Annotated in this window: 44 protein-coding genes and 3 pseudogenes (1 of these 47 running past the window's edge); 36 read left to right on the top strand and 11 right to left on the bottom strand. The window is 36.6% G+C overall.

The window, feature by feature from the left end; genetic code table 11:
* The 4 genes and pseudogenes from A9G41_RS13670 to A9G41_RS11245 form a co-directional block, all read right to left on the bottom strand.
* Nucleotides 1–114: pseudogene (locus tag A9G41_RS13670) on the bottom strand (IS481 family transposase) (it extends 926 nt beyond the left edge of the window).
* A 234-nt stretch (nt 115–348) separates the two neighbouring features.
* The gene (locus A9G41_RS11255; RefSeq protein ID WP_218837703.1) at nt 349–1,506 is read right to left on the bottom strand and encodes an ABC transporter permease; all 1,158 of its coding nucleotides are present in this window, start codon (nt 1,504–1,506) and stop codon (nt 349–351) included.
* Nucleotides 1,503–2,642: an HlyD family secretion protein gene (locus tag A9G41_RS11250; RefSeq protein ID WP_065583292.1), complete on the bottom strand. Its 1,140-nt coding sequence runs from the start codon at nt 2,640–2,642 to the stop codon at nt 1,503–1,505. Before A9G41_RS11250 ends, A9G41_RS11255 begins: the two co-directional genes overlap by 4 nt.
* Before the next feature lie 58 nt (nt 2,643–2,700).
* Nucleotides 2,701–3,198 carry a MarR family winged helix-turn-helix transcriptional regulator gene (locus A9G41_RS11245; RefSeq protein ID WP_065568427.1) on the bottom strand — a complete coding sequence of 166 codons (498 nt, stop codon included), beginning with the start codon at nt 3,196–3,198 and terminating at the stop codon, nt 2,701–2,703.
* A gap of 283 nt (nt 3,199–3,481) precedes the next feature.
* Between A9G41_RS11245 and nirB the strand changes: the two genes are divergently transcribed.
* The 4 genes from nirB (at nt 3,482) to cysG (ending at nt 8,746) form a co-directional block, all read left to right on the top strand.
* The gene (gene nirB, locus A9G41_RS11240) at nt 3,482–6,004 is read left to right on the top strand and encodes a nitrite reductase large subunit NirB (protein ID WP_065583293.1); all 2,523 of its coding nucleotides are present in this window, start codon (nt 3,482–3,484) and stop codon (nt 6,002–6,004) included.
* A 1-nt stretch (nt 6,005) separates the two neighbouring features.
* On the top strand, nt 6,006–6,338 hold the full coding sequence (gene nirD / locus A9G41_RS11235; RefSeq protein ID WP_065568425.1) for a nitrite reductase small subunit NirD: 333 nt from the start codon (nt 6,006–6,008) through the stop codon (nt 6,336–6,338).
* A gap of 24 nt (nt 6,339–6,362) precedes the next feature.
* The gene (nirC, locus tag A9G41_RS11230; protein ID WP_065583294.1) at nt 6,363–7,130 is read left to right on the top strand and encodes a nitrite transporter NirC; all 768 of its coding nucleotides are present in this window, start codon (nt 6,363–6,365) and stop codon (nt 7,128–7,130) included.
* Nucleotides 7,131–7,360: 230 nt separating this feature from the next.
* Entirely contained in the window at nt 7,361–8,746 is a 1,386-nt protein-coding gene (gene cysG / locus A9G41_RS11225) for a siroheme synthase CysG (RefSeq protein WP_065568423.1), read from the top strand.
* Between the two features lie 185 nt (nt 8,747–8,931).
* On the opposite strand, the gene A9G41_RS11220 is transcribed toward cysG, so the two are convergent.
* The 3 genes from A9G41_RS11220 to narX all read right to left on the bottom strand — a co-directional run bounded on the left by A9G41_RS11220 (nt 8,932) and on the right by narX (nt 12,693).
* Nucleotides 8,932–9,954 carry a DUF4272 domain-containing protein gene (locus A9G41_RS11220; RefSeq protein WP_065587972.1) on the bottom strand — a complete coding sequence of 341 codons (1,023 nt, stop codon included), beginning with the start codon at nt 9,952–9,954 and terminating at the stop codon, nt 8,932–8,934.
* Between the two features lie 259 nt (nt 9,955–10,213).
* The gene (gene narL, locus A9G41_RS11215; RefSeq protein ID WP_065568421.1) at nt 10,214–10,867 is read right to left on the bottom strand and encodes a two-component system response regulator NarL; all 654 of its coding nucleotides are present in this window, start codon (nt 10,865–10,867) and stop codon (nt 10,214–10,216) included.
* An 11-nt stretch (nt 10,868–10,878) separates the two neighbouring features.
* Entirely contained in the window at nt 10,879–12,693 is a 1,815-nt protein-coding gene (gene narX / locus A9G41_RS11210; RefSeq protein ID WP_075539689.1) for a nitrate/nitrite two-component system sensor histidine kinase NarX, read from the bottom strand.
* Between the two features lie 216 nt (nt 12,694–12,909).
* Between narX and rplU the strand changes: the two genes are divergently transcribed.
* From rplU to cgtA, 4 genes are all read left to right on the top strand, one after another.
* Nucleotides 12,910–13,218 (top strand): 50S ribosomal protein L21, encoded by a 309-nt coding sequence (gene rplU / locus A9G41_RS11205; RefSeq protein ID WP_034948580.1) that lies wholly within the window; start codon nt 12,910–12,912, stop codon nt 13,216–13,218.
* Nucleotides 13,219–13,233: 15 nt separating this feature from the next.
* A complete protein-coding gene (gene rpmA, locus A9G41_RS11200) occupies nt 13,234–13,494 on the top strand; it encodes a 50S ribosomal protein L27 (protein ID WP_034915250.1) in 261 nt (86 codons plus the stop codon).
* An 88-nt stretch (nt 13,495–13,582) separates the two neighbouring features.
* Nucleotides 13,583–14,548 (top strand): DMT family transporter, encoded by a 966-nt coding sequence (locus tag A9G41_RS11195; protein ID WP_075539688.1) that lies wholly within the window; start codon nt 13,583–13,585, stop codon nt 14,546–14,548.
* The gene (gene cgtA / locus A9G41_RS11190) at nt 14,548–15,714 is read left to right on the top strand and encodes an Obg family GTPase CgtA (RefSeq protein ID WP_075539687.1); all 1,167 of its coding nucleotides are present in this window, start codon (nt 14,548–14,550) and stop codon (nt 15,712–15,714) included. Before A9G41_RS11195 ends, cgtA begins: the two co-directional genes overlap by 1 nt.
* Nucleotides 15,715–16,382: 668 nt before the next feature.
* On the opposite strand, the gene smrB is transcribed toward cgtA, so the two are convergent.
* Nucleotides 16,383–16,922: an endonuclease SmrB gene (smrB, locus tag A9G41_RS11185; RefSeq protein ID WP_075539686.1), complete on the bottom strand. Its 540-nt coding sequence runs from the start codon at nt 16,920–16,922 to the stop codon at nt 16,383–16,385.
* A 5-nt stretch (nt 16,923–16,927) separates the two neighbouring features.
* Nucleotides 16,928–17,566 (bottom strand): endonuclease III, encoded by a 639-nt coding sequence (gene nth / locus A9G41_RS11180; protein ID WP_065583300.1) that lies wholly within the window; start codon nt 17,564–17,566, stop codon nt 16,928–16,930.
* Nucleotides 17,567–17,847: 281 nt separating this feature from the next.
* On the opposite strand from nth, the gene putP reads away from it, so the two are divergent.
* The 11 genes from putP to adk all read left to right on the top strand — a co-directional run bounded on the left by putP (nt 17,848) and on the right by adk (nt 28,890).
* The gene (putP, locus tag A9G41_RS11175) at nt 17,848–19,335 is read left to right on the top strand and encodes a sodium/proline symporter PutP (RefSeq protein WP_082259654.1); all 1,488 of its coding nucleotides are present in this window, start codon (nt 17,848–17,850) and stop codon (nt 19,333–19,335) included.
* A gap of 52 nt (nt 19,336–19,387) precedes the next feature.
* A complete protein-coding gene (gene tyrS, locus A9G41_RS11170; protein WP_218058022.1) occupies nt 19,388–20,659 on the top strand; it encodes a tyrosine--tRNA ligase in 1,272 nt (423 codons plus the stop codon).
* 4 nt (nt 20,660–20,663) lie between these two features.
* Nucleotides 20,664–21,530 (top strand): pyridoxal kinase PdxY, encoded by an 867-nt coding sequence (gene pdxY / locus A9G41_RS11165; RefSeq protein WP_065583303.1) that lies wholly within the window; start codon nt 20,664–20,666, stop codon nt 21,528–21,530.
* 59 nt (nt 21,531–21,589) lie between these two features.
* On the top strand, nt 21,590–22,030 hold the full coding sequence (locus tag A9G41_RS11160; protein WP_065583304.1) for a helix-turn-helix domain-containing protein: 441 nt from the start codon (nt 21,590–21,592) through the stop codon (nt 22,028–22,030).
* An 85-nt stretch (nt 22,031–22,115) separates the two neighbouring features.
* Nucleotides 22,116–23,225, top strand: coding sequence for a flavodoxin-dependent (E)-4-hydroxy-3-methylbut-2-enyl-diphosphate synthase (ispG, locus tag A9G41_RS11155; protein ID WP_075539684.1), 1,110 nt, complete (start codon nt 22,116–22,118; stop codon nt 23,223–23,225).
* Nucleotides 23,226–23,249: 24 nt separating this feature from the next.
* Entirely contained in the window at nt 23,250–24,527 is a 1,278-nt protein-coding gene (gene hisS / locus A9G41_RS11150; RefSeq protein WP_075539683.1) for a histidine--tRNA ligase, read from the top strand.
* 16 nt (nt 24,528–24,543) lie between these two features.
* Nucleotides 24,544–25,269 (top strand): YfgM family protein, encoded by a 726-nt coding sequence (locus A9G41_RS11145; protein WP_065583307.1) that lies wholly within the window; start codon nt 24,544–24,546, stop codon nt 25,267–25,269.
* Nucleotides 25,270–25,294: 25 nt separating this feature from the next.
* Complete coding sequence (gene bamB, locus A9G41_RS11140) at nt 25,295–26,467, top strand: outer membrane protein assembly factor BamB (RefSeq protein WP_065583308.1); 1,173 nt, start codon at nt 25,295–25,297, stop codon at nt 26,465–26,467.
* A gap of 17 nt (nt 26,468–26,484) precedes the next feature.
* Nucleotides 26,485–27,951, top strand: a complete 1,467-nt coding sequence (gene der / locus A9G41_RS11135) for a ribosome biogenesis GTPase Der (RefSeq protein WP_065588877.1) — start codon at nt 26,485–26,487, stop codon at nt 27,949–27,951.
* 3 nt (nt 27,952–27,954) lie between these two features.
* A complete protein-coding gene (locus tag A9G41_RS11130) occupies nt 27,955–28,206 on the top strand; it encodes a YfgJ family double zinc ribbon protein (RefSeq protein ID WP_065568406.1) in 252 nt (83 codons plus the stop codon).
* 39 nt (nt 28,207–28,245) lie between these two features.
* On the top strand, nt 28,246–28,890 hold the full coding sequence (adk, locus tag A9G41_RS11125; RefSeq protein ID WP_075539682.1) for an adenylate kinase: 645 nt from the start codon (nt 28,246–28,248) through the stop codon (nt 28,888–28,890).
* A gap of 289 nt (nt 28,891–29,179) precedes the next feature.
* On the opposite strand, the gene ybeD is transcribed toward adk, so the two are convergent.
* A complete protein-coding gene (gene ybeD, locus A9G41_RS11120) occupies nt 29,180–29,446 on the bottom strand; it encodes a DUF493 family protein YbeD (protein WP_065568404.1) in 267 nt (88 codons plus the stop codon).
* 201 nt (nt 29,447–29,647) lie between these two features.
* Here ybeD and gss point away from each other — a divergent pair, with 201 nt between their 5' ends.
* The 15 genes from gss (at nt 29,648) to A9G41_RS11045 (ending at nt 53,343) form a co-directional block, all read left to right on the top strand.
* Entirely contained in the window at nt 29,648–31,522 is a 1,875-nt protein-coding gene (gss, locus tag A9G41_RS11115; RefSeq protein WP_075539681.1) for a bifunctional glutathionylspermidine amidase/synthase, read from the top strand.
* A 286-nt stretch (nt 31,523–31,808) separates the two neighbouring features.
* Nucleotides 31,809–33,374 (top strand): SrfA family protein, encoded by a 1,566-nt coding sequence (locus A9G41_RS11110; RefSeq protein ID WP_075539680.1) that lies wholly within the window; start codon nt 31,809–31,811, stop codon nt 33,372–33,374.
* A 9-nt stretch (nt 33,375–33,383) separates the two neighbouring features.
* On the top strand, nt 33,384–36,410 hold the full coding sequence (locus tag A9G41_RS11105) for a virulence factor SrfB (protein ID WP_075539679.1): 3,027 nt from the start codon (nt 33,384–33,386) through the stop codon (nt 36,408–36,410).
* Nucleotides 36,407–39,079 carry a putative virulence factor gene (locus A9G41_RS11100; RefSeq protein ID WP_075539678.1) on the top strand — a complete coding sequence of 891 codons (2,673 nt, stop codon included), beginning with the start codon at nt 36,407–36,409 and terminating at the stop codon, nt 39,077–39,079. Before A9G41_RS11105 ends, A9G41_RS11100 begins: the two co-directional genes overlap by 4 nt.
* Before the next feature lie 113 nt (nt 39,080–39,192).
* Nucleotides 39,193–40,206 (top strand): hypothetical protein, encoded by a 1,014-nt coding sequence (locus A9G41_RS11095; protein WP_065588241.1) that lies wholly within the window; start codon nt 39,193–39,195, stop codon nt 40,204–40,206.
* Nucleotides 40,207–40,218: 12 nt separating this feature from the next.
* Nucleotides 40,219–42,183: a vWA domain-containing protein gene (locus A9G41_RS11090; RefSeq protein ID WP_065588242.1), complete on the top strand. Its 1,965-nt coding sequence runs from the start codon at nt 40,219–40,221 to the stop codon at nt 42,181–42,183.
* Nucleotides 42,184–42,187: 4 nt separating this feature from the next.
* A complete protein-coding gene (locus A9G41_RS11085; RefSeq protein WP_075539677.1) occupies nt 42,188–42,904 on the top strand; it encodes an ABC transporter ATP-binding protein in 717 nt (238 codons plus the stop codon).
* A gap of 3 nt (nt 42,905–42,907) precedes the next feature.
* The gene (locus A9G41_RS11080; protein ID WP_065588244.1) at nt 42,908–44,131 is read left to right on the top strand and encodes an ABC transporter permease; all 1,224 of its coding nucleotides are present in this window, start codon (nt 42,908–42,910) and stop codon (nt 44,129–44,131) included.
* On the top strand, nt 44,088–45,713 hold the full coding sequence (locus A9G41_RS11075) for an SUMF1/EgtB/PvdO family nonheme iron enzyme (RefSeq protein ID WP_218057726.1): 1,626 nt from the start codon (nt 44,088–44,090) through the stop codon (nt 45,711–45,713). The genes A9G41_RS11080 and A9G41_RS11075 overlap by 44 nt, the downstream gene beginning before the upstream one ends.
* Nucleotides 45,713–46,402, top strand: coding sequence for a hypothetical protein (locus A9G41_RS11070; protein ID WP_065583318.1), 690 nt, complete (start codon nt 45,713–45,715; stop codon nt 46,400–46,402). The genes A9G41_RS11075 and A9G41_RS11070 overlap by 1 nt, the downstream gene beginning before the upstream one ends.
* A 2-nt stretch (nt 46,403–46,404) precedes the next feature.
* Complete coding sequence (locus A9G41_RS11065; RefSeq protein ID WP_065583319.1) at nt 46,405–46,887, top strand: hypothetical protein; 483 nt, start codon at nt 46,405–46,407, stop codon at nt 46,885–46,887.
* Nucleotides 46,888–46,966: 79 nt separating this feature from the next.
* Nucleotides 46,967–48,352: a VWA domain-containing protein gene (locus tag A9G41_RS11060; protein ID WP_176700848.1), complete on the top strand. Its 1,386-nt coding sequence runs from the start codon at nt 46,967–46,969 to the stop codon at nt 48,350–48,352.
* Between the two features lie 119 nt (nt 48,353–48,471).
* Nucleotides 48,472–49,857, top strand: coding sequence for a VWA domain-containing protein (locus A9G41_RS11055; protein WP_065583321.1), 1,386 nt, complete (start codon nt 48,472–48,474; stop codon nt 49,855–49,857).
* Between the two features lie 118 nt (nt 49,858–49,975).
* On the top strand, nt 49,976–51,427 hold the full coding sequence (locus tag A9G41_RS11050; protein ID WP_065583322.1) for a VWA domain-containing protein: 1,452 nt from the start codon (nt 49,976–49,978) through the stop codon (nt 51,425–51,427).
* A 428-nt stretch (nt 51,428–51,855) separates the two neighbouring features.
* On the top strand, nt 51,856–53,343 hold the full coding sequence (locus A9G41_RS11045) for a hypothetical protein (protein ID WP_065583323.1): 1,488 nt from the start codon (nt 51,856–51,858) through the stop codon (nt 53,341–53,343).
* Nucleotides 53,344–53,677: 334 nt separating this feature from the next.
* Here A9G41_RS11045 and A9G41_RS13665 read toward each other — a convergent pair.
* A pseudogene (locus tag A9G41_RS13665) lies at nt 53,678–53,974 on the bottom strand (DNA gyrase subunit B); the annotation flags it as partial.
* A gap of 734 nt (nt 53,975–54,708) precedes the next feature.
* Here A9G41_RS13665 and A9G41_RS11035 point away from each other — a divergent pair.
* Nucleotides 54,709–56,187 carry a hypothetical protein gene (locus tag A9G41_RS11035; protein WP_143425464.1) on the top strand — a complete coding sequence of 493 codons (1,479 nt, stop codon included), beginning with the start codon at nt 54,709–54,711 and terminating at the stop codon, nt 56,185–56,187.
* Nucleotides 56,188–56,601: 414 nt separating this feature from the next.
* A pseudogene (locus A9G41_RS14790) lies at nt 56,602–57,671 on the top strand (IS1182 family transposase); the annotation flags it as partial.

Genomic DNA, 57,671 nt, shown 5'->3' with positions numbered 1-57,671 from the left:
CGTATCCCTTGATACTCCCATCACTTTACAAGCTCTAGACACGTTTTGAAGTTCTTCAGCTAAATTTAATAAGCCTACTTTATGTTTTATGATTTGATTGTTAGTATGAAGCATGAACGTTACCTCTTGTTGTTTTGATTGTAGATTTGACACCTAATATCAAAACTGGTAACGCTCTCTTTTTCAAGCCCTTAGTCCGATTAAGTCGGAACTAATACATAGTAATATTTTTGAAAACCAGCATCCAATTTATTGATGATCAGCGGAATACCTAGTTTACAACAGCTGGTGTTAAAGATAAAAATAGCCATCAACTTTATGATAATAAGTTCTCGTTTTCACAAAAATTTACTCGCTAGCCACTTTTTTCACTCTCTCAACAAACATCATCACAACAAAAGCAATAACCGTTAAATAGATGATAAAGATCCCATAGGTTGAAAGCATATCAATAAACGAGCGCCCACGCATAGCGCAGTCACGGAAAAATCGGAATAACCAAACTAATGGAAAGGCATGGCTGGCATAATAGGCCCAAATTGGCATAATTCCGACCGCCATGGTTGAGCCGCCCATGATGAATCCCGGTGGCACTAAAAATATCATCCGGCTTGCCCCTTCGCCAGGATGGTTAGTGTTCCAAGAAAGTAAAAATCCTAGCCAACCAAATGCGAGCCCTGTCATAAATACGCTAGGTACGAATGCAAAATAGTTACCATCAAAACGCAGTTGTCCAAAAATGACCAATATTGCGGTAATTAACGTTAGCGCGGTGGTGTAAAATAGGGCATAAGGCACGGTTCGCGCCAATAGTGGCAAAAATCCACGCTCGATAACGGTATTCCACATTCCTGTGCTTTTTAAGCGGCCGATAATCATTAACGATGTTAGTCCATAAGTCAGCGACGAGAAGAAGTAGACAAAATAGATAATCGTCGATATTGTTGATGAGCTCGCCGGGTTAAACATGTAGCGTGTTTTTAATTGCATTGGTGATAAAGTAGCTTCGGTTGCTTCTCTTCCTTGCCCTAATGCAGCAACTTTACCAACGCTTAATTCTACCCCTAGCTCAGGAATGATTTCGTTAAGACTTTGCATGACTTTAGCGTTTTGTGCATCATTCGTATCATCAACAAAGTAACCTAATTTAACCGTTTGATCGCCTTTCTTTAATGACTTTTCCAGCCCTTTGGGGATATATAGCACCCCTAAATTACTATCGTGTGAAACTAAGGTAATTGGGTTTATTGGTGAGTGAATGACCTCAGATATTTCAATAAAAGGCGAGGTATTCACTTTGCTGATTAGTTCAGTCGAATAATTCGAACTATCTAAATCAATAACCGCAATTTTTCCTTCAAAAACAGAGCCATGGCTCAATACCATTGAAAAGATAAGCGACACGATAGCGGCTAAGCCCAAACACACTTTATAATAAGGGATGAAGTGGCCTGATAGCATCGCATCAAGCTCTTCAAGCATAGATTTAATGATGTTTTGCATCATTGATTAACCTCAAGTGTCATTCCAGTTAATAATTTAGGAATGGATTCTATATAAATTCTGACTTGGTAAGATGTTAAATCGGCTTGGCCACGTTCGCGAGTCATGCGTAAATCAGCAAATGAAGGCGCAGCGGTTGCAAAACGTACGGTGCCTTTTACTGTTTTGTCGAGTGCAATAACGTTCGCTTTTACCTGAGTACCTGGCTGATAATCATTAACCATTTTTTCGTTAACATAAATATCAATATATTTGCGATCAGTTTCTAACAATACCGCAGGCGCACCAGCCGGCACCATTTCACCATCTTCAAACATCAGCTTTAGTACTTTGCCATCCTCTGGTGCAACCAATGTAAGGCGGTTGTAATTGACTTTGAGCTGTTTTAAATCGGTTTCAGCTTGTGCTAATTGAGCTCGGATCTGAGCAAGTTGATTTTGACGATTTTGCAATTTTTGTTTAGCAATTGTGATTGATTGCAATGTCATACCGGTTGCATTTCGGGTTTGTTCAAATTGCGTCATTTGTTCAGGGGTTGCGCCAATCATTAATGTTGACAATTGGCTTTCAATCTGGACAACTTGCATTTTTGTGCTGATGTAGGCATTGCGCGCCGCGTCGAGCTGCGATTGTGAAGATCCACCTGTTTTTCTTAATTGAGTATGGCGTTGAAATTCAGTATTAGCCAAATCTCGAGCTGATTTTGCTGCCTCTAAGCCTGCTTTGACTTCTTCTATTTTGCGCCATGTTGATAGTTCATTAAGATTGATTTCGTTTTCAGTGATTTCGATTGCTGCTTGTTCTTGATTGACCGCAGCGGTTTGGCTATCGACTAATGCTTGTAAGCGATCAATAGATAGCTGGGTATCAATATCTTCAAGTTGCATTAAAGGATCGCCTTTTTTTACGAATTGTGATTCTTGGACAAATCGTTTTATGACCTTCCCACCAACATTTTGGAATGCAATATTGATTTCATCAGCAGTTAATACCCCTGATTTGATACTTTTTGCCACAGTGATGGCATCGTTTCTGGAACCAAGACAAATTAGTATTGAGCCAAAAAGAAGTAGCAATAAAAAGATAACAGGGATTTTAATGTTTTTAGGTAAATCATTGAAGTTTAATTTATTTTTCATTTATTTAGTCAGCTAAGTATATGGTTAAAATATTACGATTATTAATAAATACTAGCAATTATTTCCGCAATAATTTGCGCAACATTGCAATTAAAGATTCTTGCTCTTGTGGATTTAAGACTTGAGCAAAAGCGCGAATCGATTTTAAGTGATCAGGTAATGCTTTTTGAATAAGATTCACTCCCGTCGTAGTGAGCGTGATGAGTCGGGAGCGGCCGTCTTGTCCACTTTTCGTCATTGATATTAAAGGATCTTGCGTAGCTAACATTCGTTTTACCATTACCGAAACGGTTGCCGGTGTAACGCCGACTCTTAATGCGAGCTCGCTAGCGCAAGTTTCCCCTTCACTATACAAGGACATTAACAACGCAAATTTTCCTTCAGATACATCATAATCTTTTGCCAGTTGCGCATAAATATTTGAGCGAATTAAATCGGCGGTAGTGATTAAACTAAGGACAAGATCGACACCGGAAACCTCAATGGTTTCATCAGTAAATCTTTGCGCTTTTGCTAAAGTTTCGCGTGAAGGAAGTTTTCTTGAATTGTAATTCAATTATCATTACTCAATTTATTTAGTCGGCTAATTATATAAAGTTAATTATAATTGGCAACTTTTTTAACTATTTTTTATGAATTGGTTATGGGGTTAGAGTCGATATTTTTTTATAAGTAATTGTCATTATTGCTTATTTTTAAATAAACTTTTTTTAAAATAATCTTATCTTTACCACTAAAGTAGTAATCCTTGAGAGTAATTATATTCTGTACAAAGTTTCATACAATGTGAGCAAAATAAAAATTAAATGATTAAATTAAAATAAATTTGGAGTTGTTGTATGAGTAAAACCAACCTCGTTATCATTGGTAATGGAATGGTTGGGCATCGTTTTGTTGAAGAGTTAATTGATAAAATGTCGCCTAATCAATTTAATATTACTATTTTTTGTGAAGAGCCTCGCCTGGCTTATGATCGCGTTCATCTTTCCTCTTATTTTTCCGGTCATACTGCTGAAGCACTTTCTTTAGTGCGTGAAGGGCTATATGAAGAAAATGGTATTAACATATTACTTAATGAACGCGCTATTTTAATTAATCGTCAGCGTAAAGAAGTTCATTCACAGACGGGGCGAATTGTTAGCTATGATAAATTGATCATTGCAACAGGATCTTATGCATGGGTTCCACCGATTAAAGGCGCTAATGGTTTAAATTGTTTTGTTTACCGGACCATTGAAGACCTTGATGCTATTGCTGAATGTGCTAGCCACTGCAAAACGGGGGCTGTTGTTGGTGGTGGCTTGTTGGGGCTTGAAGCTGCCGGTGCATTAAAAAACTTGGGAATACAAACACATGTCGTTGAATTCGCACCAGTATTAATGGCAGAGCAACTTGATGTAATGGGAGGCGAGCAGTTACGCCGAAAAATTGAAAGTATGGGCGTTAGCGTTCACACTAGCAAAAATACCCAAGAAATTATTCACACACCATCGGGTAAAATTATGCAATTTGCTGATGGCACATCACTTGAAATTGATTTTATTGTTTTCTCAACAGGTATTCGTCCGAATGATCAGCTTGCCAAAGCATGTCAGCTTGAAATTGGCCAACGTGGTGGAATTGTGGTTAATGACTATTGCCAAACTTCTGATCCTGATATTTACGCTATTGGTGAATGTGCTTGTTGGCAAGGCAGAGTATTTGGTTTAGTTGCACCAGGATATAAAATGGCGCAGGTTGCCTTGGCGCATTTAATGGGTGAGCAAACCCCATTTGAAGGCGCAGATATGAGTGCTAAATTAAAATTAATGGGAGTAGATGTCGGCAGTATTGGTGATGCTAAAGCGAAAACAATCGGTAGCCGTAGCTATGTTTATTTAGATGAAACTGTTCCTGTTTATAAAAAATTAGTTGTCTCTCAAGATAATAACAAGTTATTGGGCGCAGTGCTTGTTGGTGATACTTCAGACTATAGTAATTTATTACAATTAATGCTTAATGATATGGATCTGCCCGAGCACCCCGATACTTTGATATTGCCTGCTCATGCAGGAGCAAAACCCACGATGGGCGTTGAAGCGCTTCCTGATTCGGCTCAAATTTGTTCTTGTTTTGATGTAACGAAAGAAAAAATTGTTAATGCAATTAATGCGGGTTGCCATACCGTTGCAGCAATAAAAGCCGAAACGAAAGCGGGCACTGGGTGTGGGGGGTGTATTCCCTTAGTGACCCAAATCCTTAATATGGAATTAGCTAAACAAGGGATCGAGGTTAGTCATGCATTATGTGAGCACTTTAAATATTCTCGTCAGGAGTTATACCATTTGATTCGTGTTGAGGGTTTAACGTCATTTGATCAAGTGATTAAAAAACATGGTCATGGCTATGGTTGTGAGGTTTGTAAACCCACCGTTGGATCGTTATTAGCATCAAGTTGGAATGATTATATTCTTAAAGATGATTTGATCCCTTTGCAAGATAGTAATGATATTTTCTTGGGAAATATTCAAAAAAATGGTACTTATTCGGTGATTCCGCGTAGCGCGGGTGGTGAAATTACGCCAGAAGGGTTAATTGCTGTTGGTCAAATAGCTAAAAAATATCACCTCTATTCTAAAATTACTGGTTCACAACGTATTGGCTTATTTGGTGCGCAAAAAGATGATCTTCCAGCTATTTGGAAGGAGCTTATTGATGCCGGTTTTGAAAGTGGTTATGCGTATGCTAAAGCATTAAGAATGGCAAAAACTTGTGTTGGTAGCACATGGTGCCGATATGGTGTGGGTGATAGTGTGGGTTTTGGCGTTGAGTTAGAACATCGCTATAAAGGTATTCGTGCACCGCATAAATTTAAGTTAGGTGTATCAGGTTGTACGCGTGAATGTGCTGAAGCCCAAGGTAAAGATATTGGTGTGATTGCTACAGAGAAAGGATGGAATCTTTACGTTTGTGGTAATGGTGGTATGAAGCCTCGCCATGCTGATTTACTTGCGGCTGATCTAGATAAAAATACGCTAATTCAATATATTGACCGTTTTCTTATGTTCTATATTCGTACCGCTGATAAGTTACAACGTACATCCGTCTGGCTTGAAAACCTAGACGGGGGTATTGATTATTTGCGTAGTGTTATTGTTGACGATAAGTTAGGGATTAATGCTGAACTAGAAAGCGAAATGGCGCGCTTACGTAAATTAATGGTGTGTGAGTGGAAAAAGACGGTTGAAAATCCTGAAAATCAAGTTCGATTTGCTCACTTTATTAATAGTAATCAGCGTGATGAAAATGTGCAAATTGTAGCGGAGCGCGATCAGCATCGACCTGCTACAGCAGAAGAACGTAAAATAATGTTAGGGGAATAGTATGAGTCAATGGATAACGGTTTGTAAGCTTGATGATATTTTGCCAGGCACCGGAGTTTGTGCGCTTGTTGGTCATGATCACGTTGCTATTTTTCGTCCATATAATAATGCTGATCTTTATGCGATTAGTAATATTGATCCTTTTGCTAAGGCAAGTGTGTTATCGCGAGGCATTATTGGACAGCATGAAAATGAGCTATATGTTGCCAGCCCACTAAAAAAACAGCGTTTTCGTTTAAAAGACGGTTATTGTTTGGATGATGAACAATATTCTATCGCCTATTATCAAGTGAATGTTAATGATGATGGTACTGTGCAGGTTAAATCAAATTAAATATCTTTTTAAGAGGGTAAAAATATGTATACAGAGACAATCAATAAATGTGCTGCTAATGCAGCGCGTATTGTTTGCTTGGCAAAAACCAATCCATTCGGTTTTTGGGTAAGTTCAGCCATGGCGGGTGCTTATGTAGGTTTTGGTATTATTTTAATTTTTACTTTGGGTAATTTGGTTGAACCTTCAATAAGACCTTTAGTTATGGGGGCGACATTTGGGATCGCATTAACGTTAGTGGTAATTGCTGGATCAGAATTATTTACTGGGCATACCATGTTTTTAACGCTTGGGGTGAAATGCAAAAAAATTACACACACTCAGATGTGGTTAGTATTGCCACAAACATGGCTGGGAAATTTAGTTGGTTCAATTTTTGTCGCGGCACTGTATTTTTATGCGGCAACGCCTTTATTATCTACCGATACTAGCCTTGTGCATACTGCGGCTTTAGCAAAAACATCGGCCGCGGCTTGCCCATTATTTTTTAGAGGTGTGTTATGTAACTGGCTAGTTTGTTTAGCAATTTGGATGGCTAATCGTGTTGAAGGGTCTGCAAAATTTATTGCAATTTGGTGGTGCTTGTTAGCATTTATCGCTTGTGGTTATGAGCACTCAATCGCCAATATGACGCTTTTTTCGCTTTCTTGGTTTGGTAACCATAGTGATGCTTACACGCTAACTGGAATTGGTCATAATCTATTATGGGTATCATTAGGAAATATTGTTTCTGGTGCGTTATTTATGGGGCTCGGATACTGGTATTCAACGCCTAGAGCTGAGCGACCTTAATTACTGCTGAATAAAAAGTTGGTTATTCAACTCATTAGCTTAAATCGGAGGGGCGATATAGCGAATTTCCCCTCTTTCAATAAAGAATGTTTAATGAGCATTGTGTTTGGCGTTGATTGTTACAAGTCATACAAAATAGCAAGGTAGTTAAACACAGAATAATGCATAGAGTGCTATTGTTAGATTGATTATCAGTAAATTGTTAAAAAGATGTTTTATTTTGAGGTGTTATGGATTATTTCCCCTTATTTTGTAAGTTAGAAAACCGTGATTGTTTGTTAGTCGGTGGTGGTGAAGTTGCTGAACGTAAAGCGCGGCTATTACTTGAAGCGGGCGCACGTCTTACGGTTAATTCTCAATCGTTTAATGAGCAATTTATGTGTTGGCATGAACAACAGCAACTTACCCTAGTTCAAGGGGAATTTAATGCACAATTACTTGATAATAAGTGGCTGGTTATTGCTGCCACAGATTGCCAAGATATTAACCAAAAAGTGAGCCTTGAGGCTGAAAAACGGTGTGTTTTTTGTAATGTGGTTGATTCTCCTAAGGAGGCTAGTTTTATTATGCCTTCAATTATCGATCGCTCGCCTATTATGGTAGCCGTGTCTTCAGAGGGGCATGCTCCTGTTTTGGCTAGATTATTGCGTGAGAAATTAGAATCTATTTTGCCCGAACATTTAGGAAAACTGGCTAAATATTCAGGTTATTTGCGCAATAAAGTTAAAAAAACCTATCAAACAATCACTGAGCGCCGTCGTTTTTGGGAGAGGTTGTTTTCTCATGACAGGTTGGCTCAAGCAATTGCAAATAATGATTCTGAGCGTGTTGAGAAGCTCACTAATGAGTTATTTGATGCCTCGCTTGATTCTCGAGGTGAGGTTGTGTTAGTCGGAGCGGGTCCTGGTGATGCTGGGTTATTGACTTTAAAAGGATTACAACAGATCCAGCAGGCAGATATTATTGTCTATGATAGATTAGTCTCAGATGAAATTATGAATCTTGCTCGCCGAGATGCTAAACGTATTTTTGTTGGTAAACGAGCCGGATTTCATTGTGTACCTCAAGAACAAATCAATCAAATTCTTTTACAGCAAGCTAAAAAAGGTAAGCGTGTTGTGCGTTTAAAAGGTGGCGATCCGTTTATTTTTGGTCGAGGTGGTGAAGAGTTAGAAACATTATTTAACGCTGATATTCCTTTTTCGGTCGTGCCAGGCATTACGGCAGCGTCGGGGTGTTCTGCTTATAGCGGCATTCCATTAACGCATCGAAGTTACGCGCATAGTGTACGGTTAATTACAGGGCATTTGAAAGATGGTAGCCACCTTGATTGGCAAAGTTTAGCAGCCGAAAAACAAACACTGGTTTTTTATATGGGTTTATCTCAAGCTGCAAACATCGAAAAACAGTTAATTAAGCATGGTATGGATGCAAATACGCCAGTTGCCATTGTAGAAGAAGGTACAACAACGAAGCAAAAAGTTATATCGGGTTTGTTATGTCATTTAACGCAACTATCATTACAAGCTTGTAGTCCGAGTTTAATTATTATTGGCCCGGTTGTGGCATTACGTGAAAAACTGAGTTGGTTTTCTGATAGTAATGGGAACAGCTAAATTAGTTTTAGTTGTGCGCAATGCTACGATTGTATTTTTTCGTTACTTATAAAAGGTTCAGTTATTCACTTTAAAAAATGGCTAATGAGATGAATCATTAGCCAATGAATAAAGTATCTACTAATTTAATACAGTATCTACTAATTTAATACGGCATGGTGCCTGCTAAATAATAAGACAAAATATTAGGTCGGTGTATCGACATCATCCCAATCCGCATTTTCAAAGCAAGTTAACCAATTTAATGCATAATGGCGCTCTTGAATAACGTCACTTATTATTGAAGCGGGTGGTTGCTTATCTTTCATTTGATAATCTGTGGTTATCCAATGTAAGCGGTAATGTAAATCTAAAGCATCTAACAATTCACTAACTGGTCTTAAGGTTACTGTAGAATTATCTTGCTCACAGTGTTGCATCCCTTCGTCAACTAACGATGAAACATTACAGATGGTATCAGCAAAAGGAAGCTCAGATTGCCACTTGATTGCCCATTGTAAAGGTAATAGTGCCTCATATTTCCAAGACATATCTATTACATCTTGCTCTGTTGGTTGCTCGCTATAAATAAAGTCACGTTCATTATTTGATAAAGCCGCAAACCCCGTTGGGCAACGTTCTTTAAATTCCATCGGATTAATCGGATCATTTTCTCGAAAACTTTCGGCTTGAATACCTGTTAACATTATCGCTAAAGCACGTGCAGCGACTTCTTCTGGTGTTCTAAGTATGACTTCGGATTCAGCAATAACCGGTGGTAAATGTGTCGGTGTATGCAATCCTAATTTAGCTAAATACTGCTCCGTTTTTGCTTTGCGCTTTAATGCTTCTGGTGGATAAGGCATAACTGCATCTAAATCAATATCCCCATCAGGATCTTGTAAGACATCTCCATCAGGATTTCGAATCGTGCCATCTGGCATAAATATAATGGCATTTACCTGCCACCCCCAAGTGGTAAATTCATTGAAATTATCTTCTTCAATCTCAAAGGTCCATTGGTGTTTAATTCGTTGGATATGGCGATACAAAGCATAACGACGTGAATTCATCTGCCCATCGCCTGCTTGCATGACATAACCGATAAAACCATCAAGGTGTTTCATCAATTCAGGATCATCTAATCCACGATGACATAAACGTTCACAAGGGAAATCAATGGCTGGTGGGTGAGTGACTGTAGAATAAGCATTAATCAATATTGGCATTTCAAACATTCCTATTGTAGATTTTATGTGTATGGCTATAAATAGCAGCTATTTATTTGCACAATTCTATTATAAGTTATCATATCTTTCTAGTTTTCAATGCGTTGTTTGATTTTTGTCATGTTTGTTATTTTGTTAAATGAATAATGTTATTTACTAATTCGCCGAACAGGAAGTTTTTAGGTTATAAATTGTTTTACTTTATTAAACAAAGATAACGCATAACGATTTATCTATTTTTATTTTTCAATGGCTAAGATTATTCCTTACTTTGTAGATACCATACGGTCATTTCCATTCGTGATTTAAAATTAAGTTTTTTGAATATGCTTTTGATGTGTACTTTTACAGTACTTTCTACGATACCTAGCTCTTTTGCAATTAATTTATTCGGCAGGCCTTGAACTAATAAATTAAAAATTTCATTTTCTCTTGGTGTCAATAGGCTCACATCGTGAGTTTGATTAGTAAGCTGTTCTTCACCATGACGCATATAATTGAGGATAATATGTGAAATAGCATCATCCATAATTAACTTTCCAAGCGAGATTTCTTTGAGTGATTTTAGAAAATCTTCTGGTTCCATATCTTTTAATAAATACCCATCAGCACCTGTTTTTAGTGCCGTGATAATATCTTCTTTTGCGTCCGATACGGTGAACATAATAATGCGACTTGCGATGTTTTTCTCCCGTAAATAGCGCAATATTTCTAGCCCATTGACATCTTGCATATTGATATCGAGCAGAATAATATCAGGATCGAGCTCTTGGGCTAATTTAACCCCTTCGATACCTGAGCCAGCTTCTCCCACAATTTCAAAATGGTTTACTGTGTTTATTAATTGTTTCACGCCATTTCTTAACATTGGGTGATCATCAATAAGAAGAATTGAACTATTTATTTGTTCCATTTTTTACTCATCTATTTTTTTAATGGAATGGTTTTGTTTGCTTTAAATGCTACCATAATTTGTGTTCCTACATGAGGTTTGCTGTTGATTGATAAATTGCCATTTAGTATTTCAACCCTATCACGCATAATAATTAGTCCATAACGATTATCCTGTTTAATATTGTTTTGTAAACCAATACCATTATCTTCAATACAAACAGAAACAATTTGATCATCATTCATTTTTAAATTGACAGAGACTTGTGTGGCTTTTGCATGTTTGTATATATTATTTAGTCCTTCTCGAATAATCTGTAATAAATGAAATGCATATTTACTATTAATAATATTAAGTGGTAATTGGTATTCAAATTGAATATTGAATTGTAATTTTTGGTTAAACTCTTCAATGAGTTCGATTAAACTTGCATAAAAGCCTGTGCGATTGAGACGTAAACGGAAAGAGGTAATGAGTTCTCTTAATTGTGAATAGGTAAGATTGATTTCTTTACGCATGGTTGCTAATAAATCAATACTGCTTTGTGATGTGAGATCTGATTGCATTTGTAAGCAACTAAGGTGTATTTTTAAACAAGAAAGTGATTGTGCTATCGAATCATGCAGTTCTCTGGCCATAGCAGAGCGTTCTTTCATTAATAAATATTGTTTCTGTTGTTCTATTTTTCTCTCTAGCTTCATTGCTGTAGTCATTTGCTCAATGAGCCCCATAATTAAGCTTTCTTGCTCATCGGTTAATATTAATCCCGTTGGTTGCAAAGCAAATAATATCCCATATTTTTCTCCGTTTTCTTGAAGATACCAATGGCGTTGAAGGTTTTTTTCGGAACCATGCTTGGACGAGATTAAACATGCATTGCATTTAGGGCTTTGGCAATAAGGTAATTTTTGCTCGTTATCGTAACTGGCTTGTTGATAATGCTCAGGATCATCGGATTCATAAAAGCGAATTTGAAAGTGAGTTAATGGCACTAACTCTTCTAATTGACGTAGGATTTTTAAAAAACGGGCACATAATGGCTCTGAAGTATGTAGTTGTTTTGTTGCTTGGTATTGAAATGAAACGATTTTATTGGTTTGTTGTAACTTGGCTGTTTTTTCAGCAACTTGTTGTCCTAGCAATAAATATTGTGATTCGATCTGCTCTGACATCCGATTAAAAGCCAGCCCTAATAGATCAAACTCATTTTTTGGGTTTCTAATATTAAAACGTTCTTTAAAATTGTGATTTGTAATAGCTTCCGCCATATCTAGTAGCTTTTGCCATGGTGCAAGCAGGTAATAACGCAAGTAATAAATTTGAACAATTAAAAAACAGACAATAATGGCAATAAATAATTGTTGTAATTGAGAAATATAATAAATTTTACTTTCGGTTTTTTGATCAATCTTATGCACCAAATGGTTGATACGAGTTACATAGTTTTCAATGTCAGTTTTTATCTCATTCAATTTTTTTGCTTGCTGTATTTTAATGGCAATGTGAGTATTCCAATCAAGTTGTAATTGATTAAATTCATTCATTAAGTCATAACGTTTTAAAAGCATTAAATGCGGTTGTGATGAAGCAATATCACTAAATATATTTAAACGGTCATACTCTCTTTCATCCAGTGGTATCATAGTAAGCAATTGGTAGTTTTTCATTCTCAGTAGCCCCAATTGATTTACCATGTATGCGCCACCTTTGGCATCGTTGGCTACCTGAATTGAAAACGATAATGCGACTAAAGCAATCATCCCTAAAAAAAACAATAATAGCGTTAAACGGTTAATAATTGATGCGGTGTGGCCAATTTTTCTTTTCGGTGTATAAGCACTCATCATTATTTTATAATTTGTTTTGGGTAACTAATAATTTATGATTATTGTAGCTTGAAAAAAGTGTACCGCTGATCTTTTTTGTCACTTTTTGCGATCTTTTGGTAAACAGCGCTTGCAACAAGCATAAATTTTGCGTAAAATTCACGCCCTATAAGATTAATCAATGCAGACATATATGTTTAATCAAGTAATCGTCTGCTTTTTATTGCGGAGTTAAGTATGTACGCAGTTTTCCAAAGTGGTGGTAAGCAACACCGAGTTAGCGAAGGTCAAGTCGTTCGCTTGGAAAAAATTGAAGTCGAAACAGGCTCAGAAGTTGTTTTCGATAAAGTTTTAATGGTAGCAAATGGTGAAGACATCAAAGTTGGTGCTCCGTTTGTTGAAGGTGCAACAATTAAAGCAGAAATTGTTGAGCACGGTCGTGGTGACAAAGTGAAAATTGTTAAATTCCGTCGTCGTAAACACTATCGTAAACAACAAGGTCACCGTCAGTGGTTCACTGATGTGAAGATCACTGCAATCGCTTAATAGGAGTATCGCACAATGGCACATAAGAAGGCTGGTGGTTCATCACGTAATGGTCGTGATTCCCAAAGTAAACGTTTAGGTGTTAAACGTTATGGTAGTCAAGAAGTTCTTGCTGGTAATATTTTAGTTCGTCAACGTGGAACTCAATTTCACCCAGGTACCAATGTAGGTTGTGGTCGCGATCATACTCTATTTGCCTTAATTGATGGGCAAGTAAAATTTGAAGTTAAAGGACCTAAAAACCGTCGTTATGTTAGTGTAGTTGCAAATAGCTAACTTAACAGCGGGTCAAAAGTTATAAAAGCCTCACAGTTATTGTGGGGCTTTTTTCTTTTCTTTAAACGCATATAAAATCGATAGCGATATGATAAAACAGCAAAATGTTAAATTAGGTTTTGCACTTGCCATGTTAACTGCGGTGATGTGGGGCATTGTGCCAGTTGCAATGAAATATGCACTAGTGGTTGTTGATCCCTTGACATTAGCCTGGTCTAGGTTAGCTATTTCAGCGCTTGGGATTACCATTTGGTTGGCTTATAAAAAGCAATTTCCTAGTTTAATGATGTTTAAAAAACGCCGTCGCTTTATATTATTGATAATTGCTGGATTTGGATTGCTGGGTAATTTTGTATTATTTGCTAGTGCAGTTCAATACCTTTCAGCCACAACAGCCCAAGTTGTTGGGCAAACTGGCATTGTGATATTTATGGTGTCAAGCGCTTTAATTTTTAAAGAGCGACTAAGACCGACTCAGATCATTGGTATTTTAGTCTTACTAATTGGGTTAGGGCTATTTTTTAATAAAAATATTGCAGATCTGTTTTCTAATATGTCTTCGTATGGTATAGGGGTTTGGCTTGGTTTACTTGCTTCGGTCTCATGGGCTTGCTATGCACTTGCTCAAAAGGTGTTATTACGTAAATTACGTGCAGAACAGCTACTTTGGTTAATTTACCTTATTTGTACCGTGTTTTTGATGCCATTTACTTCACCAAGCAGGATTGCAAATGCTGATGCAACGCAACTTTTTGCAATTATATTTTGTGGTTTAAATACTATCATTGCATATGGTGCGTTAGTGATGGCAATGGAGCGGTGGCAAGCGGCACAAGTTAGTGCTATAACAACCCTAACGCCATTATTTGCACTTGTCTTTTCAGATCTGTTTGCATTAATTTGGCCTGAAAAGTTTGCTATGCAATATTTAAATATTTTAGGTTATATTGGCGCAGTGTCTGTTGTTGCGGGCGCAATGTTTGCGACCATTGGGCATTATATTTGGCATCCAAGAAAAGGCTGGCTAATTAACCGCAATAAAGGGGAAGAATAATGAAATTTGTAGATGAAGCTTCAATTCGAGTCGAAGCTGGAGATGGTGGAAATGGTTGTGTCGGTTTTCGCCGAGAAAAATATATACCTAAAGGTGGCCCTGACGGTGGTGATGGTGGTGATGGTGGTGATGTATTTTTTATCGCTGATGAGAATTTGAATACACTTGTTGATTTTCAGTTTGAAAAAAATTACCGTGCTGAACGTGGTCAAAATGGGCAAGGTTCTGATTGTACCGGTAAACGAGGTCGAGATATCACTGTTAAAGTGCCTGTAGGAACGCGAATTACGGATAAATATACTGGTGAAGTTATTGGCGATTTAACGCATCACCAACAAAAAGTATTGGTTGCTAAAGGTGGCTTTCATGGCCTAGGAAATGCACGTTTTAAATCATCAGTAAATCGTGCGCCAAGGCAAAAAACGGATGGTACGCCAGGCGAAAAACGCGATGTGTTATTAGAGTTATTATTACTTGCTGATGTGGGAATGTTAGGCTTACCTAATGCGGGTAAATCAACGTTTATTCGTGCTGTTTCAGCAGCCAAGCCAAAGGTAGCGGATTACCCATTTACAACATTAGTACCTAGCTTGGGTGTGGTCAGAATGGATAACGAACAGAGTTTTGTTGTTGCTGACATTCCTGGATTGATAGAAGGTGCATCTGATGGAGCAGGGCTTGGTATTCGTTTCTTAAAGCATCTTGAACGTTGCCGAGTGTTAGTACATTTAATTGATATCGCACCAATTGATGGCTCTGATCCGATCGAGAATGCAAAAGTCATTATCCAAGAACTACATCAGTATAGTGAAAAAATAGCTAATAAACCGCGTTGGTTAGTGTTTAATAAAATGGATGTATTAGGTGCTGAAGAGGGGGCTGAGAGAGCAGCTGAAATTGCTAAGGCACTTGGTTGGCAAGATAAATATTATACTATTTCTGCAATTAACCACGAAGGTGTAAAGGCTTTATGCTGGGATTTAATGGAATATATTAATGCACATCCACGTGAAACCGAGCAGGCAGAATCATCGCCGGAAAAAGTTGAGTTTATGTGGGATGATTATCATCAACAAGTAATGGATGAAGCTTTTGATGATGATGAAGAATTTGAGGGTTGGGACGAAAGCGATGAAGAGGGTGTTGAGTTTATTTATCAAAAATAATAAGGATGATTGTCTTAATCTAAAATAATTTATTCATTGCGTGAAATCGTATTATAAAAGCAGAAGGGAAAGCTTCTGCTTTATTTTTTTGTATTGAGCAAATGTAAATTTATTATTTATAAAATAAGAGAATAATAAATTTATTGCTATGTAACTAGAAGAAGTCAAAAAAAGCTTGATTTTAATAATGATAATCATTATCATTAGAGCGTACTTTGTTAGAGCGTAGAAAGGCTTCTGGAAAGTATGACATTGCTCACATTGCTTCCAATGTTTGCCAGCTTAATTAAGCTGGCTTTTTTATTTTACAGATAGCAGTTTAGTGGTAATCAATCCAATATTAAAATTAGTTTTCTTTTCTAATTTATTGCTAAATAATTTTGGGTATTGCACTTTAATATTTTTCCTAACCTCTCTACACCTATTTAGCTCTATCATAAGATTTTTTTGTTTTTCCATTATGTTGAATATTTAGTCATCCATTTTATACGGATATTTTTTGATATCAAAAATGAGTGTAACAACGATATATTTTATGTGACAACGTCAATATTTTGTTCGACACAATGATTGCTTTGTTAGCTATATGTTGTGAATCGTATAACAATAAATATTATGAAATAATATGATTGAATATTTTTGAATATATCGATGAGATATATGTTATTTTAAATATCTGTTAATTCATTAATATCAAATAAAATCAATAATGCAGCACTACCACCAAACTCTTTGGGGGCTTGATGAAAACAAATAATACGTGGATGTTGTGCAAGCCACAGTGGTGTTTGTTTTTTTAATATATTTTTACCATGACCATACATAATACACGCACAATGCGCTCTTTCTCTTAAACATGCAGCGATAAGGGCTGCAATTTCTTTTTTAGCTTCTTGTTGAGTAAGCCCGTGCAAGTCTAAAAAGAATTCCGGGTTATAAAATCCACGGCGCAATTTTTTTACTTCGTAAGGATCAGCATTTTCTCTGCTATAGCGGATAGGATCTTCTTGCAATAATGGTTGGTAATTATCGGAAAAGTAAAATTCAGCATGATCTTTTTCATGTTGTAATTTTTTTGTTTCTACCGTTTTTTGTGAGCGTTTTATCGGTTTATGAATAACGGTATCTTGCTTAATCTTTTTGATATTACCAATACTGTTTTTAAATAAGTCGATATCTTCATGATCTAATTTAAATTTATTTAGCATGATTCTCACTCTGGGTAAATTTTTTCTTTAAATTCGCATAAATCTTCAATCACACAAGAACCGCACCGAGGCTTACGCGCAATACAGGTATAACGGCCATGCAAAATTAGCCAATGGTGGCAATTGATTTTGTACTCTTTAGGTACAACTTTCAGCAATTTTTCTTCAACAGCCTCAACTGTTTTTCCAGGTGCAAAACCAGTGCGGTTGCTGACTCGAAATATATGAGTATCAACGGCAATAGTTGGCCAACCAAAGGCTGTATTTAAGACAACGTTAGCCGTTTTTCGTCCAACGCCAGGCAGTTCAATAAGCGAATTAAAATCTTCTGGCACTTCACCTTGATATTTATTAACTAAAATTTGGCATGTTTTTATAATATTCTCAGCCTTACTATTATATAGCCCAATAGTGCGAATATAACTTTTTAATTTATCAATACCAAGCGCCAAAATTTGCTCAGCAGTATTGGCAATAGCAAACAAGGGTTTAGTGGCTTTGTTTACACTCACATCAGTTGCTTGTGCTGAAAGCACAACGGCGATTAGTAGCTCAAAAGGTGTTTGATAAATTAGCTCTGTTGTTGGATCTTTAATATGATCCTTTAGTCTTTCTAAAATTTGGATTCGGGTTAATTGTTTCACGAAATAATGATATTAAAAGTTATTTAGACATATTATATACTTTTATTTATTGTTTATCTGTAGGTAATTGTTAGTTTTTCTAGAGTTATAAACAATAAAATTGATAGTGTACTAATTGATTGTGTACGAAATTACAGATTGTGAGTTGAATTTATTTGAAACATTATATCGGTTTTATTTATTTGCGTATTTACATTCATCATCACTGTCTTTTTAGCATGTTGATTTTATGGTAAGCTAACCAACTCTTTTTAATTTCATCAAATAAGGTTTTTTTTAATATGTCCTTACCCATGATTGTTACCTTTGCTGTGTACATTTTAGGAATGATTGCGATTGGCTATTTTGCGTTTCGATCAACGCAGAATTTTGGTGACTATATTTTAGGTGGGCGTCGTATTGGTAGTGTTGTGACTGCGCTTTCGGCGGGTGCATCTGATATGAGCGGCTGGTTGCTGATGGGGTTACCAGGTGCGGTTTTTTTGTTTGGCATTTCTCAAAGTTGGATTGCCATTGGACTTATCATTGGCGCATACCTCAATTGGTTATTGATTGCTGGGCGATTGCGTGTTTTTACTGAAGTCAATCATAACTCTTTAACATTACCTGATTATTTTGCGCGGCGATTTGATGATAAAAGTTCTTTGCTTCGCATTATTTCAGCTTTGATTATTCTTATCTTTTTTACCATTTATTGTGCTTCGGGTGTGGTTGCCGGTGCAAAGTTATTTGAAAGTACATTTGGTATGAGTTATGGTTGGGCTATGTTAGCCGGTGCTGGTGCAACAATTATCTATACCTTTATTGGCGGTTTTTTAGCAGTAAGTTGGACGGATACTATTCAGGCTAGTTTGATGATGTTCGCCCTTATCTTAACGCCAATTATGGTTATGGTAAATGCAGGTGGTTTTTCTGATGCAATGGTATATATTGAATCACTTAACCCTGATTATACCAATTTATTAGCTCATATGGATTTTATTTCTGTTATTTCCTTATTAGGTTGGGGGCTTGGTTATTTTGGTCAACCTCATATTTTAGCTAGGTTTATGGCGGCTGATTCCCATGAAGTTATGAGAAATGCGCGTAGAATTAGTATGACTTGGATGGTTTTATGCTTAGGGGGCGCAATTACAGTTGGCTTTTTTGGTATTGCCTTTTTTGCTCATCATCCATATTTAGGTTATTTGATTAATAATGGCAAACATGAACGTATCTTTATTGAGCTATCTAAGTTGCTTTTTAATCCTTGGGTTGCTGGTATTTTGCTTGCGGCTATTTTAGCGGCAGTAATGAGTACATTAAGTTGCCAATTGCTTGTTTGTTCAAGTGCACTAACAGAAGATTTTTATCGTGCATTTTTTAGACCGGAAGCAAAACAAAAAGAGCTTGTTTGGGTTGGTCGTATTATGGTGTTGTTAGTTTCAGTTATTGCTATTTTATTAGCCATTAATCCAAATAATAGCGTACTTGATTTAGTGAGCCACGCTTGGGCCGGATTTGGTGCGGCATTTGGACCTATAATCATATTTTCTGTTTTTTGGTCTCGTATGACTCGTAATGGTGCTTTAGCTGGAATGATAACAGGTGCTGTAACGGTATTGCTATGGCTTAATTTTAATTGGTTTAATCTTTATTCACTTATCCCTGGGTTTGTTTTTTCTTCTATAGCGATTATTATTGTTAGCCTTATTGATGAAAGGCCTAACAATATAGTGGAAGATCATTTTAAACAAGCGTATAAACGTTACCATAACAAAACAGAATAACATTTTATTTAAACTAGAATATAAACGTAATAAATTTAATAGGTAAAATATCATGACAAAAAATGTGATCAAACAACTACAGGAACGTGGGCTGATTGCTCAACTTACCGATGAAAAAGCGCTAGTAGAACAAATTGAGCAAAATTCAATTGCGCTTTATTGTGGTTTTGATCCAACTGCAGATAGTTTACACCTCGGTCATTTAGTCCCATTACTTTGTTTAAAACGATTTCAGTTAGCTGGCCATAAGCCTGTAGCTTTAGTCGGTGGGGCAACAGGATTAATTGGTGATCCAAGTTTTAAAGCGGTTGAACGTAAACTTAATACTGAAGAAACAGTGGTTGAATGGAGTGAAAAAATTAAACAGCAAGTTTCTCCATTTCTTGATTTTAATTGTGGTGAAAATGCAGCCATTGTTGCCAATAACTATGATTGGTTTAGTGGTATGAATGTACTGACCTTTTTACGTGACATTGGCAAGTACTTCTCGGTTAATGCGATGATCAATAAAGAATCAGTTAAACAACGTATTGATCGCGATGAGGCGGGGATCTCATTTACTGAGTTTTCTTATAGTTTATTACAATCTTATGATTTTGCGTGTTTGAATAAATCGCATGATGTTGTTTTACAAATTGGTGGTTCTGATCAGTGGGGGAATATTACTGCCGGTATCGATTTAACCCGTCGTTTACATCAAAAACAGGTTTATGGTTTGACTGTGCCGCTAATCACTAAATCAGATGGTACCAAATTTGGTAAAACAGAAAGTGGTGCAGTATGGTTAGATCCGAAAAAGACAAGCCCTTATAAATTCTATCAGTTCTGGATCAATACGGCAGACGCTGATGTGTATCGATTCTTAAAATTCTTTACATTTATGCCATTAAGTGAAATTGATGCATTGGAAGAAGAAGATAAAAATAGTGGTGTTGCGCCAAGAGCTCAATATGTGCTTGCTGAACAAGTTACGCGTCTTGTTCATGGTGAAGAGGGTCTGGTTGCGGCAAAACGTATTACAGACAGTTTATTTTCTGGTAAATTAGCTGACCTATCAGAGGCTGATTTTGAACAATTAGCTCAAGACGGTATGCCAACGCTAGCCGTTGGTTCGGATGTTGATTTACAACAAGCGATCGTTAATGCACAGTTTGCACCTTCAAGAGGGCAGGCAAGAACGATGATTGAATCTAATGCTATTTCTATTAATGGTGAACGTAATACAACAACAGATTACCGTTTTGCTGATAGCGATAAGCTCTTTAATCGTTATACTTTACTTCGTCGTGGTAAAAAATATTACTGCTTGTTAATTTGGAGCTAATTTCATGAAAAATATTTTATCGATTCAGTCTCATGTGGTATTTGGTCATGCTGGAAATAGTGCAGCTGAGTTTCCTATTCGTCGATTAGGTGTCAATGTTTGGCCTTTAAACACCGTACAATTTTCTAATCATACTCAATATCGCCAATGGACTGGAACGGTAATGTCGGCGTCTCATTTAACCGAGATTGCCGATGGGATCAATGAGATTGGTGAATTAAAACGTTGTAATGCGGTGTTAAGTGGTTATATGGGCTCGCCAGAGCAAGGTAATGCCATTATTGAAATAGTTAAAAAAGTAAAGGCTGTCAACCCTGATGCCATCTATCTTTGCGATCCTGTAATGGGACATCCAGAAAAAGGATGCTTTGTTGCTCCTGGGGTATCTGAATTTTTATGCAATACAGCACTGCCTATGGCAGATATGATGGCACCAAATATCTTAGAACTTGAAGAGCTAAATGGTAAACAACGGATTAATAATGTTGACGAAGCGATTTTAGCTTGCCGTGAGCTATGCAAAAAAGGACCTAAAGCTATTTTAGTTAAACATTTAAGCAGAGCTGGCTATAAAAATGATCGTTTTGAAATGTTGCTTGTAACTAAAGACGAAGCATGGCATATTGATCGTCCATTAGTTGATTTTGGCGTAAGGCAACCAGTTGGTGTTGGCGATATGACTAGCGGGTTATTTTTAGCTAATATTTTACTGGGAAAATCATTGGTTGAAGCCTTAGAACATACTACTTCAGCTGTCTATGCTGTTATGCTTGAAACGTTAAGACAAGATGAGTATGAGTTACAATTAGTGGCAGCGCAACATGAAATTGAAAAACCAACACAATGGTTTAATGCAAAAAAAATTGATTAGTTATAGAATATGTAAAGAAGGTGTTTTACAACGGTTAGTATTAAGTTTATGAGGGGATAATGGACAATATTTCACTAGGAGTGATGCTCACTGATTTACGAGAACAAATGGGATTAACTCAAGATGATATTGCCAATAAAATTCATGTGCGGAAAACGGTAGTTGCTGATATCGAAAAAGACCAATTGCCTCACGCCCCTCTTGTTTTTGTAAAAGGTTATATTCGATCTTATGCCGATATTGTCGGTTTACCTGTTGATCAGTATCAACCTTATATTGATGAGTTAACCCAACAATCTAAATCTCAGCAAAAGAAATACCAAACGCAAGCATTTATAACTAAAAAGCCAGGGAAGCTCCCCTTTATTTTTATTGGATTATTTATTCTTTTTTGTGCTCTCGGTATAACGTTATATTATGTGAATAAAGAAAGTAAAAATAACCTTATTGAAGTAAGCCATTATATTTCACCATCCTCATCTACTCGTGTTAATAGTTAGCAAATTTTCTTATTCTCATACAGACATTTGTCTTAAATCTTGTTAAGATTGCTGGCTAGTTATTTTGTAATATAGTTAAGAGTGTATGAGCCATCAAGATTCGCCAATTTTTAGACGAGAATCTACCCGAATTTATGTCGGTAATGTCCCTATTGGTTGCGGAGCGCCAATTGCGGTTCAATCGATGACAAATACTCGCACCACTGATGTAGAAAAAACCGTAGCCCAAATTCAAGCGCTTGAGCGTGTTGGTGTGGATATTGTGCGTGTTTCCATTCCAACGATGGATGCAGCAGAGGCATTTAAATTTATTAAACAACAATCTAAAGTTCCGCTCATTGCTGATATTCATTTTGATTATCGTATAGCTTTGAAAGTGGCGGAATATGGTGTTGATTGTTTGAGAATTAACCCTGGTAATATTGGTAATGAGTCAAGAATTAGGGCTGTTGTTGATTGTGCCAAAGATAAAAATATTCCTATACGCATTGGTGTTAATTCGGGCTCGCTGGAAAAAGATATCCAAGAGAAATATGGGGAGCCAACCCCAAAAGCGATTGTTGAATCAGCGATGCGTCATGTTGATATACTTGACAGGCTTAATTTTGATCAGTTTAAAGTTAGTGTAAAAGCATCTGATGTGTTTACTGCGGTTGACGCTTATCGTTTGTTAGCTAAACAAATTAAGCAGCCATTGCATTTGGGCATAACTGAGGCGGGTGGAGTGCGGAGTGGTGCGATTAAATCGGCCATTGGATTAGGATTATTGCTATCAGAAGGGATTGGCGATACACTCCGCGTATCCCTAGCTGCCGATCCTACGGAAGAAGTTAAAGTTGGATTTGATATCTTAAAATCACTGCGTATACGGTCTCGTGGTATTAATTTTATTGCGTGTCCAACCTGTTCGCGCCAAGAGTTTGATGTGATTAATACCGTCAATGCATTAGAGCAGCGATTAGAAGATATTGTTACACCAATGGATGTGTCAATTATTGGTTGTGTGGTTAACGGTCCGGGCGAAGCGTTAGCTTCAACCATGGGGGTTGCTGGCGGTCATAACAAAAGTGGTTTTTATGAAGATGGTGTGCGTATTGGCCGTATTGATAATGAAAAAATGATTGATGAATTAGAAGCTAAAATTCGGGCTAAAGCATTAATATTGAAAAACAGAATTACAGCAACTGAATTATAATTTTATTAGATAGCGAATAAATAAATGACAGAGAGAAAGATCCAATCTATACGAGGTATGAATGATTTACTCCCAACAGATAGTGCAAGTTGGCAACAGATTGAAAACATTGTTAAAGGCGTATTAAACAGTTATGGCTATAACGAAATTAGAACGCCCATTGTTGAAGACACTGCGCTATTTAAGCGAGCAGTCGGTGAAGTGACCGATATTGTTGAAAAAGAGATGTACACATTCAATGACCGTAATGATGAAAGTATTACTTTACGTCCAGAAATTACCGCAGGTTGTGTCCGTGCTGGCATTGAACATGGTCTTTTTTATAATCAAGAACAACGCCTTTGGTATCTAGGGCCTGCTTTCCGTTATGAAAAACCGCAAAAAGGGCGCTATCGCCAATTTCATCAATTTGGCGTTGAAGTCTTTGGCCTTGAAGGCCCCAATATTGATGCTGAACTTATCCTTTTAACTGCACGTTTCTGGAAAGCTTTGGGTATCGAACAGCATACCTCTCTTGAGCTAAATTCAATAGGTTCGATTGAAGCTAGAGCCAATTATCGAAATGCATTAGTTGCTTTTCTTGAACAACATAAAGATAAATTGGATGAAGACTGCTTACGTAGAATGTATACTAATCCATTAAGAGTACTTGACTCAAAAAATCCACTTGTGCAAGAGCTACTTAATCAAGCACCAAAATTGTTCGATTATTTAGATGAAGATTCTAAACAGCACTTTGAAGGGTTATGTCGCTTATTGGATAACGCTGGAATAAAATACAATATTAATCAAAGATTAGTTCGTGGATTAGATTATTATAATCGAACTGTTTTTGAATGGGTAACAAGTAGCTTAGGTGCACAAGGTACCGTTTGTGGTGGTGGTCGTTATGATGGGCTTGTAAGCCAACTTGGCGGACAACCAACACCAGCAGTGGGTTTTGCAATGGGCGTTGAGCGTTTAGTGTTATTAGTTCAAGCCGTTAATCCAACATTCAATCGCGATAATTTGATTGATGTGTATATGATATCTTCTGGTGATGAAAGAACAATTTCAGCAGCACAACGTGTTGCAGAGCAGTTGCGCGATGGCTTACCAGATTGGCGAATCATGACAAATTACGGTAGTACTAATTTTAAGAAACAATTTGCTAAAGCCGATAGGTTAGGTGCTAAAATAGCTGTGATCATTGGTGAAAATGAACTAGCTAATCATTCAGTAATGATTAAAAATTTACAAACAGGCGAACAAGTTGAAGTTGCACAAAAAGACGTTGTTCAAACTTGCTTGTCAATTAAGTAAAAAATAGGAGAAAAACGTGAGTCATCAATTATCGAGTGAAGAACAACTTGAAGAGATAAAGGGCTTTTTTGCTAAAACATGGAAAATTATGGTTGCGGTTCTTGTGATCGGATTATTCGCTTTTTATGGCTGGCGTTATTGGCAATCTTGTAAAGCTGAAAAAGCGATAGAATCATCAGATAAATATGAGCAATTACTTACTCAATTAGATGATAATAAGCCAGATTCAGTTAATGAATTGGTTTCTTTTGCGAAAGATGACGATACTATTTATAGTGTGTTTGCGAATTTACGCGCTGCAAAATTTTATGTTGAAGTATTAAAAGATTACCCTGGTGCACAAGCATTATTATCTGATGTATTAAAGAAAACCGATTCAGAGCCTGTCAGAACCATTACCCATATTCGTATTGCACGCTTACAGTACCAACAAGGTCAATATCAAGACAGTTTAACATCGTTAAGCAATGTAACGAGCGAAAGTTGGGGCGCTGTTGTTAATGATATCCGTGGTGATGTGTTAGTTAAAATGATGCGTTATGCCGACGCAGTTAACGCTTATAACGTTGCTCTAACTTCTAATCCAACCAAAGATTTAGAAGAAAATATTAAAATGAAGTTGAATCAAACTGAATATTTGCAATCAAAACAACAAGTTGAACAAGAAGCCCAAGCCGCTAAAGAAAAAGCAGAACAAGAAGCTAAGGCAAAACAAGCTGTAACTGACGAAAGTAAAAATTAATTATCCTGCAATAAGGGGCTATACAATGAAGTTATCAAAATATCTTTTTACTGGTGTTTTAATGTTTTCACTTGCTGGGTGCTCTTTATTCGGTGGGGAAGAAGAGATTGTTCAAATTTCACCTTCACCGAAAGTGGATAACCAATTTCCTATCCAACAAGTGTGGAAAAATAGTACGGCTGGCAATACTCATATTTATTCATTATTAGGACCAATTAATTATGATAATGCTATTTACGTTGCCAGTCGTAGTGGACAAGTTAAAGCCATTGATTTAGTTAGTGGTAATATTATATGGGATGTAAATTTATCTCAAAGCACCCTTTTTAGTAGTAAAACCGCACTATTTTCAGGGGGCGTAAGTGCCGATGATAAATATGTCTATGTAGGTAGTGAGCGCGCTGTTGTATATGCATTAGATCGCTTAGATGGTAAAGTGGTCTGGGAAAAGCCTGTAAAAGGTGAAGTGCTTGCTCGCCCTGTATCTTCTCAAGACAAATTAATTATTCATACAGCAAGTGGTATTTTGCAAGGCCTTAATCGTGATACTGGTGATAATTTATGGGATGTTTCTTTCGAAGTCCCTGCACTGTCGTTAAGAGGGAACTCTACACCAACGATTGCCCATGGTGCAGCCATTGTTGGCGATGATAATGGTAGAGTAAATGCTTACTATATTAACGACGGTCAATTAATTTGGCAGCAACGTATTTCTCAGCCATCAGGCTCTACTGAAATTGCTAAATTAAATGATGTTGACTCTAGCCCCGTAGTTGAAGGTAATTTAGTCTATACCGTTGGTTATAATGGTAGTGTTGTTGCACTTGATTTAAGTAATGGTCAGCCTGTTTGGCACAAAGAACTTGGTTCTATTCATAACTTTGCGGTTGATACACATCAATTATTTGTTATTGATCAAAATGATAATGTCCAAGCGATTGCTAAGAATAGTGGGGCTGAGCTTTGGACTCAAACAAGCCTTTTACATCGCCAGTTAACAGATCCTGTTATTTACCAGAATTATGTTGTGTTTGGTGATTTTGAAGGTTATCTATATTGGTTGAATGCTGAAAATGGCGAAATTGTTGCTAAGACAAAAGTAAGTAGTAGTGGATTAATTTCGAAACCATTAGTTGTGGATAATAAAATTATTGTTCAGGCTAAAAATGGTGATATTTACGCATTCACAAAAAAATAAAGTAATTGAGAATAAATATGATACCTGTTGTTGCACTAGTTGGTCGTCCGAATGTTGGAAAGTCGACTTTATTTAATCGATTAACTCGAACTCGAGATGCCTTAGTAGCTGATTTCCCAGGATTAACGCGTGACCGTAAGTATGGACGCGCAGAGATCAAAGGGCATGAATATATCGTCATTGATACTGGTGGTATTGATGGCACCGAGGATGGGGTTGAAAGCTTTATGGCTGAACAATCCCTACAAGCAATAGAAGAAGCAGATATTGTGCTTTTTTTAGTTGATGCAAGAGCTGGAGCTATGCCTGCTGATCATGCCATTGCTAAACATCTTCGTTCTCGTCAAAAAGCAACATTTTTAGTTGCTAATAAAATTGATGGTATTGATGCTGATAGCGCAATTTCTGATTTTTATAGTTTAGGATTAGGTAACATTCATCCGATTGCAGCAAGTCATGGTCGTGGTGTTAATGTGTTAATCGAAACGGTATTAGATCCTATTTTTCATTTTGAAAGTGATCAGCATGAGGTTTTGTCTGATGAGCCTACCGATGATGAGCTTCTTGACGCTTATGATGATGTTGAAGATGATGCTGAGTCACTGATTAACCAGCCAATCAAAGTTGCTATTGTTGGTAGACCCAATGTTGGTAAGTCAACACTCACTAATCGAGTGTTAGGTGAAGAACGCGTTGTTGTCTATGATATGCCGGGTACAACGCGTGACAGTATTTATATACCTATGACACGTGATGATCGTGAATATGTCATGATTGATACCGCAGGTGTTCGTAAACGCGGAAAGGTTACCGAAACTGTCGAAAAATTTTCAGTTATTAAAACATTACAAGCAATTGAAGATGCTAATGTTGTTATTTTGGTTATAGATGCCAGAGAAGGTATATCTGATCAGGATTTATCATTACTTGGTTTTATTATTAATAGTGGGCGATCACTTGTGATAGCCGTTAATAAGTGGGATGGTTTATCTCAAGATATTAAAGAGCAAGTAAAGTCAACGTTAGATGATCGGTTAGATTTTATTGATTTTGCGCGTGTACACTTTATTTCGGCACTTCATGGCAGTGGCGTTGGTAATTTATTTGATTCCATTCAAGAAGCCTATGATTGTGCAACGCGTCGAGTTAATACCGCTTTATTAACCAAAATTATGCAAATGGCGCAGGACGATCATCAGCCACCTTTGGTACGGGGACGCCGCGTTAAATTAAAATATGCACATGCGGGCGGTTATAACCCACCAATTGTGGTGATTCATGGTAATCAAGTTGAAGATTTACCCGATTCTTATAAGCGCTATTTAATGAACTACTTTAGAAGATCGTTAAAAATTATGGGTTCACCAATTCGAATTCAATTTAAAGAAGGTGCCAACCCATTTGAAGGGCGTAAGAATAGTTTGACGGCTTCTCAACAACGTAAACGTCGCCGTTTAATGAAACATGTACGAGGTCGTAAATAGCTGATGACAACAAAAAAGAGCGTTGATGGCGGGCAAGAAGGTATTTGTCCAAAATGCCATAATAAAATGAATACTGTGTCGCCACAACATTACGACTGTCCTCATTGCAAACAGCATTACCTAGAACAGTATGTCTGCCCGATTTGCCAGCAGAGTGCTCAAATGGTTAAAGGTTGTGGCGCTATAAACTATATTTGTCACACTGATGGCTTAATCTCCAGCAGTAAAGTGATATTTCATTATTTACCAGAATAGAAAATTGTATCTATATTTAAAGCCATAAGAGGTTATTTTATGCGAATTATTTTATTAGGCGCACCAGGAGCAGGAAAGGGAACTCAAGCACAATTTATTATGCAAAAATACGGTATTCCCCAAATTTCAACGGGTGATATGTTACGTGCAGCAGTAAAATCAGGTAGCCCATTAGGTTTACAAGCAAAAGAGTTAATGGATAATGGTAAGCTTGTTACTGATGAGCTAGTTATTGCTTTAGTTAAAGAACGCATTGCTGAAAGTGATTGTAAAAATGGCTTTTTGTTAGATGGTTTTCCTCGTACGGTTCCACAAGCGGATGCAATGAAAGATGCTGGAATCAATGTTGATTATGTGCTTGAATTTGATGTGCCTGATGAGGTGATTATTGATCGTATGAGCGGTCGTCGAATTCATGCTGGTTCAGGACGTGTATATCATATTCGTCATAATCCACCAAAAGTCGAAAATGTTGATGATGTAACCGGTGAACCATTAACTATTCGTAAAGATGATAGTGAAGAAATTGTTCGTAAACGTCTTGTTGAATATCACGATTTAACTAAACCACTTATTAATTATTATCAGCATGAAGCAAAAGAAGGACGCACAAAGTATTTCCGTGTTGATGGAACACAGCCTGTCGCTCAAGTAACCGAAGAATTAGCAAAAATTTTGGGATAATTCGTTATCAATTAAAAGTGCAAGTGGGTTAACATTATCTTGCGCTTTTTTAATTCATTAGGTTAATTTTTCTATTTATACAACAATAAACTAAAAGCCAATATATCATAAACTTCACTAAAAAAACATTCAGAAAAGCTATTGATTTTATTGATGTTTTTTCTTTTGGTAAAATATCGATTTTACTCAATTTTTTAGCTATCGTATTGATTCAACTCAACCTATTTTATAATCAATAGAGAGCCTTATTTGTGGAAATAAGACTCTATTTTTAATAAAAAATAAAATATTATAAAACCATCCTAACAATATCGATTTCGCTTAATTCTTTATAAAGATTTTCAACCTGATCAATATGAGTGGCATTAATAGTAATTGACACAGAATGATAATTACCTTTGCTACTTGGTTTAATTGATGGCGTATAATCACCAGGAGCGTGGCGTTGAATCACTGATACCACTTTATCTACCAGCTCTGGCTTTGCTTCTCCCATGACTTTATAGGTAAAAGAACAAGGAAACTCTAATAATTCATTTAATTTTGTTTTTTGCATAATTGTATTTTTCTCACTTAATTGGAGCAATGTATCAGTAAGACTACTAAGAATAGTCACTATATATAGGCAATTTAGTCTTCTTCAAGTAATGAAATATAAACATTGCTTTTTAAAGGCTATAATTTGATCTATGATAAGAAAATTCTAACAGCTTGATAAATGTATCTTGCTATTCATTCTCTATAAGGTTAATACAATATGTTATCTCAGCTCAGCGATAAAGAACCTTTCGGAACATTATTAGGTTATGCGCCAGGTGGCGTTGCCATTTATTCTTCTGATTATGAAACATTGGATCGAACCCAATACCCGACTGATGCATCATTTCGTAGCTATTCTGGGTATGAGTATATGGGATATAAATGGCAATGTGTTGAATTTGCAAGGCGATTTTTATTCTTAAATTACGGTATTGTATTTACTGATGTGGGTATGGCTCACGAAATTTTTTCACTACGCTTTTTAAGGCAAGTTGTTAACGAAGCCATTTTACCTTTACAGGCGTATGCTAATGGCAGTAAAAAAATACCAGAAGCAGGATCTTTATTGATATGGGATGATGGCGGTGTATTTGATAGAACAGGTCATGTCGCTGTTATTACTGAAGTGTTTGAAGATAAAATTAGGATAGCTGAGCAAAATGTAATACATACCCGCTTACCCATTGGGCAACAATGGACGCGCGAACTTAAAATGACAGTGAGCAATGAGGGCTATCAATTACATGATACGTTTGATGACACGAAAATCTTAGGTTGGATGATTCAAACTGACAAAACCGAATATACTTTACCACAACCAACAATTCCTAAGCCTTTACTGGAAATCCACAGTGCTCATATTAAAAATGAAAGCCAATTTGCTAAAAAATGGTTAAATGAATCAGACCCATTAGAAAATGCGTATGTATTAGCAGCAGGTCATGCGATTAGCCATGATGATCAATATCGTTATTTCACCATTTCAGAAAGTGCGGAACAAGAGTTAATTCGGGCAACAAACGAGTTACATTTAATGTATTTACATGCTACCGACAAGGTGTTAAAGGATAATAATTTATTAATTAATTTTAATGTTCCTGAAATATTATGGCCAAGATTACGTCTTTCTTGGCAGCAACGCCGTTATCAAATGATTACTGGACGATTAGATTTCTGTATGGATGAGCGTGGCTTTAAAGTTTATGAATATAATGCCGATTCGGCCTCTTGCCATACGGAAGCGGGGCATATTTTACAAAAATGGGCAATCCAAGCGGGATTAAACCGAGGAGCTGATCCTAGTTGTGGCCTACTTAATTCTTTAGCTAACTGTTGGGTGCATAGTGATGCCGAACCTTTTGTTCATATCATGCAAGACAATGATAGTGAAGAAAATTATCATGCACTATTTATGCAAAGTGCCCTTACTCAAGCTGGATTTAGTAGTAAGATTTTACGGGGCCTTAATGGGCTATGTTGGGATAAACGTGGGCGGCTTGTGGATGATGAAGGCCGTCAAGTAACTTGTGTCTGGAAAACATGGGCTTGGGAAACGGTTTTAGAACAGCTTCGAGAAGAAAGTGAAGCACAAGTTGCTGGATTACCTATTCGTACAGGGCATCCAGAAAATGCTGTAAGATTAATTGATGTATTGTTACGGCCAGAAGTGTCTGTTTTTGAGCCATTATGGACGGTTATTCCAAGTAATAAAGCTATTTTACCTGTGTTATGGTCATTATTCCCTAACCACCGTTACTTATTAGAATCGACTTTTGAACTTAATGAAAACCTAATTAAAAAAGGTTATGCTATTAAACCGATTGCAGGACGGCGGGGTAGCAATATTGAATTAGTCAATAGTAAAGAACAAGTGCTTGATAAAACACAGGGTAAATTTGCAAAACAAGAAAACATCTATCAAGAATTATGGTGTTTACCTAAGGTCGATGATCGGTATCTACAGTTATGTACTTTTACTGTTGGTGGGCATTATGGCGGTGCTTGTTTACGGTCAGATCCTACATTGGTTATAAAAGGTGAAAGTGATATGCAACCATTACGCGTTTTAACGGATGATGAGTTTATAAAGTGAATTTTTGTAGAGAGGTTTCGGATAATTCATACGTTTTAGTATAAAACAGAAATAATAGCAATTGCGCTTATTGGATAAAATTAACCAGATAATCGCGTGGCTTTTTAAAATAATTTTTATATAACCTATTATTTTTTTATAATGAATTGTTTATGTTTTGATTCAAAAAACAGACGAAAAGCTCATAATATCGGCTAGCAAACCAATTACAACATTCAAGTTTTTCTGTTAGAATTGATATAATCCTATAAAAAGATAAATAAAATTAAGGAATAAAAAGGAATATATGGCAAATACATTACTTCGAAGTGGTGATATCAAAGATTTCAAAATGTTAGGACATGATGGTAAGGCTGCCTATCTCGTTGCAACTCAAATCCGCGAAATGTTTAGAGTTAAATTAGGTAAGCAATATGCTGATTGTTTAGCTATTCCCCAACGTAATGATCAAGGCAATATTATTGATTGGTATATTCCTTTTGACTCAGACCAGCCTGATGGCCAATATTATATCGTACCTTGGAGCTCTGCTAGCGAGTCTGAGCAAGAATCAGCACTAACATTGCTTAGAGAATTTGAACATAAAGTGATGAATTTCGGTAAGCAACTAGCGAGTAATCCTAATTTAGAAGGGGATCAACTCCTTTTTAGCCGCCTTATTTATGACCCCAAAAATAAGGCCGACAGCGCTGAGCCTAATTTGATGGCGATACGTTTTCCAAGTAATCAATTTGTTTATATCGTTAATGACAAACCCGTTATTACTTTTTGGGGATTTGTTTATCCACAAACGCCTCAAGTTAATTCTCCATTCTATTGTTTAGAACCCGCAAAAAAAGTTACATCAACAGCAACGGTGCCTCCAGCTCAGACACCTATTAATAATAAACCATGGTGGAAGCGTTGGTGGATATGGTTACTGGGATTATTACCTTTATTGTTACTTTTGCTAGCATTGTTTTTACTACGTGGTTGTTGGTTAAAACCTGAAATATCGATTAATCCAAATTTGTCTTTAGAAAATGCTCCAATTAATCAAGCAGAAAAAAATGAACAACAAGATGAGAAAAAGCCTAACGTTGCATTAAAAGCTGAGCCAAAAGATGTGGTTGTAGACAATCGGTTAGGCGCGATCAATAACGTTATACCAAATGACACAGCTTTAGGTGATACGAATAATATTAATCGTGTTCCTACTAATGCTGACGCAACTGACGATTCGGTTGATCATTCTGTACCATCTGATAGTACAAATGATGATAAGAATACTCCAAAACCAGATGCTAAAGATAATGAAAATGGACCGGTACCATCTCCAGATCTGGATAAAACTGATGGAAAGAATGAAAAATCCAATGTTCCCGATCCGGATCAAAAAGATAATGTTGAAGAGAAAAATAGCCAAGATGGCACTGACCAAACGACTTCTCCAACCGATAAAAATAATAAATCAGATTCGACTTCAGCTGCTGATCAGGCTGACCATTTAGCTTTGCCTACTGATGCAATCAAGCAAGGAACCACCGATTTCTTAAATGGTCAATGGTCTGCAAACGGGGGGATCCAAGATAAAGCTACTGGCAAGCCATTGCAATTAAGTTATAACTTTAATGATGGCAATGGTGAAGTGACTATAACACGTAGTGATGGTGTAAAATGTACAGGTAATGTTAGCACTGGCATTAAAAACGCTAATTTAGATATAACAGGTAACACTGAGGCTGTTTGTAGTGACAATACCAAATATCAATTACCAAAAATTCAATGTACACAAGGCAAGGATAATAAAGCTAATTGCCAAGGAATTTATAATAATGGGACTGCATTCCCAATAACGATGAAAAAACAATAAAGGTTGTATATGCTTCCAGAATTACGCAATTATGGTCAAGAAGTGACACTTATTATGAATAGCGGTATTCAGTTTCTTGACTTCGCTCTTAAAATTGATTGGAAAGATAACTATTGGCGCAATAGAGTTAATGGTAACTTTATTGATCCCTCCGAAAGTGGCGCACTGATTAGATTGATTGAAGATGTGGATAATGGTCAATTTTTTTCGCCAGATAATCCGACATTTGCCGTTAATCCAACACAAGAAATAAGTGTTGAGCAATCGTTAAAATTATACGACGGTATTTGGTTACCTGTGCCTGTTTTACGCTCAATACCGCCTGAACGCTTTGATAAAGGACCTCATAACTGGAGCCGAGTTCGAATTGTTAGTATTCCTGAGGGGGAAGATCCCGATGGTAATACACATCGAATCACTTTTGCTTTTGATACAAAAGTATTTGCTAATTTACAAGATGTGGCTTACCTTGCACCAACCGAAAATGATGTAATGACTGGCGCCGTATTTAGTTTAGCACATCGTTCAGATCACATTTCCTGGTATTTAGAACTAAAATGGATCACCAATTGGTTAATTGATCTTTTTCAAGAGTTGGCGGGAGATCCCCAGCGCTTAAAAATTCACAGAGATGATCTTAATATAGAGATGAAAAACAAAGCTTATTATGGTCATTATCTTAATATCATCCATTTACTTGCCGACTCATTACATTTACCAACAATTAAAATTGTCTCAAATACTAAAAATGATTTGGTGAAATCAATTCCTGTTGACATGATTTTAGATGTAGGAAACTCTCGCACTTGTGGGATTTTAATTGAAGATCATGTTCAAGATAAAGATAGTTTAAACCATCGTTATGAGCTTGAAATTCGGGATTTAACGCAACCAGAGCATATTTATAATGAACCATTTGAAAGCCGAGTAGAATTTTCCCAAACCTTTTTTGGTAAAGAGCATTTTTCTTTGCAAAGTGGGCGACGAGATACGTTTCGTTGGCCAAGTATTGTTCGTGTTGGTCAAGAAGCAAGCCGGCTTGCCAGTAGGCGGGAAGGTAATGAGGGGGCAACTGGGCTTTCAAGTCCAAAACGTTATTTGTGGGATCAAGATAAATACGAACAAGGTTGGCGTTTTAACTCTCATTATGTCAAAAGCGATCATGAACCGTTTGCAACCGCAGAGCCTTTTTCAAGTTTAATTAATGAATATGGGGAAGCGTTACACATTCTTAGCAATGATATTCAAGAAGAATATGATCGCAAAATGCCCGTTTTCCATCCAAAATATTCTCGCAGTTCTTTGATGACATTTATGCTCTGCGAAGTATTAATGCACGCATTAATGCAAATCAATAGTGTTGCCCAACGTAATAAACTTGAACATGCTAAAACACCGCGTAATTTACGTTCAATTATTTTAACGATTCCTCCAGCGATGCCTAAGCCTGAACAAGCAATATTCAAAAGCTGTGTATACCAAGCAATCGGCTTAGTTTGGAAAAGCCTTGGTTGGGATAGTTCAGATGATAATATTGACTTCAATAATCCAGAGCAATTAAAAAGTGTTTGGCCAAATATTCCTGAAGTTTATATTCAATGGGATGAAGCAACGTGCGGTCAAGTTGTGTACCTTTTTAATGAGACACAAAATAATTATAATGGACGTAGTGAAGAATTTATTGCTTCCATGATTCGCCCAGACAAAGAAAATAAACAAAAACTGACCATTGCAACGGTTGATATCGGCGGTGGTACAACCGATTTAGTCATTAATGATTATCAATTAGACTACGGCGTCAGTGCGCAAACCAATAGCAGTAATGCCTATATCGTACCCACACAACGTTTTCGTGATGGATTTAAAGTTGCTGGCGATGATATCTTGCTTGATATTATCCAAGATACCGTGTTAACGGCTTTAACAAATGGCTTAAAACAATCGGGCATTGCTGACCCGAATCCAATTTTATCCACAATTATTGGTTCGCAACAACTATCTATACAAGATGCAGTATTGCGTCAGCAACTTACTTTACAGTTATTTACGCCTGTTGGCTTACAAATATTAAAATCGTATGAGCTTTACGATCCGTTACACGCAGAACAACATGTGTATCGCTCTACCTTTAGGGAATTATTACACCATAACATTATGACGGATAACGTGCTTAGTTTTATTAATGATCCAATTAAGCGCGCATTAAACAATCCTGATTTTTCGGTGCTTGATTTAACTATCGAAATTAACTTAAAACGTATTCATTATTTGTTTATTCGTGGTGATTATTACAATATTTGTAAAACCTTTGATGCACTATCGGAAATTATTAGCTGTTATCAATGTGATGTGCTTTTATTAACTGGTCGCCCTTCGCGTTTACCGGGTATTCAAAGTTATTTTCGATCACGGTTATCAATACCTGCTGGGCGAATTTTACCATTACATGGATATCACACTGGTAGTTGGTACCCATTCCATAAACAAGAACGTATTGATGATCCTAAAACGACAGCCGCAGTGGGAGCTATGCTGTGCTTTTTAAGCAAGAATTTACGATTACCTAATTTCTATTTTAGATCATCTAATATGGATTTATATTCAACTGTTAAATACATTGGGCTGCTAGATAATCTGAATATGATTAAAAAGGAAAATGTCTATTACCAAGATATTGACTTGGATAATCCTGATTATGATTTTCCTGAACTATCATTTGAAATTAGAGGAACCACAAGGCTTGGATTTAGGCAGCTTGAAGTTGACCGTTGGCCTGCATCGCCTATCTATATTTTGACAATTGAAAATAGTGACGTGGCTAAACGATTGAGCGCTGAAGGTGTGGTGTTACAAGTGACTTTAGGTATAAATAACAAACAAAAAATGGTTGAAAATTTTTATATTAAAGATTTAAAAGCCTCTGACGGGCGGGCTTGTAATAAAAATCAGGATATTAAACTCAGCTTAAACACAATGGTTAACTCTGGTTTAATTAGTGCACAATATTGGCTTGATAGTGGAATGATAAAACGATGAATAACTTAAATGAACAACTTCCTAAATCTTGGGATCAGGTCTATCAAGCGTCCGCAAAGGCTATTGAATGGGTGCATCAAACACGTCATTCATCCAAACGTTTAAATAGTGAAGCCGATAATTTAATTCTAGATTTGCGCCGTTTGCGTAATAGTGCAAAACGATTAGGTGATGTTTCTGCCAAATCTGTTGCAGTTGGTTTTTTTGGGTTATCACAAGCGGGCAAATCTTATCTTATTTCAGCATTAGCTGCTGGTGAAAATGGTAAACTTGAAACCATTGTGGATAATGAAGTTCTCGATTTTATCGATCACGTTAACCCAGTCGGAAGTGGCAAAGAGGCAACAGGCCTTGTTACCCGCTTTAGCCGTATTGCCAAAGGTGGCATACCTGACTATCCATTAGAATTGAAATTATTTAAAGAGATAGAAATTGTCAAAATCTTGATAAATGCTTACTTTAAGGATTTTGATCAACAAAAAGCCTCCAATAAAATTGAGTTAGTACAGCTAAATCAGTTGATTCAACGTTTAGAAACTAAAAAACAGACCAGTTATGTAGGCGGTGTTAACGAAGACGATATTGTTGATCTTTATGATTACTTATCTGAAAACTTTGGTAATTCCCTTGATGAGTTGAAAGGGGGATATTGGGAAAAAGTCATCCTCTTGCTCCCTTACTTACCAATAGCTGAGCGAGGGGAGTTATTGGCTATTTTGTGGGGTGGACTTGCCGAGCTCACTACAATTTATACTCAATTAGCCACAACACTATCGAGTTTAGGTCATGTTGAAACTGTGTATGCGCCACTTTCTGTATTAGTTAAAGATAATAATGGCACTAAATCACAAATTGACAGTATTATGAATGTTGATATTCTTGAACGATTGAACACTAATAAAGATTCATCAGTGACCATAACGCCGTTCAATGGAGTGCCGACAGATATCTCTTTAGCTCAACTGGCTTTTCTAACCGCTGAATTACTCTTCCCTTTAGTTAATAAAACCAGAGTGCCAACCTTTGAAAACGTCGATTTGCTCGATTTTCCTGGATATCGTGGTCGCTTAAACTTGGTTTCAGTTTCAGATGTTAAAGAAGGTAACCCTATTGCTCAGCTTTTATTGCGAGGCAAAGTTGCTTATCTTTTCGAAAAATACACGGATAGCCAAGAAATGAACGTGCTAGTTGTTTGCACACCGTCAGATAAACAATCTGATGTTAATGATGTGGGTCCCGTTCTTGAGCGTTGGATTGATAAAACTCAAGGTGAAACTGCTGAAAAAAGAGCCACTAAAAAAGCTGGTTTATTATGGGCGATCACTATGTTTGATAAACGTATTGGTACCTCATTAACACTATCAGAAGATAATCTTAAAAATAGTTGGGGTAAAGGCGGTTTGCTACAACAAACTATTTTAGAACGCTTTGGTAGTTATGATTGGCTAAGTAACTGGTCCAACGAGCATAAATTTAATAATGTCTTCTTAGTTCGCAAACCTGGATTTGATGTGCCATTTTTAAATGTCGATTCAAAAACTTGCCAAGAACAAGCTTATAATGAAAATTATCAAGATAAAATGAATGTATTAAGAAGCACATTTATTCAAAATAGTGATATTAAAGAATATGTTTTTCAGCCAGAGGAAGCGTGGGATGCTATGCTAAAACTCAATGATGGCGGTATAGGGCGAATTAGTCAATACTTAGAACAAGTTGCTATAACTGAAGTTAAACAACAGCGGATTGTTGAACAGCTTAATGAAAAAATTGATTACATTATTAATATGCGTTTTGATACTTGGTATCAAGCAGATAGTAATGAAGAGCTCGTTAAGAAAAAACAAGTTATCGCTAATGTTGTTAAAGAACTACAAAATAAAGCATTATTATTGGGCGAACTACTTAAAACGTTTGAATTACCTGATCAAACAATTCGAGCACTTTATCATTCTAATACGATAGAAAATGAAACACAGCAAGATAGTAATGATAATTTGTTAGATAATTTATCAAATGATTTCGGATTAAATGCGGATTTTGAACTATTTTCTGATGTGAATTCATCGTTAACTACCGAACAAGTAACTATATTAACAACAGAATCAAAGTTTGCAAAAACGGTTTTTTCGGCATGGTTAGAGCATTTAAGAAATATCGTTTTAGATAAACATATTTTACAGTTTTTTGGAATTACTCAAAAATCACTTTCTTTTATTATAGAAGAACTTATTACTGCTGCGAATCGAATGAAACTTGAAGCAAGTTTAAGTGAACATATTTTGAATAATGAAAATATGGGTAGTAAACGTGATGATCTTGAGTCTAGGCAAATTAGTACTATTCATAATTTACTGGCAGACTTTATTGCTTGGTTAGGTTTTATTCAAGGTCAAGTAACTGATATACCAATGAGCAAAGTTAATCAAGGTAAGCCAATATTTTCTTCACCATTAAGTGAATTTAATGTTCAATCATCGCATTCATTACCAAAGCTAGACGATAATACTAAAAATTATTCTCAGTATGCGATCTTTGATTGGTTTATTGCGTTTGCGGTGCTTGCGCAAGAAAATGTAGGCCACCATGCAGGGCGAGAAATTAGTCAAGAACAAAATAGTCGATTAGGCGAAATTCTTGGCTTTTTCAAGCAATCGCAGATTAATTAAAAATAAATAATAACGTATTGAATAAATATAGTAAATGAGCCTTTTTGAATAAAAGGCTTATCACTCGATAGAGTGAATGATGCTCAAAATTTGGGTGTAAAATAGAGGATATCATGGCATTAAGAATTGAATTAGATGGTTATAAACCCGGTGTTGCGAAGTTTTTAGCTCAAAAATGGAAAGGCAGTTCTGAAATTGATATGCTTATACAACGTAATCAGGATGGGTACTATTTATCTGATTTGAATCAGTGGGCTCCTGAAAAAAGCTGGCATACAGTTGAAAATATGTCTGTAGATAATGAACAGCTAACAGGGCAAGTCAGTGAATGGTTGGTTGACACTTTGTTGTCACAGGGAAATCAGGTTCGTTTTCTTATACAAATTCGTGATAAACAAAATGAGAATTATATTGATGGCGGGGTTGTTAGTATTGCTGACACCGTGTTTGCATCAACGGCATTAAATGTGCAGGCAGCATTACCTAATGACGAACAAGTTATAGCAAAACCTGAATTAGCAAACGAATCTACTGTTGAAGAAGAGACGCCATTAATTGAAGAGCCCAGCATGGATACTGAGAAGACAATGCTGGCTGAACATGTTGAAGCGGAAACAATATCAGAGCCTGCACCTGAAATACCGCTTGAATCGGTTAAATCGAAAAGCCGCTTAGGATTAATCGTTGCTATTATAATTGGTTTTATGATGTTAATCGGGATTGCTCTTGCTACTTGGTATTTTTTCTTTTTCAAAAAGCAATCACAACCAATAACACCGGTGCAAATTAGTGCCCAATGTAGTTTAAATAATGGTTTTACCAATGACTTAACTTTTATTCAACAATGTTTACAAACCAAGCCAGAAGTTGATGCAATTATTCAGATAATTACTGAAGCTAAAAAAGCTGAAAAATGTAATATTGCTCAACGATTATATGCAAATCAAGCTCAGCAAAATGCGAAGATTGCTATACTTTATGCTAAAGAGTACGACGAGAAGTTTTATGAAAATAATAGTTGCTTTAAAGCAGATAAAGAAACCGCTATTTATTGGTATGAAACATCTTTGAATCATGATCCTGATAATACCTTAGCCAAAAATCGCTTAGCTGAATTGCAAAAATAGTGAGGAAAGGATATGAAAAAAATAGCAATTTCAAAACTCGTTATTGGTCTAAGCCTCGCTTGTGTACCTTGGATAGCTTCGGCAGCTGAACCGCTCAAACAAGAAGGCAAAAAAACCTTATATCAGCGTGTATTAAGCACACCAACGTGTGAATTAAAAAATAATATTACGGATCCTACCGGCAAATCTGTGCCAGCATTTTCACGCTATTATGTTTATGAACGTAAAAACGACAATAATCAGCAATGGCTTAAAGTTGGGCCTGATTCTTATGGAAAAGCGATAGGTTGGATTAATAATTCATGTGCAGTTGCTTGGAATATGCAAATGACATTAGTTTTTACAAACCCTGTTGATCGTGATCCTTTGTTATTTTTCAAAGATAAGGCTGCATTAACCGCTATTGTTGATGCTGATAAGCCAGAGGTTTTATTAAAGCCTATTCGTGACACGTTAAAAGCCAATAAGCCAGCTTCAGATGTGGTTGCTCAAGAGCCTAAAGAGTTTGTTGATTTTAAAAGTAACTTCTATTTATTACCTATTTTACAAGGTGAAGAGGTTATGAATGGGCAAGGTTTTTATGAGCGAGTGCTAGAAGTAGCATCAGTAAGTAAACAGGATTCATTGGTAAAAAATAATACAAAACCAGCTAATGGCCAAACTACTGATGATAGCACTAATCAAGTTGCTCCATTTAAAGCCGCCATTGTGTTTGTTATTGATTCCACTATTTCAATGGATCCTTATATTTCAAGAACTAAAGAAGCAGTAACGCGAGTTTATCAGCACATTGAAAAAGAAAATTTACAAGATCAAGTTAAATTTGGATTGGTTTCATTTCGATCGAGTTTAAAGGCCTCGGATAAACTTGAATTTGTTTCTAAACTTTTTGCCGATCCCAATAAAGTAAAAGATAAAGAGGATTTTAAACAGCTAAGCGCTTCGCTTAAACAAGCTTCTGTATCAACCGCATATTTTGCCGAAGATTCTTATGCTGGGGTCGCTCAAGCATTAAATGATATTAATTGGAATAGCTTTGGCGCGCGTTACATGATTTTGATAACAGATGCTAGTGCAATTCCCGGTGATGATAAACTTTCTAGTACAGGAATGGATGCTGCGCAATTAAGACTTGAAGCTCAGCATAAGGGCGTAGCTATTTACGCACTACATTTAAAAACGCCAAGTGGTGAAAAAGATCATCAGATTGCTGCAACGCAATATTCGGATCTAACTTATAATGATTTCATTCATAAATCGCTTTATTATCCTGTTAATGCGGGAGATGTACATCAGTTTGGCCAAAAAGTTGACTTGCTGGCAAAAGCCTTATCAGAACAAGTTAAGCTTGCGTATAAAGGCGAGGCTTCTGTCGGCAATGCACTTAATGCAAAAGATGATAATTCTGACATGTTAAAAGATGCATTGCTACTCAGTAAGGCCATGCAGTTAGCTTATTTAGGCGATACCAAGGGGACTAAAGCGCCAACCGTTTTTAAAGCCTGGATTGCAGATAAAGATTTCGTTAAACCGACGATTCCAACAGCGGAGCCTCGTATATTATTAACTAAATCGCAACTTAGTGATTTGAGTGATATTGTCAGCAAAATTGCTAATGCGGCTAATGATGGGTTAATTTCAGCCGATGATATGTTTTCCCAGCTTCGCTCTGTTGCTGCTGCGATGGGGCAAGATCCAAGTAAATTAAAATCAGATTCGGTGACCAAAATTGCTGACTTAGGTTTGCTTGGTGAATATCTAGATAACATTCCATATAAAAGTGATGTGACAGGGCTTGATCAAGATACTTGGAAAAGCATGAGCGGGCTTGAACAAGAAAAATTTATCCGTAATTTAAATAGTAAAATTCGTTACTATCAAAAATGTAATGCCGATGTCGATCGTTGGATTTCATTAGCCGAAGGTAGCGACCCTCGCGAAAATGTTTATCCTATCCCATTAGAAATGTTGCCTTAGACATATGTTAACTATTAAGCAGTTATCTATTTTACGCTCAACAGGTAAATCCTTTTTTAGTGTTTGCCTGCCTGAGCTAACCGTCAAAGCTGGTGAAGTTGTTGTTATTCAGGGCGATAGTGGTGCAGGCAAAAGCACATTACTTGAAATGGTAGGAATGATTTTAAAACCAGATGAAATTGGCCACTATAAATTGATTGTTGATAATTATGCAATCGACATTGCAACGCTAATCGAGCAAAACCAGCTTGATAAGCTGGCTGATATTCGAGCTCAGTATTTGGGTTTTATGTTACAAACAGGTGGATTACTGCCTTTTTTGACTGTTCGTGATAACATTTTATTATCATTGAAGTTATTACAAAAAAAAGTGGATAACAGCCGGTTTGATTATTTAGTGCAAAAACTTAAAATTGACCATTTGCTAAATAAATATCCTAAACAGTTATCTATTGGTGAAAGGCAACGTGCTTCTTTTATTCGTTCCATTATTCATAAACCGGCGTTATTACTTGCCGATGAGCCAACCTCGGCATTGGATCCCTATAATGCAAGTTTACTTTTTGATTTAATTATTGAGCAAGCTCAGCAAGACAATATTGCTGTGATGATTGTAACGCACGATTGGCAACGCATTGCAAGCAAAGGGTTATTTACTTTATCAGCTAACTTAACTTCCCCTCAATCCTCAGTATTTTTACCATTACAAGATAAGGTGTAAAAAATGACTAAAGCAATATTAAAATGGTTACTTGTTACTCGCTTATCTTTAGCTGACTTATGGTATGACAAAAAAGTTTCGTTTTGTATTATCGCCTCGGTGATCTCAGTGATTACGCCATTATTATTGTTATTTAGCTTAAAATATGGTGTGGTTTCTCAACTTAGAGAACAATTACTTAATGATCCACAAAATTTAGAAGTCAAAATCGTTGGTAATTTACAATTCACGAGTGAAATGTTTGAGTGGATAAAAAAACAGCCTGAAACGGCTTTTGTTATTCCTCTAACACGCTCATTAAATACACAAGCTGATTTAATGAAAGATGCGAGTCATTTTGTGAATAATGCCGAAATTATTCCTACGGCTACAGGTGATCCAATAACAGAAGCTACGCCTTTGCTTAATAATAAAAATCAAATTATATTAAGTGCATTATCGGCAGAAAAAATGCAAGCAACTATCGGTAGTCGTGTGAAAATGGTGATAACAAGGCAGCTTGATGGAAAACTGGAAAAAGGCATAACCATATTAGATGTGGTAGGTATTATTCCCGAGAGTCGTTATAGTCGAGCAGCTGCTTTTGTTTCTTTAGATTTACTTATTGCCATGGAAGATTTTTATGATGGCTACCAAAGTGATATTTTTTTAACGTCTACTGGGCAATCAAATCCACCAAAACATACTTCGTTTGCGCGAGCCCGTATTTATGCCAATTCACTAGATAATGTCGCCCCATTAGCCTTTAAATTACGAGAAAAAAATATAGAAACGCGTACACAAGCTAACGCGATTGAAAACATGCAAGCAATCGATCGAGTGCTCAATTTTATTTTTAGTGTCATTGCAATTACAGCTGTTTTAGGGTGTATTTTGTCATTTACAGGGGCATTTTTATCGAATATTGAACGTAAACGTAAAGATATTGCCTTTATGCGATTACTTGGATTTCGTTCAAAAAGCATTATGCTTTATTTAATCAATCAAGCAATGATTTTAAGCTGTTTAGCTTTTGTTATCTCTTGTGTGCTTTTTGGATTAGGAAATAGTGCCTTTAATTTAGTTTTAGGTAAAAATTTGATTTCACAATCCGTGGTGAGTCAATTACAATTTTATCATCTTATCGTTGCTTTTTTACTGACTTTATTTATATCAAGCGGCGTTGTGGTTATAGGAGGGCGACGTGCTATTAAAATTCAACCAGCAGAAAGCTTACGTGAAGCATAGTTATCCCCAATGTATTCGATTGGCTTATTGGGGTTTGGCTGCAATAAGCTTACTTCCCTCATTAAGCTTTGCTGAGCCTTGGGACAGTAAATTTTATAATCCCAAACCAGCCAAAGATGATGTCATTTTACCCATGCCGTGTGACGGTAGTTTAGTGATGAAAAAGGTATTTACTCCTACCAATAAATCGTTAGATGATGTCAAAGTTATTTTAGGAAGTAATCAAAAAGAACTTGGTTTTGCTGAATATGCGACACCCAACTATATAGCAGGAAGTTTTTCTGATGCAGGTAAAGAGCGGTACTATTTGATAGGTAAATATGAAATTACCGTATTGCAATATCAATCTGTAATGAATGACACCTGCCCAATGCCTAAAGTGAACCTCTCTTTTCCTATCACTGATATTAGCTGGTTTGATGCTATAGCTTTTACGAATAAATATAATCGTTGGTTAATTGAAAACCGGTCAAAGCTAAAATCAATTAGTTTGCCTAATGGTTATGTCCGTTTACCGAATAATACCGAATGGGAATATGCCGCACGAGGTGGTTCGAAAGTAACTGAATCAGAATTTCGTGAATCACGGTTCCCAATGATGGGGAATTTGGAAAATTATGCGTGGTTTTCTGGTGCCAAGTCGGCTAATGGAAAATTACAACTTATTGGACGGCTTGAACCTAATCCGTTAGATTTGTTTGATATCTTAGGTAACGCAAGCGAAATGATGTTTGATTCGTTTCGAATGAATAAACTCGATCGCTATCATGGCCAACAAGGCGGTATGACGGTTCGTGGTGGTAGTTATTTGACACCTGAATCATCAACTACCAGTGCTTTTCGTACCGAAAAACCTTTTTATGATGATAAAGGTGCTTATAAGAGTAAAGATGTTGGGTTTCGTTTGGTTTATACAACAGAAGTGATTAATTCTAGTGATAAAATCAAAGAGTTAGAAAAAGAATGGAACCAATTAGGTAGCGAAACGGAAAGCTCAGAAAATGCTAATGTTGTTAGTGAGCTTGAAAAAATCACCAAACAAGTGGAAGACGAGAAAACAAAAAAAGAATTAAATCAACTTAATACACTGTTACGTAGTGCTAACCAAGCTCGTGATGAACAACGAGATCGATCCATTCAGTCAGCATTACAGTTAGGTGCATTTTTGTGTGCGAATGTTTCAGATTTAAGCAGTAAATTTGAGTATAATGACAATTTATATAGAACAATGGCTAATGAAGTTTGTGATCCAAAAGAAAGCGATACTTTAGATGATGACAATATGTGTTCAAAAGTGAAGCTAGATAATTTGAAACAAGTTGTTGATGAGTCTAAAAATGCTCGGGACTTTATATTGAAATATTATTCCGATACTATTGTTAATACTGCGTCAAATTACGAGAAAATTACTATTAATGATCAAGTTAACTCTACTCAATTTATTTTAGAAAATAGTGGCAAAGCTAATATGAGTGACTATTTAAAACTCTATTTCAAACATATTAATCAATATATTGAATCGGGGAAAATTGCGAGATCAGCTTGGCTACAAACATGCAATGAAATAAAAGGAAAAAGATGATGAATAAAATTATAGTAACGCTGTTTTTGTGTGTATCGCTTATTTTAACTGGCTGCCAAGGCGGAGGAGGAGTCAGCTCTAGAAATGCCGACCCTGCTTTAACAAAAAGTAACACAGCTAAGTTTTTTAGTAAATCAGCATGGCAGTCTTGTGCTGTTGGCGCGGGTTTAGGCGGTATTGGTTGTATGTTAGCAGGTGGAAAAGCTGGCGTTTGTATTGCATCAGCTGCGGTTGGTTGTGGTGTGATGATGGGCGCTAACTATTATCTTGACAGTAAACGAGCTGAATATGCTAATGCCGAAATGCGCCTTGATGTTTACATCCAAGACATTCAACAAAATACTTACGAAGTTCAAGCAGTAACCGAAACAGCTAAAGCTGTGTTGAATAAAAATTTAGCGACTCTTAAAGTGTTAAATAATCAAATCAAAAAAGATACGTTAAATAAAAGACAAGCTAAAAATGATTTAACGCAAATTGATGCTAATATTGCCTATTTAAATGATAAATTAAAACGCATGAGAAAAGTTGAAAATGATTGGGTTTTAATCTCTTCTCAAGAACAACAATCAGGCGTTAATGTATCAAAACTCGATAAACAAATAAGTCAATTACATAAACAAATTACAGTGCTTGAAAATCAAATTAATCTTGTTACACAACAACGTTCAGCAGTTAAGGTTAGCTAATTATGAAAAAAACACATCTTCTATTACTCAGCCCGCTTATTTTTTTAGCTGGTTGTTCAACAACTCCCGAACAGTGCGATCCGACTAATACTAACATTGGTATTATGGATAAAATTAGCTGTAATTATTCAGGAAATTACCAAGCTCGGATCGATCAGAAAAAGCAAATTCTGGAAAATGAAGTAAGAGCGAATCAGCAATTTAAAGAAATCTATGCGACAATTGAAAAACAGAAAAACGATACCTCATTAAGTGTTAAACAAAAACAAGCGCAACAACAAAAATTGAAAAATGATTTAACTAAATTAACAAACGAAGTTAAACAAAAGGCTAAAGGTCGTGATGATCTACAAGCTCAAGTTAAAGACATTGAACAGCAACTAAAAAAAGCTAACAATTCAAATAATTCACAAATTGAAAAGCAAGTTGAGTTAGAAACGTTAAACAAAAAACTTCAACAGTTGCAAAAGGCATTAAATATATAAATTTTTGTTTAATCGCTTTTTTATAACAGTAGAAGAAATAAAAGGAAACAGTTACGCAATGCAGCGAATAGCAAGGTTTATGTGTGATCATAATAATTCCGAAAAGATGTCTTTATTAGATCAATATAATTCTTTGCTAGCGCTGCTAGAGCCACATTTAACCGAGCGTACTTTTTCAATTTTAGCTATACCGAGATTGATTAACGATAATCAATATATTGGTTGGTATACCCTTTTAGAAGGGCAAGCTGTCTTATTGAGTGAGATTTGTAATCAATCACAGAAAAGTAAGATAGAAAAAACATTGCAAGATCGTATTAACGATATCGAAGCAGTGGTTAAGTCAATGCCAATAACTGCTGAGCAGCAAGGATTTATTTCATCATGGTTACCTAGAATTAAAAGCTTAGGTAACCCTATTTATGTTATTAATGACGAACCCGTTATCATTAATAACTTTGAAGATCCGATTTTGCCTCCCGCGCCACCTCCTGTTATTCCACCAAAACCATTTTGGCGCTGGTGGCATTTTTTACTTTTAGCTTTATTATTGCTTGGTTTGTTTGGCCTCCTTTGGTATCTATTTTGCCCATATGAAAAACAAAAGCCTGCGGCTCAAGTTGCTGAACCAGCCATTACTCAACCAGTAGAAGAAAAGAAACCAGAACCTGTTGTGGAACCCCGCAAAGAAGAAGTTGAACCAGTTGTAAAATCAACATCAGAGCCAACTTCAGAACCAACTTCAAAGCCAACGGTCGTTGCACCTAAGAGCTGTATCGCCCGTGAAGAGATTGTCAGTAACAGTGACGCACCTAAAATGGTTATGATATTTGATAATTCAGCATCAATGATGTTTACATTGATGGAGTCTCAAGCAGCTATTAATAAATTCTTGAATACAGATGATTTAATGTCGCCAGAAGAAGCCGAGGCTTATATAAAACGCATGACACGCCTGCCTAATCGGTTATCAAGTAGTAAAAAAGTAGCATTAGCAAGCATTGATAAAATACAAGCAAACGTTGATATTGCATTAGTCACACTCTCATCTTGTCCTGTAGCACAAACTACACCGTTTTATAGTTATGACAATAGAAGTAAGTTAAAAAATAAAATTAACAGGTTAAAACCACTAGATAATAACAGCGCAACGCCATTATATAGTGGCATAAAGCAAGCCAGCAAAATGCTTGATGGTGTAAACCGTGATGATTACATATTAGTGATTAGTGATGGCCAAGACAATTGTACCAAAGCTAATATTTGTTCGTTAGCGAGCAAAATAGCCACTCAACAACCGCGTTTAAAGATAAATATTGTGGATATTGCTGGGAAGCATAAAATTGATTGTGTAGCTAATAAAACTGGCGGTAAAGTCTATGTAGCTCAAAGCCCAGCACAGATAGTTGCACAAATGAATAGCGCCGTTTCAAGTATGAATATTAGCAAACCGCTATGCGAATAATTATTTTTAAATGATGCTATATAAATGTATATAGCACCATTTGTATTTCTGTTTATGGGCCTGTTTCAAAATGAGTACAGTTTTAGTATAAAATTAAACTATAAGGGATTAAATTAATAATGCAGCGAATAACTCGGATAGCTTTTGAACACCATGATTCCGAAAAGATGTCTTTATTAGATCAATATAACTCTTTGTTAGCGCTGCTAGAGCCACATTTAACTGATCGTACTTTTTCAATTTTAGCTATACCGAGATTGATTAACGATAATCAATATATTGGTTGGTATACTCTTTTAGAAGGGCAAGCTGTCTTATTGAGTGAGATTTGTAATCAATCACAGAAAAGTAAGATAGAAAAAACATTGCAAGATCGTATTAACGATATCGAAGCAGCGGTTAAGTCAATGCCCATAACTGCTGAGCAGCAGGAATTTATTTCATCATGGTTACCTAGAATTAAAAGCTTAGGCAACCCTATTTATGTTATTAATAATGAGCCCGTTATCATTAATAGCCTTGAAGATCCGATTTTGCCTCCCGCGCCACCTCCTGTTATTCCACCAAAACCATTTTGGCGTTGGTGGCATTTTTTACTTTTAGCCTTATTACTCTTTGCTTTACTGGGCATTCTTTGGTATTTATTTTGTCCATATGCAAAAGAAAAGCCTGCGATTGCTGATGTTGAGCCCGCCATTACTCAGCCTGTTGATGAAAAGAAACCAGATCCGGTTGTTGAGCCACCTAAAGAGGAACAACCCGTTGTAAAATCGGAACCTGAAGCGATACCAGAGCCAGCACCTAAAAATTGTGTTACTCGTGAAGAGATTGCCAATAATACTGACAAGCCTAAAATGGTTATGATATTTGACAATTCAGCATCAATGTCATTGACGTTGATGGAATCTCAAGATTCTATTAATAAATATTTGAACACTGATTTCTATTCAATGTCGCTAGAAGACGCTGATGCCTATGAAAAACGCATGACACGCCTGCCTAATCGGTTATCAAGTAGCAAAGAAGTTGCATTAGCAAGCATTGATAAAATACAAGCAAACGTTAATATAGCATTAGTTACACTCTCAGCTTGCCCTGTAGCACAAACTACACCATTTTATGGTTATGATAATAGAAGTAAGTTAAAAAATAAAATCAACCGGTTAAAACCACTAGATGATAACAGCGCAACACCGTTATATAGTGGGATAAAACAAGCAAGCAAAATGCTTGATGGCGTAAACCGTGATGATTACATATTAGTTATTAGTGATGGTCAAGACAACTGTACCAAAGCTAATATTTGTTCGTTGGCGAGCAAAATCGCTACTCAACAGCCACGTTTAAAAATAAATATTGTGGATATTGCTGGACAGCATAAAATTGATTGTGTGGCAGAGAAAACTGGTGGTAAAGTTTATGTGGCTCAAAGCCCAAAACAAATAGTTGAACAAATGAACAATGCTGTTTCAAGTATGAATATTAGCAAACCGCTATGCGAATAATTATTTTTAAATAATGCTATATAAATGCATATAGCATTAATTGTATTTCTGCTTTGAGTATGTTTTAAAATTAATGTAGCTTTAGTGTAAAGGTAAAATGTAAGGGATTAAATTAGTAATGCAACGAATAACTCGAACAGTCTTTGAGCATAATAATTCAGAGAAGATTTCTCTACTAAAACAATATAAATCCTTACTACCATTACTAAAGTCACATTTAACTGATCGTACGTTTTCAATTTTAGCAACACCAAAGTTAATTGATAACAATAAATATGTTGGCTGGTATACTAATCTTGAAGGTCAACCTGTTTTACTTGATAGTATTGCTGATGAGTCGCATAAAAATCAAATAACTAAGACATTACAAACACGTATTAATGATATTGAAAGAGCTGTTAAATTGATGATCTTAAGTGATGAAGATCAGCGTTTAATTTCGTTTTGGCTTCCAAGAATTAAGAGTTTAGGTAATCAGATTTATGTTATAAATGAAGATCCTGTTATTATTAATGCCTTTGAAGAGCCTGTTATGCCCGCACCGGCTCCTGTTATTGTGCCCAAACCGTTTTGGCGTTGGTGGCATTTTTTACTTTTAGCTTTATTTCTGCTTGGTTTGTCTAGTTTCCTTTGGTATTTATTTTACCCCTTTGATAAAGAAAAGGCAGTTGCCCCTCAGCAGCCAGCGCCAGTTATTTCATCATCTGTTGAAACAAAACAAGTAGAACCTAAAACAGAGCCAGTTGTTGAACCACAAGATCTTTTGCCGACATCAGAACCTGCGCCAATTGTAACATTTGAGCCTAAACCAGAGACAGTGCCTGTACCTGAGCCAGCACCAAAGGTAAAAAATCCACCTAACTGTATAACCAAAGAAGAGATGAATAAAGATCCTAATCCATCTAAAATGGCAATTGTGTTTGATAATTCATTATCCATGACGGTGACATTGAATGAATCGCCATCAGAAGTGGAGCAATATTTTCAATATTTGACTTATGGTTATAGGAATATGTCCGAGCAGGAAAGAATCCAATACGAAAAGCGAATGACGCGCTTACCAACTCGTTTATCAAGTAGTAAGAGTGTGGCTACATCAAGCATTGATAAGATACAACCGAACATTGATATCTCGCTTGTGACACTAACAAATTGCCCAGCAGCATATGTTTCGCCATTTTATAATTATGCTAACCGAGGAACACTAAAGCGTAAAATTAAAAAATTAACACCAACTGCAGCAGGAGGGGGAGGGACACCTTTATATAACGGGCTAGAAAAAGCCAGCAAAATGCTAGATGGTGTAAAACGTGATGACTATATACTTATTATCAGTGACGGCGAAGATAATTGTACAAAAAATAACATTTGCACCTTAGCGAATTATATTGCTACGCAAAAGCCTAGGTTAAAAATTAATATCGTTGATATTGCTGGTGAACACAAAATAGACTGTATTGCTAATGCCACTGGTGGCAAAGTTTACATTGCTCAAAGTCCAAAAGATATGATCAAACAGATGAATAAAGCGGTTTCAAATTTGAAAATTAATAGACCAGTATGTCAATAAAAAAACACAAAAAATAGTGGATTTATTAGCTAATTCATTGATATAGGTTATTGATAATTATGCTATCATCTATTTTTTATTTATAAATTATTAAGCATTATCACAAGATCCAAGTAAAAATTTTCACAACTTGATTTAGCGTTTAATATTTAGTTTTGTCAGCTATTCATTCGGTGCACCTCGTGTTTGTTCCAAACTATTTAAAAAGCATAAATATTGGCTAATACTATTTGTTCATTAGTCATTTAATGTTTTATGCGGAACCATTCTTAAAAAATCCTTACAAATATTTCAATCTGAAAAGTAGTCAATTTTTTTTTCAAACGTTATAATTCAGGTGATTAAAAATTAATCTAACTTATTTTACTAGCCAAAAGCTATAACAGAGTTAAATAAAACAGATAATTAATTGAAGAAAGGAGTATTTTGTGCATTACCGCGATAGAATGCAGCAGCTTTATGTTTTAAATCTATTAAATCACTATTGTAGACAGGTTTTCTCGTTCACTTCATTAATATTAGTAAAATTCCCTATAACATTATTGCCGTTATTGCTATTGCCGTTTTCGTTCGATTCTCAGGCATTATCAGCTACCACAACAAACACGATTCAAGGTAGTGCGCCTTATTTAACGTTTAATAACGGTAAAACAAAAGTGATAAATACAGAAGATTTATTAGCTATTACCTTATCAGATGGCACTACCATTACTCCAATTACTAATACTTCAGCAACAAACCCAATCGTACTTCCTCGTGTTGGAGAGACTTTAGCCGATGTTGGCATGTTAGTACCATCAACAACTGATACGATAGAGTTAAAAGCACTTATTGATGCGCCTTATTATTATTGGGGTGATGATGATGGTGATGGGCAGGAGGTTAATGGCGTAACGGCTATGGGTAGCTTAACCGTTAATATTACAGATAAAAATAATCGGGTAGTTGGTCGCGCTGATACTTTAGATATTGCTAGAGCGCCTTATAAAGTAGTGTTAAGTAATACAAATAGTAGTTTAAGTACCCAGTATGGTGTACCTAATCGTAGTACTTTTAACGCTGGCACAGTGACTTACTACATCATTCCAAAATCATCACCAGCCGTTCTTTATGCTAAGCCTAATTTGAGGCTTGGCGGAAATAATGAACCAGGCTTTAATGGGTGGAAATTTGCTGGTCCAGCTAATATTTGGCAGCCAAACAGGGGCTTTCTTCCTCAATCTATAATACCGACATCATATAACCTTAACTTCCCAACCACGGGCGCAAATGGCTTATATTTTGATTTAGATATATCGGAAGGTACCCAATTGACTTGGCCTTCCATTACCCATGAGGGAATAACGGCTATTATGACACCCAATGCGAATGGCACCCGTGTGCGAGTTCTGCTAACAGGTCCTGTGGCAACTAATGATCAAATAAAGGAGGCAAACCCAGCTCGAATTTACACACCAGCCTTACCAAAAACGTTTGAGTTAGTTGGTTATGATAGTAGCGGTGCAGCAGTGATAAAATATGGATTTGTGTTACAGAAGTGGTTTGTCAGCCGTGGTGAAAGGTCAGCAACCAACATCGAAACTGAAAATTGGTGTACTAGCTTAGGTTATCGTCTTCCACAAGCAAAAGATTTTACTAATGCGGTCTGCTCAGGGGCAAACGAAACTATGTTCTGCCGAAGTTTAGTTGGTGCCACGCCAGCATCAAGTGGCCATCATTATCAGCGTCAAATCGGTGCTGGATTTTTCTCTGAGTGGGGGGATATAATCCATTATAAAGGTGCTGGTATTGCAAATGCTTGGTTCTGGACGAGTGATCCCTATGGAGGATGGAGATTTCGTATCGATTCAACTGCTGGTTCTGCTGATGGAGATTATCCTTACAACCACAACAATGGGTTGTGTATCTATCCGTGATGATAATTAGCTTGACAAGCAGGATTATCAGCTAATTAAGGCTAAGCATTAAAGAAGTTGCCTTAACTTAAAATGGAGACGCACGCACGAATGATAATATTAAAGAATAACGTGCTTATTATTAATGTTAATCAACAACAATAAGCGTTGTTTCGAAATAAAGATAAAAGGATCAAAAAGAATTCTATACTGAAACGCATACCTACTTAAAAATTTTTAACAAGATTCTTTTTTTATAAATTTTTAATTCAATTTGTTATTTTTCTTGTTTTAATCAATAAAAGACTAGGCACCTGCCTAGTCTTTTATGTTGTATATTAAAATAGCGTAACCTTTAAAAATCTAAATTGGCTGCTTTAAGAGCATTTTCTTCAATGAATAATCGTCGAGGTTCAACTTCATCACCCATAAGGGTTGTAAACAATTGATCTGCTTCAATCGCGTCTTTGATGGTGACTTGTAACATACGGTGCCTGGTTGGATCCATGGTGGTTTCCCATAATTGTTCTGGGTTCATTTCTCCAAGCCCTTTATAACGCTGAATAGTTAAGCCACGACGAGACTCTTTAATTAACCAATCAATGGCTTCTTCAAAAGATTCAACCGGCTGTTTACGTTCATCGCCCTCAATTGGTGATCACTACTAGCGTCAAATAGGGGCTGGTTTCTGCGCGAAGTGAGGCGATACGGGGGGTTACACCAGCGCGGGCTTTGAGAACCACTACTACTGGCCAAGTGACGCTGCTGGTGGTGACTACCAGTTCTCTGTTTTCATGGGGTGGTTATTTGGGCAACCACAATGCTTTGCCGAATAACACTAATTACTATGGACTTTGCACCACTCCTTAGTATTTGATGCTTAGTTCTTAATCCTGAGGTAGTGTGCGAAGCTTATGGTGCAAATAAAGGACAATCCATCCAAGAAACAAGCCCACCGCGCATTAGGCCGGGCCTTGAACCAGCAGATCATACAAGTTTGTTCTTTTGCAAATAGACAGCAAAAGCGCTTTCCCCAGAATAAAAGCCAGTTCCCAAAAAATTCATTATTATACTCAAACATCTATCCTAAACTTTTTGACATTATTTATTAATCTTTCTATAAAAGGGTGGTTAAATTTTTTTAAAGCGTTATACTTTTTATATTAACAGATTAATTTGGCTTAATTTATTAGCTAATAATTATAAAAATCAAATAAACACAAAACAATTGATATACAGGATGTTATGCAGTATAACTATAGCCTACAGATCTGGCCGCATTATGTTTTAAGCATTTCTAAATACTACTTAAATAAGACATTTAGCTTCGGTATCCTTTTTACCCTAAACTTATTAAATACACATACACAAGATTGCCACTTATTCTTGCTAATTAGTTTTCGTAAACCGCTAAATGTTAGCCTGAAGCAGCAATTACAATTAGCGGAGCTATCACAGCCACGTTTATCGCGTTTATCTAGTTTAACTTTATGGCTATTTAAAGTTTCTTTTACATTAGTACCATTGTTGTTAACGTGTGTAGCAAATGCAAAAATGTTATCAGCCAGTACTTCAAATATCATTGAAGGTACCGCTCCTTATTTAACATTTGATGGCGGTATAACCAAAGCTACTCAGACGGATGGTTTGTTAAGTATCAAGTTATCGGATGCTACAGTAATCTCACCAATGAGCAATACATCTTCACTATCAAAACCAATAGTGTTACCTAGTGCCAGCGATACGTTTGCTAATGTTCTCATGTTTTTACCAACAACCAGGAACTCAATAAGTTTAAACACACTCGTTAGAGCCCCGTATAACTATTGGGGTGATAATGATGGTGATGGGCAGGGGAGAAGAGGTATAACGGCAACAGGCAGGTTAAGGGTTCGGATCAAGGATAAAAATAATCGAACAGTTAGTCGTGTTGATATTTTAGATATTTGCAATGCACCTTATAAAATGGAATTAAGCAATACCAATGGCAGTTTAAAGACGCGGTATGGTGTGCCAAATCAAACTATTTTTGGTGTGGATGCTGTAACTTACTATTTCACCCCAGAATCGTCAGCTAAAGTTTGCTATGCCAAACCAGAATTGCAAGAAAGTATAGGTCGATATGCCGGTCCTGCTGAAATGTGGGATACAAGAAAAGGGTTTATTCCCCAAGCAACTACCCCATCATCATACGCTAGTAACTTTCCTACTACTGGTGCGAATGGTTTATACTTTGATTTAGACATAGGAGGAAGGGGTTCTCTAACTTGGTCATCAATCACTCAAGGTGGTATAACTGCTACCATGACACCCGATGCGAATGGGACAACTGTGCGCGTTACTTTAACAGGACCTGCGTCAACCAAAAATGAACAGAACGCTGACTTACCAGGGCCGCTTCAGGCTGGAATACCAAACTTACCGCAAATATTCGAGCTAAAGGGATACGATAGTAGTGGTAAAGAGGTGGTAAAATATGGATTTGAATTGAAGAAGTGGTTTGTTAACCGTGGGCTTAGAACAGCTGAAGCTGCCAACCAAGAAGCTTGGTGTTCAAGCATAGGCTATCGGATTATACAAGTCAAAGACGTCACCAATGCAACCTGTGATGGTAGTAGTAGTTGTCAAAATGCAGTTGGTGCCACACCTTCATCAAGGGGCAATAATTACCATCGCCGAATTGGTGGCGGTTTGTTTAGTGAGTGGGCTCGCCTAGCTAATTATAGTGGTTCAGGCTTTAGTAACCTTAGCTATTGGACAAGTGATGTAACAGGGGAGCGTTTATTTCATGTATACTCGTACAATGGTCGGGTTTACCGTGCTGACCCTATCGGTAACTATTACGGGGTGTGCGTTTATCCTTAGCTTTTAGTTCTGAGTTTTTAATTCTTGTACGAATTAAGAGTCAATTAAGTTTAAAAAAAAACAAAGAAATCTGTTTTAATTTAAGTGGCTACACGCCAACAAAGTTGGCAAGCCATGCGTTTTTGTATCTAAAACAGCACAAATGCTTGTCTAATATAAAAAATATCCAATCAAAGAGAACTTAACAATCCATTTTTTATACTCAAACGCATAGTTACCTGAAACTTTTTGACAAGAATTTTAATTTTTCTGAAAAAGCATAATTTAGGCCATAGTTACATTTTTATAGGTAGTTATAACTTTATTGAATAAAAAAACCAGACATGCGTCTGGTCAGATTGATGACAAAGAACTCGCTTTTTGGCGAGTTCTTTGATCTAATAGAGAGGAGTCCATTATAAGAGAAGTTCTTCTATGCTAAAAAAACCAACTCCAGCGACACCAGAAAAAATAGAGCAAATCTCGCTAGATGCGCTTGTCCCCCAAAATCATCTTGTTCGTAAAATAGCTAAAGTCATTGATTTTGAATTTATTCGAGAAGCGGTAGCACCACTTTATTGCCCTAATAACGGTCGTCCGGCAGAAGATCCGGTCAGACTGTTTAAAATCATGCTATTGGGGTATCTTTTCGGTATCCCCAGTGAACGTCGTCTGGTTCAGGAAATTCAGGTCAATTTAGCTTACCGCTGGTTTCTGGGAATGGGATTAACCGAAAAAGTGATTGACGCCTCAACACTCAGCCAAAATCGTCGCCGTCGGTTTAATGACAGTGAAATCTATCAACAGATTTTTGATAATATTGTTGAGCAGGCCATTGCCAAAGGGTTGATAAGTGGTCGGGTTTTATATACGGACAGTACTCACCTAAAAGCAAATGCCAATAAAGGCAAAGCAGGTAATGAGCAGCGTATTGTTGAGCCCAGTCAATATATTGATGCGCTTAATCAAGCCATCAACGCAGAAAGAGAATTAAACGGAAAAAAGCCTTAAAGCCATCGACGGTAGAGAAATACAAGGAGGTTAAAGTCAGTACAACAGATCCGGACAGTGGCTTTATGCATCGGGAAGGCAAGCCTAAAGGGTTCTTCTACTTAGATCACCGAACGGTTGATGGCAAACATAATTTAATTACCGATACCTATGTCACAGCCGGAAATATCCATGATTCCCAGCCTTACATGGCTCGATTAAAACGCCAGCTAGAGCGGTTTGGCTTTAATCCGGTTGGTGTCGGTCTTGATGCGGGTTATTTTACGGCTCCCATTTGCCATTTACTGCTGGCAGAGCAGATATATCCGGTGTTGGGTTATCGCCGCCCCACCCATGGTGCGAATCCCATCAGAAAAAAGCAGTTTATTTATAACAGTCAAAACGATACTTATACTTGCCCAAACGGGCAAACATTAATATATAAAACTACCAGCAGGGAAGGTTATCGTCATTATCATTCTGATGCAACAACCTGCAAAATCTGTCCGTTATTG

Origin of the sequence: Gilliamella sp. Nev5-1, from assembly GCF_001690895.1 — a bacterium.
In the GTDB taxonomy this organism is placed as follows: domain Bacteria; phylum Pseudomonadota; class Gammaproteobacteria; order Enterobacterales; family Orbaceae; genus Gilliamella; species Gilliamella apicola_C.
Note: the sequence above shows the minus strand (reverse complement) of the source record. Positions and strands in the feature narration are given on the sequence as shown.

Coding starts and splice junctions, on each gene's coding strand:
- A9G41_RS11195 (WP_075539688.1), top strand. CDS start 13,583: ATGATAAAACAGCAAAATGTTAAATTAGGTTTTGCACTTGCCATGTTA.
- cysG (WP_065568423.1), top strand. CDS start 7,361: ATGGATTATTTCCCCTTATTTTGTAAGTTAGAAAACCGTGATTGTTTG.
- A9G41_RS11250 (WP_065583292.1), bottom strand. CDS start 2,642: ATGAAAAATAAATTAAACTTCAATGATTTACCTAAAAACATTAAAATC.
- pdxY (WP_065583303.1), top strand. CDS start 20,664: ATGAAAAATATTTTATCGATTCAGTCTCATGTGGTATTTGGTCATGCT.
- rpmA (WP_034915250.1), top strand. CDS start 13,234: ATGGCACATAAGAAGGCTGGTGGTTCATCACGTAATGGTCGTGATTCC.
- narX (WP_075539689.1), bottom strand. CDS start 12,693: ATGATGAGTGCTTATACACCGAAAAGAAAAATTGGCCACACCGCATCA.
- A9G41_RS11085 (WP_075539677.1), top strand. CDS start 42,188: ATGTTAACTATTAAGCAGTTATCTATTTTACGCTCAACAGGTAAATCC.
- A9G41_RS11080 (WP_065588244.1), top strand. CDS start 42,908: ATGACTAAAGCAATATTAAAATGGTTACTTGTTACTCGCTTATCTTTA.
- hisS (WP_075539683.1), top strand. CDS start 23,250: ATGACAGAGAGAAAGATCCAATCTATACGAGGTATGAATGATTTACTC.
- narL (WP_065568421.1), bottom strand. CDS start 10,867: ATGGAACAAATAAATAGTTCAATTCTTCTTATTGATGATCACCCAATG.
- nirB (WP_065583293.1), top strand. CDS start 3,482: ATGAGTAAAACCAACCTCGTTATCATTGGTAATGGAATGGTTGGGCAT.
- bamB (WP_065583308.1), top strand. CDS start 25,295: ATGAAGTTATCAAAATATCTTTTTACTGGTGTTTTAATGTTTTCACTT.
- gss (WP_075539681.1), top strand. CDS start 29,648: ATGTTATCTCAGCTCAGCGATAAAGAACCTTTCGGAACATTATTAGGT.
- A9G41_RS11065 (WP_065583319.1), top strand. CDS start 46,405: ATGAAAAAAACACATCTTCTATTACTCAGCCCGCTTATTTTTTTAGCT.
- cgtA (WP_075539687.1), top strand. CDS start 14,548: ATGAAATTTGTAGATGAAGCTTCAATTCGAGTCGAAGCTGGAGATGGT.
- A9G41_RS11070 (WP_065583318.1), top strand. CDS start 45,713: ATGAATAAAATTATAGTAACGCTGTTTTTGTGTGTATCGCTTATTTTA.
- ispG (WP_075539684.1), top strand. CDS start 22,116: ATGAGCCATCAAGATTCGCCAATTTTTAGACGAGAATCTACCCGAATT.
- nirD (WP_065568425.1), top strand. CDS start 6,006: ATGAGTCAATGGATAACGGTTTGTAAGCTTGATGATATTTTGCCAGGC.
- putP (WP_082259654.1), top strand. CDS start 17,848: ATGTCCTTACCCATGATTGTTACCTTTGCTGTGTACATTTTAGGAATG.
- A9G41_RS11110 (WP_075539680.1), top strand. CDS start 31,809: ATGGCAAATACATTACTTCGAAGTGGTGATATCAAAGATTTCAAAATG.
- A9G41_RS11060 (WP_176700848.1), top strand. CDS start 46,967: ATGTGTGATCATAATAATTCCGAAAAGATGTCTTTATTAGATCAATAT.
- A9G41_RS11100 (WP_075539678.1), top strand. CDS start 36,407: ATGAATAACTTAAATGAACAACTTCCTAAATCTTGGGATCAGGTCTAT.
- tyrS (WP_218058022.1), top strand. CDS start 19,388: ATGACAAAAAATGTGATCAAACAACTACAGGAACGTGGGCTGATTGCT.
- A9G41_RS11105 (WP_075539679.1), top strand. CDS start 33,384: ATGCTTCCAGAATTACGCAATTATGGTCAAGAAGTGACACTTATTATG.
- A9G41_RS11220 (WP_065587972.1), bottom strand. CDS start 9,954: ATGCCAATATTGATTAATGCTTATTCTACAGTCACTCACCCACCAGCC.
- rplU (WP_034948580.1), top strand. CDS start 12,910: ATGTACGCAGTTTTCCAAAGTGGTGGTAAGCAACACCGAGTTAGCGAA.
- A9G41_RS11090 (WP_065588242.1), top strand. CDS start 40,219: ATGAAAAAAATAGCAATTTCAAAACTCGTTATTGGTCTAAGCCTCGCT.
- A9G41_RS11055 (WP_065583321.1), top strand. CDS start 48,472: ATGCAGCGAATAACTCGGATAGCTTTTGAACACCATGATTCCGAAAAG.
- A9G41_RS11050 (WP_065583322.1), top strand. CDS start 49,976: ATGCAACGAATAACTCGAACAGTCTTTGAGCATAATAATTCAGAGAAG.
- smrB (WP_075539686.1), bottom strand. CDS start 16,922: ATGCTAAATAAATTTAAATTAGATCATGAAGATATCGACTTATTTAAA.
- A9G41_RS11160 (WP_065583304.1), top strand. CDS start 21,590: ATGGACAATATTTCACTAGGAGTGATGCTCACTGATTTACGAGAACAA.
- ybeD (WP_065568404.1), bottom strand. CDS start 29,446: ATGCAAAAAACAAAATTAAATGAATTATTAGAGTTTCCTTGTTCTTTT.
- der (WP_065588877.1), top strand. CDS start 26,485: ATGATACCTGTTGTTGCACTAGTTGGTCGTCCGAATGTTGGAAAGTCG.
- nirC (WP_065583294.1), top strand. CDS start 6,363: ATGTATACAGAGACAATCAATAAATGTGCTGCTAATGCAGCGCGTATT.
- A9G41_RS11095 (WP_065588241.1), top strand. CDS start 39,193: ATGGCATTAAGAATTGAATTAGATGGTTATAAACCCGGTGTTGCGAAG.
- adk (WP_075539682.1), top strand. CDS start 28,246: ATGCGAATTATTTTATTAGGCGCACCAGGAGCAGGAAAGGGAACTCAA.
- A9G41_RS11255 (WP_218837703.1), bottom strand. CDS start 1,506: ATGATGCAAAACATCATTAAATCTATGCTTGAAGAGCTTGATGCGATG.
- A9G41_RS11130 (WP_065568406.1), top strand. CDS start 27,955: ATGACAACAAAAAAGAGCGTTGATGGCGGGCAAGAAGGTATTTGTCCA.